This window comes from Polynucleobacter parvulilacunae, from assembly GCF_018881715.1.
Taxonomy (GTDB): domain Bacteria; phylum Pseudomonadota; class Gammaproteobacteria; order Burkholderiales; family Burkholderiaceae; genus Polynucleobacter; species Polynucleobacter parvulilacunae.
In genome coordinates, this window is record NZ_JACVPW010000001.1 from 509474 (window position 1) to 566071 (window position 56598).

The following is a 56598-nucleotide window of genomic DNA, read 5'->3' on the forward strand; positions in this document are numbered from 1 at the left end:
TCCGTTTGTTATTGTCCCGTCGTATTCATGGGAACCTGAAGCTATCCTCTATTAATTCAGACTTTGTTCATGGCGATGACTATCAAAGCCTTGCAAATGCTGCGGCAGTTTTGTCCGGCAAGGTGGTGGCCGGCTCCAAAGTGCGACGTGGTGACCCAGATAAAAACCAAAAAGAACAAACTATTGGCGACTTTAGGGCCGCCTTTGCTTGGTTATTGTCTGAGGCAGAACGGGTATTAAGTCGTCAGCGCTATAAAGGTCTTGGTGAGATGAATCCATCACAATTGTGGGAGACCACCATGGATGCTAGTTCGAGAACACTTTTGCAAGTGAAGATTGAGGATGCAATTGCTGCAGACCAAGTCTTTACAACATTAATGGGGGATGAGGTTGAACCTCGTCGTGCATTTATTGAAAAGAATGCCCTTATTGCGCGCAACCTAGACGTTTAATTTATGACATCCAAAAAATTAAAACCACCTAAAGTGGACAGATCTTCCATTGTTGTTAAATCCTCCCCCATTCATGGGAAGGGCGTGTTTGTTGCTAAGCCGATCAAAAAAGGCCAAGCCATTATTGAATATAAAGGTGAGCGCATTAGCTGGAAATTGGCAGAAAAGCGTCATCCACACGACCCCAAGGACCCCAATCACACCTTTTATTTTTCATTAGAAGATGGTCGTGTGATTGATGCGAAATACGGCGGTAATGCTGCGCGCTGGATCAATCATTCTTGCAAGCCCATTTGTGAAACCCGTGAAGACAGTTTTGATGGCGAGCCAAGAGTATTTGTTTATGCAAAACGCGCCCTCAAGGTTGGGGAAGAGTTGTTTTATGACTACTCTCTCGATATTGAGGGGAAGATTACCAAGCAAATGAAAAAAGATTACGAGTGTCGTTGTGGCGCAAAAAAATGTCGCGGCACCATGCTCGCAACTAAAGATAAGTAAAAAGCATCTTCATGTTGTTTGTAACAATTCAAGAGTTAGAGGCCGCCATCAACTACTGGCGCAGCCAATCTCCATCGGAGGGTGATGAGCTGCGCCTTTGTTCAGAAGCCTCAGCCCTTGCTAAGCCATATGCCCTCATGATTGTGCAGGGTGCTCAGCGAGTCCCGGTGGATGTGTTAGATGAGTTGGCTCGATCAGCAATTCAACAATTTAAAAAAGTCTCCAAATAGTTTTCTTCGGTAGCCACCTGTTGTTTAGGGTTATTGCTATATATAGCCAAGCTATCTTGGGGTATTCTCATATTCTTGCTCCCAAGTAGGGGGTAGAGGGTATGAGATTGCAAGAAACAATATTAAAAACAATTGGACTGGGGAAATCTTTCAAGGGGTTTTCTGCGGTCACCGACGTGAATCTAGATGTCACTCGCGGAACCATTCATGCCCTAATTGGGCCTAATGGCGCAGGGAAAACCACCTGCTTTAATTTATTGACCAAATTTCTAGAGCCTAGTAGCGGGCAAATTCTATTTAATGGCTTTGACATCACCAATGAGGCCCCCGCACAAATTGCAAGGCGAGGCGTCATTCGCTCTTTTCAGATTTCGGCCGTATTTCCACATTTAACCGTTCTTGAAAACGTTCGTGTTGCACTGCAGCAAGGGTTGGGCACTGAATTTCATTTCTGGAAATCTGGAGACTCTTTAAAGGTGCTGAATGAGCGTGCTTTAGAGCTCCTCCATGAGGTTGGATTGGAAGATTTTGCCCACCAAGAAACTCTAAACCTGGCTTATGGCCGCAAAAGGGCGCTCGAAATTGCCACAACCCTAGCCATGGAGCCCGAGTTGATGCTCCTAGATGAGCCTACACAAGGCATGGGGCATGAGGATGTTGAGCGCGTTACTGAATTGATTGATCGGGTGGCCAAAGGTCGTACCATTCTGATGGTTGAGCACAACATGAAGGTGGTCTCTTCAATTGCTGACCGCATTACTGTTTTGCAGCGAGGCTCGGTTCTTGCTGAAGGTTCTTATCATGAGGTTTCAAACAACCCATTGGTTGTTGAGGCCTATATGGGAAGTCATGGGGGAGACAACCTATGAGCACCATGGCACTAGAGGTTAAAAATTTAGAGTCTTGGTATGGCGAATCCCATATCTTGCACGGCGTAAATTTTGCCGTGCGTGATGGCGAAGTGGTTACCTTGCTTGGTAGAAATGGTGCCGGAAGAAGCACTATTCTTAAAACCATCCTGGGTTTAACCAGCAAAAGAACTGGTTCGGTAGAGGTTTATGGCACACAAACCATCTCCATGCCAACCTACAAGATTGCTCGTTTGGGTGTTGGCTTTTGCCCCGAAGAGCGTGGGATTTTTGCAAGCCTAAGCACCGAAGAAAATTTATTGTTGTTGCCGGAGATTGCTCCTGGCGGCATGGGTTTGGATGAGATTTATGAAATGTTTCCAAATCTCTATGAAAGAAGAAATAGTCCTGGCACCCGTTTGTCTGGTGGCGAGCAACAAATGCTGGCAATGGCGCGAATCCTAAGAACTGGCGCCAAATTGCTGTTGCTTGATGAAATTACTGAAGGGTTGGCGCCGGTGATTGTGCAAAAGCTTGGTGAGGTGGTTACGAGTTTGCGCAACAAAGGTTTCACGATTGTGTTGGTTGAGCAAAACTTCCGTTTTGCCGCACCCTTAGCTGATCGTCATTATGTGGTTGAACATGGAAATGTTGTTGAGGTTGTAAAACAAAGTGAGCTTGCTGAAAAAGCAACTCTATTAAATGAGTATCTTGGTGTTTAGTGGATTTCTATAGGAGACGGTAATGAAGTTAAAGCAAATAACCGCATGTCTGGTTGCGGCCACCATGTTTGGTTCAAACCCAGTGTTTGCACAAGGCGGATCAAAAGTAAGTGGTGATGTTGTAAAGATTGGTGTATTGACCGACCTCTCTTCAACTTACTCTGATTTGGCTGGTCCTGGTGCGGTAATTGCAGCAAAGATGGCCATTGCCGATTTTTCTAAAGATGGCACAGTGATTGGCAAGAAGATTGAGCTCGTTAGTGCTGATCACCAAAACAAGGCTGATATTGCTGCAAATAAAGCGCGTGAATGGTATGACAAAGACGGCGTAGACGTTATTGTTGAGTTGGTTTCAACCAACGTAGCTTTAGCTGTAATGGAAGTTGCCGAACAAAAGAACAAGATTACTTTGGTTTCTGGCGCGGGCTCTTTAACCATTACCAATGAAAAATGTACACCAAACAATGTGCATTGGGCTTATGACACTTATGCGCTGTCAAATGGCACAGGCAAGGCAGTTGTAAAGCAGGGCAAAAAGAATTGGTACTTTATTACTGCTGACTATGCTTTTGGCGCAGCACTTGAGAAAGATGCGACAGCTGTTGTGACTGCTAATGGCGGTAAAGTTTTGGGCACCAGCAAACACCCTTTCCCCAATAGCGATTTCTCTTCATACCTTTTAAAGGCGCAAGCTAGTGGTGCAGATGTAGTTGCTTTGGCAAATGCCGGTCAAGATACTATCAACACCGTTAAGCAGGCCTCTGAGTTTGGTATCAACAAAAAGCAAACGGTTGTTCCCTTATTGATGTTTATCTCCGACGTGCATTCTTTGGGCCTTCCTGCCGCACAGGGTATGTACCTTACAGAGGGCTTCTATTGGGACAAGGATGACAAGACCCGCGCATTCTCCAAGCGCTTTATCTTGCAACACAAGCGTATGCCAACCATGGTTCAGGCTGGCGTTTACTCCTCCGTTCTTGCTTATTTGAATGCGGTTCAAAAAGCCGGTACAGACGATACGCAAGCTGTAATGAAGGCGCTTAAATCAACCAACATCGATGATGGCCTCTTTAAAGGCAAAATTCGTGCGGATGGTAAGTTTGAGCATGATATGTATTTGTTGGAAGTGAAGAAACCGGCTGACTCTAAGAGCCCGTGGGATTACTACAATGTGCGCGCGACGATCCCGGCTGCTGAAGCAACTTTGCCGCTTTCGCAATCGAAGTGCAAGTTAGTTAATAAGTAAGAAATTTAGAAATCAAGAATGTTTGAACTTCTCGGAATTACCCCTCAAGGGCTGGTAGCCCAGCTCTTGGTGGGGCTTATTAATGGCTCGTTCTATGCCATATTGAGCTTGGGATTGGCCATCATTTTTGGCCTTCTCAACATTATTAATTTTGCACATGGTGCTCAATACACTATGGGCGCATTTATTGCGTGGATTGGCTTAACTCAGATTAGCCAATGGCTAGGCTTTCCTGATCTATCTATTAATTATTGGTTTGCTCTCATTATTGTTCCATTGGTTCTGGCTGGTTTTGGCTTAATTCTGGAGCGCACAATGTTGCGCCGCCTGTACCATCTTGATCACCTATATGGTTTGTTGCTGACTTTTGGTTTGGCTCTCATTATTGAGGGCATGTTCCGTCATTGGTATGGCATCTCTGGTGAGAGCTACCCAGCTCCGGAGTTATTGCAGGGGGCGATTCCTTTAGAGTCGCTCGGCATCATCTTGCCGAAGTATCGCGTCTGGGTTGTGGTCATTTCTATGGCGGTATGTTTCTCCACCTGGTATGTTATTGAAAGAACCAAGTTGGGCGCCTATTTGCGTGCCGGTACTGAAAACCCTAAATTGCTACAAGCCTTTGGTATTAATGTTCCGCTAATGATTTCCTTGGCCTACGCTTATGGCGTTGGCTTGGCTGGTTTTGCTGGAGTATTGGCGGCCCCGATTTTCCAAGTAAACCCACTCATGGGTTCCAACCTCATCATCGTTGTTTTTGCGGTGGTTGTAATTGGCGGCATGGGCTCCATCATGGGCGCCATCCTTACAGGCTTGGGTTTGGGGCTTGTTGAAGGCCTCACTAAAGTTTTTTATCCAGAGGCTTCTGGCGTTGTGATTTTTGTGATCATGGCAATTGTGTTGTTGATTCGTCCTGCTGGACTGTTTGGGCGGGAGAAATAAACATGAACCCAAAAACAAAATTGCTTTACGGCATATTAGTGTTGATTGCCTTGCTGCTGCCATTCCAGGATTTTATTTATCTCGTGTTTGCAATGAAGGTATTGTGCTTCGCCCTTTTTGCCTGTGCATTTAATTTGTTACTCGGTTTTACCGGCTTACTGTCTTTCGGTCATGCCGCCTTCTTTGGAACTGCTGCCTACATTACTGCGTACTTCTGTAAAGAGGCGGGCCTCTCGCCGGAATTGGGAATTATCTTGGGTGTCTTGGGTTCTGGCGTTCTGGGTTTTTTAATTGGAGCGCTCGCGATTCGCAGACAAGGCATTTACTTTGCGATGGTTACCTTAGCTTTGTCGCAAATGGTTTACTTCTTAGCCGTTCAGCTTCCATTCACAGGTGGAGAAGATGGCATTCAGGGGGTTCCTCGCGGCATGTTATTTGGCTTGATTGACCTAAAAGATGATGTTGCGATGTATTACTTCGTTTTAGCCGTTTTCTTGTTTGGCTTTGCTGTGATCATGCGTGCAGTGCACTCCCCATTCGGGCAGGTTCTTAAGGCAATTCGTGAGAATGAACCGCGCGCCATTTCGCTTGGTTACGATGTTGATCGATTCAAGTTAATGTCTTTTGTAATTTCTGCCGCCCTTGCTGGTTTGGCTGGATCAATGAAGTCTTTGGTGTTCCAGTTAGCAACCTTGACTGATGTTCATTGGCACATGTCAGGCGAAGTGGTGTTGATGACCTTGCTTGGGGGCATGGGCACTATTCTTGGTCCTGTAGTTGGTGCTGGAATTGTTGTTGGTCTGCAAAACTATCTAGCAAACATCGGCTCTTGGAGCACCATTGCAACCGGATTTATTTTTGTGATTTGCGTTTTAGCATTTCGTCGTGGCGTTGTTGGTGAAATTACCGCGCACTTCAAAAACAAAAACTAATTTCCTTTTATTATTTGGTTTTGGTACGGCGCGGATTTTAAAAGCGCCGTACTCATTTAATTAAAAGAGACTCCCATCGAATTTTCTATTTACATTTGGCCACTGCTTTTAGCGATGGCCTTCTTTGCTGGGCTGGTGGATGCAGTGGCTGGCGGCGGCGGCTTGATTCAGGTGCCCGCACTGTTTGCGGCCTATCCTGATGCTCCTCCCGCAACACTGCTTGCAACCAATAAACTGGGTTCTGTTGGGGGGACTCTGAATGCTGCACGCAAATATTTGCGTCATGTTTCTTTGCCTTGGGCGCTGGTTGGTCCGGCAATTGTTGCGGCTTTTGTAGGTTCGCTTATCGGCGCAGGCGCTGTGAGTCACTTTCCTGCAGAGCCTTTGCGAAAAGCCCTTCCCTTTGTTTTGGTTTTTTTATTAATCTATACCTGGTTTCAACCTTCACTAGGTGAGGCTCATGCGCCAAAGGCAGTGAGTCCGTATCAACAACTTAAGGCTTTGTTGCTCGGTCTTGTTATTGGCTTTTATGACGGCTTCTTTGGTCCCGGTACTGGTAGCTTTTTGCTTTTTGGGTTTGTGCGCTTTTTTAGTTTTGATTTCTTGCACGCCTCTGCCGCTACAAAATTGGTGAATGTGGCGACTAATTTAGCGGCCATCTTAATGTTGGCGAGTCTTGGGCAAATTAATTGGACCCTTGGCTGTGCAATGATGGTTGCTAATATTGTTGGCAGTCAGTTTGGCAGTCGACTCGCAATCAAGCATGGCAGCGCTTTTGTCAGAAAGGCTTTTTTGGTTATTGTGACCGTTCTGATATTGAAGTCAGCCTGGAATGCTTATTTCATCAACTAAATCAATAACTTAGAAATTGTAGACTCCTTTTCTGAGGTTTTTGATGTATTTTGTTTCACGTGAAACAAACAAAATGCTATGATCATCGCCCTATCTGAGGCAAATCATGCGTTATTCCAAAAGTTTTGATGTCATCGTAGTTGGCGGCGGTCACGCCGGGACTGAGGCCGCCCTGGCATCTGCGCGCATGGGTTGCGACACCCTATTAATTACTCACAGCATTGAAAATCTTGGCGCCATGAGTTGTAACCCCTCCATCGGTGGAATTGGTAAAGGCCATTTAGTAAAAGAAATTGATGCGATGGGTGGCGCCATGGCTGCAGCTACAGATGAGGCTGGCATTCAGTTTCGTATTCTCAACTCCAGCAAAGGGCCTGCTGTTCGAGCGACCCGTGCCCAGGGCGATAGGATTTTATATAAGGCTGCTATTCGACGTCGTCTTGAAAACCAGCCTAATTTAAGTCTATTTCAGGCTGCTGTTGATGACCTATTGGTTGGGGGTGATGAGGTACAAGGCGTTGTCACGCAAATGGGCCTAGAGTTTATGGCCAAAAGGGTTGTGCTTACTGCAGGCACCTTTTTGGATGGAAAGATCCACGTTGGATTAAATAATTATGCTGGAGGTCGCGCGGGTGATCCGGCAGCGGTTTCTTTGTCTGCTAGGTTAAAAGAGCTAAAGCTTCCTCAGGGCAGACTAAAAACTGGCACCCCACCCCGCATCGACGGAAGAACGATTGATTTCTCAGTCATGCTGGAGCAGCCGGGGGACTTAGACCCTGTGCCAGTGTTCTCTTATTTGGGCCGTCCAGAGCAGCATCCCAAGCAGGTTCCTTGCTGGATCTCTCATACAAACGAAAGGACTCACGACATTATTCGGGGTGGTTTAGACCGTTCGCCCATGTATACCGGAGTCATTGAGGGGGTTGGTCCGCGCTACTGCCCTTCTATTGAAGACAAAATTCATCGTTTTGCCTCCAGAAACAGCCATCAGATCTTCTTGGAGCCAGAGGGCTTAACAACGAATGAGTTTTATCCCAATGGGATATCTACCAGCTTGCCATTCGATGTTCAATGGGATTTGGTACGAAGTATCCGGGGCATGGAGTCTGCGGTGATCGTTCGCCCGGGTTATGCCATTGAGTATGACTTCTTTGATCCTCGCCAATTGCGTCACAGCCTCGAGACAAGGGTGATTGCTGGGTTGTATTTTGCCGGCCAGATAAATGGCACCACTGGTTATGAAGAGGCTGCAGCACAGGGTATGTTGGCGGGTATTAACGCTGGCTTGGCGGCTCAAGGTAAAGAACCTTGGCTACCTAAGCGCAGTGAATCCTATATTGGCGTTTTGGTGGATGACCTGATTACTCGCGGGGTTCAGGAGCCATATCGAATGTTTACAAGTCGCGCTGAATATCGCCTAAGCCTGCGTGAAGATAATGCCGATATGCGCTTAACAGGGATTGGGCGGGAGCTAGGCCTGGTGGACGATCATCGTTGGGAAGTGTTTTGCAGAAAACAAGAGGCTGTTTCACGTGAAACATCTCGTTTGCAGGACATTTGGATTGGCCCCAAACACGATGCAGCCGCCTTGGTTTCCCAATTATTGGGACAAGACCTGTCCCACGAGTGCAATTTAACGGAGTTGTTGAGGCGTCCGGGCGTTACTTACGAGGCCGTCACCGCTTTGGGTAATGGAATCTGGGCCCCTGAAACTCTGGACGAAGATCTTGGTTTGGCGGCTCAAATCAGTGACCAGGTTGAGATCTCGATCAAATACCAGGGTTATATTGACCGTCAGGCGACAGAAATTGCTCGTCAAGAACACAATGAGACATTCCCGCTGCCCGAGGCGCTCGATTATGCGCAGGTTGTTGGTTTATCAAAAGAAGTTCAGCAAAAGCTGAATTTGCATAAGCCCGAAACTTTGGGTCAAGCAGGCCGTATTTCAGGGGTAACTCCTGCAGCCCTCTCCCTCTTGTTGGTGCATCTGAAAAAGGGCTTGGGACGCGCTCAAGAAACGCATGAGTGAGGGGCTCCTTGCTTTAGGAATTGAGGATCTTGGCCTCAAATTAAGCTCGACCAATATTGCTGATCTAGAGCTATTTTTGCAGGAAATGGGGCGCTGGAATCAGGTCCACAACCTCACAGCAATTGAGGGCGAGAAAGATTCTATTAGGCTGCATCTAATTGATTCTATTGCGGTTTTACCAGTATTAAGGCAGTTTTTAAGGGGCCCCTCACCCAAGATTGCAGATCTTGGTTCCGGGGGTGGGCTGCCAGCGATTCCTATTGCCATTGTTCAGCCGGAGTGGCAGCTTTCACTCATTGAGGCCATCCGCAAGAAGACGGCATTTCTGCAACATGTGCGTGGAAAATTAAAACTTAAAAATATTGAAGTGCTCTGTGAGCGTGTGGAAGATGCTGCAGTGCAACAACCAGCACAATTTGATGCGGTGATTTCTCGTGCATTTACCAATCTCGCTCGTTTCTTAGACTTATCGTTACCCTTCTTAAAGCCCGATGGCTTGGTATTTGCTATGAAAGCTAAGCGTGCAGACGATGAAATGAAAGATGTTTCCATGGATGATTGGCGCTTGGTCGCCGATGAGCCCCTGCATATTCCGAATTTAGCGGTGGAGCGACGCCTTTTGGTGTTATCCCCCGTGAGAAAATCCACCCTCACCTCTTAAGTAGACCCAAAAGTAGCTATGGCAAAAATATTCTGTATCGCAAATCAAAAAGGTGGCGTTGGCAAGACCACTACCGCGGTTAATTTGGCTGCAGGTTTGGCTGGACTGCAACAGCGCGTGTTGTTGGTGGATCTTGATCCTCAGGGTAATGCCACTATGGGTTCTGGCGTAGAAAAGGCAGACTTAAGCACAAGCGTTTACCAAGTTTTAATTGGTATGTCGTCAGTCAAAGAATGTGCGCAGCGTTGTGAAAGCTCTGGGTACGACGTACTGCCCGCTAATCGCGATTTAGCTGGTGCCGAAATTGAACTGGTCGATTTAGATTTGCGCGAAGTGCGCTTGAAAGATGCGCTTGCGCACATAGCGAATGATTATGATTTTATTTTGATTGATTGCCCACCCGCTTTGTCATTGTTAACACTCAATGGATTGTGCGCAGCAAACGGCGTGATCGTTCCAATGCAATGTGAATATTTTGCGTTAGAAGGCTTGTCGGATTTGGTGAACACTATCAAACAAGTACACGCGAATTTGAATCCCGATTTAGTCATCATTGGTTTGTTGCGCGTGATGTTTGATGCGCGCATGACTTTGCAGCAACAAGTTTCGGATCAACTCCTTGAGCACTTTGGTGACAAAGTGTTTAAGACAATTATTCCGCGCAACGTGCGACTCGCCGAAGCCCCTTCTTACGGGCTTCCTGGTGTAGCTTTCGATAAATCATCGCGTGGCGCAAAAGCCTATTTAGAGTTTGGTGCCGAAATGGTTGAGCGCATCAAACAGATGTAATTCCCAGAAAGAAAAATAACGATCATGGTTGCTATTAAGAAAAAAGGTTTGGGTAGAGGGCTTGAAGCCTTGCTTGGAGAAAAGACTCAGCAAGCAAGTTCTTCTACTGATATCAATCGATTGCCGCTAACCGCTTTGCAAGCAGGCAAATATCAGCCGCGTCAAAAAATGGAAGCAGGCGCGCTACAAGAGCTGGCAGAAAGTATTCATGAGCAAGGTGTGATGCAGCCTTTGTTGGTGCGTTTAGTTTCACCAGGTAAGTATGAAATTATTGCGGGCGAAAGACGCTTTCGCGCAGCAACTATTGCGGGCTTAAAAGAAGTCCCTGTTTTAGTTTCTGGGGCTAATGACCAAGCTGCCGCTGCAATGGCTTTGGTAGAAAACATGCAGCGTGAGGATTTAAACCCTCTTGAAGAGTCACAGGGTTTAGCTAGATTGATTGAAGAGTTTGGCTTTACGCATGAGCAAGCAGCAAAAGCGGTAGGCAAATCTCGCAGTGCTATTACCAACTTATTGCGTCTTGCTCAGCTAGCAAAGCCGGTCCAGGCCATGCTGCTGGCTGGCGACATAGATATGGGCCATGCCCGTGCGATCTTACCCCTGCCAGGCTCTAGCCAGGTTGCTTTAGCCCAAAGAATCGCTGCCCAGGGACTATCAGTTCGTGAAGCAGAGCGTATGACAGCAGCTTTAGTGATTGCGGGCGGTCAAATAGGCGACAAAAAAGCGAAAAGTAAGCCCAGCAGCCCTTCGCCAAGCTCAGATCCAGATATGCAGCGCTTGACTCAAGAAATAGCAGATTTGATTGGTTTAAGCGCTCAATTTAAGCTTAAAGGTAAGGGCGGGGAGCTCATACTCCGCTTTAGCCAATTTGATGAGCTTGATTCCTTGTTAAAAAAGTTGGGCATTGAGTCTTAAGTTATACAGAAAAATGTACCCAAATCCTTTGACATATTGCAGTGCAAACATTAAACTTTCGTGGCTAAATTGATTCCTCAAAAAAATCACTTTTCCGAGTTAAATGAATGGGATGAGCCCGAAGAAGAAGTCATTCGGGTCTACAGCAAAGAAGAGATTGTTGCGCTGCAGCAAAGCGATGCAACAAAGTACCGCGCCCTTTCACCTTGGAAAATTGTTTTGGCCCAAGTGTTGATTACGGCTATCAGCATGGTGTTTTGGTCAATTTTTGGGGAGCCGGTAGGGGTAAGCCTTTATACTCAGTCGGCCTTTTTAGGTGGTTTAATTAGCGTCTTGCCTTCAACCCTGTTTTTAGCAAGGTTGGAATTAGCAAAAAAATCGCAAAGATTAAATCCAGGAAGTTTTTTGGCGGCATTAGTTTCTGGCGAATTTATCAAAATCGTCGTGACGCTGATGTTGTTTGTAGGGATTGCTTATTACGTCCCTGGCGTGCTTTGGGTCCCCTTGTTGGTGACTTACCTGCTTGCCCTGAAGTGTGTGTGGCTGGCGTGGTTGTGGCGCTAAGTAGTGACAATTGAGATTGAAACAAAGGACTAGTTAAGAGATGTCTAGCGAAGTAAACCAAGCCCACGGGGCAGTAGAGCAGATGACGCCAACAGCGTACATTTCTGAGCATTTACAAAACCTCAACAATACTGGGTCTGCTCAAAGCTCAATTATTGATTTCAGCGTCATCAATTTGGATACCATTTTTTGGGCGTCCCTTATGGGCTTGCTCACTGTATTTATTTTGTTGATTGCAGCGCGCCGCGCAACTCCAGGCGTTCCAGGTCGCTTCCAATGTTTTGTAGAAATGATCGTGGAAATGGCTGAGACACAATCTAAAAGCATTGTTCATGGTGACCGTTCTTTTATAGCGCCACTCGCTTTGTTTGTATTCTTTTGGATCATCCTTTTAAATACCCTTGACTTGGTTCCGGTTGATTGGGTTTTGGGCGTTAATCATTTCATCGAGAGTTTTGGCGTGCATGTGCCACACCATAAGGTTGTTCCAACAACTGACCTCAATGCAACGATGGGCATGTCCATGTCTGTTTTGCTCTTAGTTTTCTTTTACAGCTTTAAAGTAAAAGGTTTTGGCGGCTTCTTGCATGAACTCATTTCTGCCCCATTCGGCGCGAAATGGTACTTAGCGCCTTTTAACCTTGCTTTGAATATCATCGAATATCTTGCTAAAGGTGTTTCATTGGGAATGCGACTGTTCGGCAATATGTATGCCGGCGAGTTGGTTTTCTTGTTGATCGCATTGCTAGGTAGTGTGTGGACATTTAATTTTGATTTATCCCTGTTCGGTTTGGTGGGCCATGTTATTGCTGGATCAGCTTGGGCCATCTTCCACATTTTGGTTATTTTGTTGCAAGCCTTTATTTTCATGATGTTGACCTTGGTCTACATCGGGCAAGCGCATAGCCATCACTAAGATTTTTATTTTTAACTTATCTCTTTAACTTCAGGAGTCAGCAACATGCAACAATTTCTCGCAAACATTCAAGGTTTCACAGCAATCGCTATCGGCATCATCATCGGCCTCGGCGCGATCGGTGCTTGTTTAGGTATTGCATTGATGGGCGGCAAGTACATCGAAGCTTGTGCACGTCAACCAGAATTGATGGAGCCACTCCAAACCAAGATGTTCCTTTTGGCTGGTTTGATCGACGCTGCGTTCTTGATCGGCGTTGGTGTTGCAATGTTGTTTGCTTTCGCAAACCCACTGCTCGCAGTTATTAAGTAATTGTTTTGGCGTGGATGACCAAGAGGTCATCCAACTGTTCTCAACAATACTGAAAGGAATATCGTGAATCTGAACGCGACCCTATTCGCGCAAATGATCGTTTTCTTCGTCTTATGGTGGGTTGTTGCACGTTTTGTGTGGCCACCGCTTGTTAAGGCGTTAGATGAGCGTTCAAGCAAAATTGCTGATGGTTTAGCTGCTGCCGAGCGCGGTAAAGAAGCACTCGCACTAGCCAGCAATGAAGCTGAGCAAGAATTAACAAAAGCACGCCAAGAAGGTGTTCAACGCGTTGCTGAAGCTGAAAAACGTGCACAAATGTCAGCCGAAGAAATTCGCGCTAACGCACAAGCTGAAGCCGCTCGAATCATTTCTCAAGCGCAGCAAGATGCAGCTCAACAAGTTACACGCGCACGTGAAGTGTTGCGTGCTGAAGTTGCCCTGCTTGCTGTTAAAGGCGCTGAGCAAATTTTGCGTCGTGAAGTTGATGCAAAAGCTCATGGGCAATTACTTGACCAACTAAAGGCAGAACTTTGATATGGCTGATTTAGCCACTATTGCACGTCCTTATGCGGAGGCGCTTTTTCAAAGCGTCAAGCCGGCTGAGCTCGCTGGATGTTTGGAGCAATTAAGCGAATTGGCACAGCTTGCTGCTTTGCCAGAAGTTGCTGCTTTATCAAACAACCCAAAAGTATCCGCAGATGATTTGAGCAAGCTACTTTCTGGCATTGTGAAAACCAAGCTCGATCCTAAAGTGGCTAGCTTTTTAAATCTCGTGAATCAAAGCCACCGCTTAGCGGCCGTTCCTGAAATTGCGAATCAATTTGAAGCAATGAAGAACAAGAGCGAAGGCGCAGCAGAAGTAAACATTACCAGCGCATTCCCTTTAGAGGGTTCTGCGTTAAATGATTTGTTGTCAAGTTTGAAGAAGCGCTTTGGGGGTAAAGAATTGCGCCCAACTATTCAAGTTGACCCAGCATTGATTGGCGGAGTTCGCATTCAAGTTGGCGATGAAGTAATGGATAGTTCAGTTAAGGCCCAGTTAGCTCAAATGCAAGCAAGTCTTGGCGCATAAGTGATCCCTATTAAGAACATACGAAATAAGACCCAGGAGTAAGTAATGCAACTCAACCCTTCCGAGATCAGCGAGCTGATCAAAAGCCGAATTAGCGAATTGGGCGTTGACTCCCAAGTTCGCAACGAAGGCACTGTAATTTCAGTGACCGACGGTATTTGCCGCGTTCATGGCTTGTCAGGCGTTATGCAGGGCGAAATGTTGGAATTTCCAAACAACACAATCGGCCTCGCGTTAAACCTTGAGCGTGATTCTGTTGGTGCCGTAGTGTTGGGTGAATACACCCACATTAAAGAAGGCGACCCAGTTAAATGTACTGGCCGCATTTTGGAAGTCCCAGTTGGCCCAGAGTTGCTCGGTCGCGTTGTAAATGCGCTCGGTCAGCCGATTGATGGCAAAGGCCCAATCAACACCAAGTTAACTGACTTTATTGAAAAAGTTGCTCCTGGCGTTATCGCACGTCAATCTGTTAGCCAACCAGTACAAACTGGTTTGAAGGCGATTGATGCGATGGTTCCAATTGGCCGTGGTCAGCGTGAGTTGATCATTGGCGACCGCCAAACTGGTAAGACAGCAGTTGCGGTTGACGCGATCATTAACCAAAAAGGTAAAGGCGTTTATTGCGTTTACGTGGCGATCGGTCAAAAAGCTTCCACTATTGCTAACGTTGTTCGTAAGCTCACAGAATTGGGCGCGATGGAGTACACCGTTGTTGTTGCAGCGAGTGCTTCTGAGTCTGCAGCGATGCAGTACCTCTCTGCATACGCAGGTTGCACCATGGGTGAATACTTCCGCGACCGCGGTGAAGATGCTTTGATTGTTTACGATGACTTGACCAAGCAAGCAGTTGCTTATCGTCAAATCTCCTTGTTGCTCCGCCGCCCACCAGGCCGCGAAGCTTATCCTGGCGACGTGTTCTACCTCCACTCACGCTTGCTCGAGCGCGCTGCCCGTGTAAATGCTGAGTACGTTGAGAAGTTCACTAACGGCGCAGTAAAAGGCAAAACCGGTTCTTTAACTGCATTGCCAATTATTGAAACTCAAGCTGGCGACGTTTCTGCATTCGTTCCAACCAACGTAATTTCGATTACTGACGGTCAGATCTTCTTGGAAACTGACTTGTTCAACGCTGGTGTGCGTCCTGCGATTAACGCTGGTATTTCTGTATCCCGCGTTGGTGGTGCTGCACAAACTAAAGTCATTAAGAAATTGTCTGGTGGTATCCGTACCGACTTAGCGCAATATCGTGAATTGGCAGCGTTTGCTCAGTTCGCATCTGACCTTGACGAAGCAACCCGCAAGCAGCTCGAGCGTGGTCGTCGTGTTACTGAATTGTGTAAGCAAGCTCAATACAAGCCACTCCAAGTTTGGGAAATGGCTGCTTCACTCTACGCTGTGAACAACGGCTACTTCGACGACCTCGAAGTGAAGAACGTATTGGCATTCGAAAAAGGCCTGCAAGATCATTTGAAATCTAAGTACGCTGACTTAGTTGCGCGTATTGAAGAGACCAAAGATTTGAGCAAGGATGACGAAGCTGCTTTGCGCGCTGCTATTGAGGATTACAAGCGTTCTGCCTCTTTCTAAGAGGGCTCGCATAAATCATGGCAAGCACAAAAGAGATACGATCTAAGATCAAGAGCGTGCAAAACACGCGCAAGATCACGAAGGCAATGGAAATGGTCGCCGCATCCAAGATGCGTCGCGCCCAAGAGCGCATGCGTAATGCGCGTCCATATGCTGAAAAAATTCGTGAGATTGTTGCCAATCTTTCTAAAGCAAATCCTGAGTTCCGCCCTGCTTATATGGCAACTCGTGAAGTTAAGAAGGTTGGCACCATCTTGGTTACAACAGATAAAGGCTTATGCGGCGGTTTAAATACCAACGTATTGCGTTTTATTACTAACCAAGTGCGCGATTTGCAGGAAAAAAATATTGAGATTGTCTACACGGCAATTGGTTCAAAAGGCCTGCAGTTTTTGAATCGCTCAAAAGCAAAACTGATTTCTCAAACAATCCAAATTGGCGATACGCCACATATGGATGTTTTGATTGGCGCTATTGTTGCCCAATTAGAAGCGTTTGAGCGAGGCGAGATTGATGCTGTTTATTTGGCATACAACCGCTTTGTTAATGCCATGAAACAAGAGCCTGTTTTAGAAAAGCTTTTGCCTTTGGAGCCAGCCGCATTGGCGCCAGAAGATAAAGCAGGAAATTCTTGGGATTACATCTACGAACCTGACGCAGAGTCCATTTTGAATGGCTTGCTCAAGCGTTATGTTGAAGCAATGATTTATCAGGCAGTTGCTGAAAACATGGCTTCTGAACAGTCTGCACGGATGGTCTCTATGAAGGCCGCTTCAGATAATGCGAAGAACGTAATCGGCGAATTGCAATTGGAATACAACAAGACACGACAGGCTGCTATTACTAAAGAGTTGTCAGAAATTGTTGGTGGAGCGGCTGCGGTTTAAGCGGTCAGCGTTTAGGAATACGAAAGAATTCAGGAATTAAAAGCGGAGAAATGCGATGAGTAACGGAAATATCGTGCAGTGTATCGGTCCAGTGGTGGACATTCAGTTCCCACGCGACAAAATGCCAAACATTTATGATGCATTGACATTAGTTGAGAGCGGTGAAAAATCATTTGCTGAAAAAGGCTTGACCTTTGAAGTTCAGCAACAAATCGGTGACGGCGTAGTTCGTGCTATTGCCATGGGTGCGAGCGATGGCTTGCGTCGCGGCATGGAAGTGAAATCTACTGGTAAGCCAATTTCAGTTCCTGTTGGTCCAGCAACTTTGGGTCGCATCATGGACGTTTTAGGTCGCCCAATTGACGACGCAGGTCCAATTGCTACTGAAGAGCGTCGTGCTATTCACCAGCCAGCCCCAAAATTTGATGAGCTCTCCCCTTCTGTTGACTTGCTCGAAACCGGCATTAAGGTTATTGACTTAGTTTGCCCGTTTGCTAAAGGCGGTAAGGTTGGATTGTTCGGTGGTGCGGGTGTTGGTAAGACCGTGAACATGATGGAATTGATTAACAACATCGCCAAGCAACACTCAGGTTTGTCAGTGTTTGCCGGTGTTGGTGAGCGTACTCGTGAAGGTAATGACTTCTACCACGAGATGAAAGAATCTAACGTTATCGACAAAGTGGCGATGGTGTTTGGTCAGATGAACGAGCCTCCTGGCAACCGTTTGCGCGTTGCGTTGACTGGTTTGACAATGGCTGAAGCATTCCGTGACGAAGGCCGTGACATTTTGTTCTTCGTTGACAACATCTACCGTTATACATTGGCTGGTACTGAAGTTTCTGCGTTGCTCGGTCGTATGCCTTCTGCTGTGGGTTATCAGCCTACATTGGCTGAAGAGATGGGTAAATTGCAAGAGCGTATTACCTCTACTAAGACTGGTTCCGTTACTTCTATTCAGGCCGTTTACGTTCCTGCGGATGACTTGACCGACCCGTCACCAGCTACAACCTTCTTGCACTTAGACTCCACAGTTGTGTTGTCACGTGACATCGCTGCCTTGGGTATTTACCCAGCGGTTGATCCATTGGACTCAACCAGCCGTCAGCTCGACCCACAAGTGGTTGGTCAAGAGCACTATGAAGTTGCTCGTGACGTACAGATGACGTTGCAACGTTACAAAGAATTGCGCGACATCATTGCGATTTTGGGTATGGACGAATTGTCACCAGAAGACAAATTGGCTGTATCACGTGCTCGTAAGATTCAACGTTTCTTGTCCCAGCCTTTCCACGTTGCTGAAGTGTTTACTGGTTCACCAGGCAAATACGTTCCATTGAAAGAAACTATCCGTGGTTTCAAAATGATTTGCAGCGGCGAATTGGATCACTTGCCTGAGCAAGCGTTCTACATGGTGGGTTCAATTGATGAAGCCATCGAGAAAGCCAAGAAGCTTTAATCTAGGGAAATTATGTCAACCATACGCGTCGATGTAGTAAGTGCTGAGCAGTCTATTTTCAGCGGGGAAGCCAAGTTTGTTGCGCTTCCTGGCGAAAGTGGTGAGCTTGGCATTTTGCGCGGCCACACTCCTTTGATTACACGTATTCGTCCAGGCTCAGTTCGCATTGAAAAGGCTGATGGTGATGAAGAGTTTGTTTTCGTAGCAGGTGGCTATTTAGAGGTTCAGCCAGATCACGTTACCGTATTAGCGGATACCGCTATTCGTGGTCATGATCTTGATGAAGCAAAAGCAACTGAAGCCAAGAAGCGCGCTGAAGAGGCCATGCAAAATCGCGGCACAGACTTTGATTTGGCTTTGGCTCAATCTGAGTTTGCAATGGCAGCTGCACAGTTGGCTGCAATTGCCCGTTTCCGTCGTAAAAAGTAATAGCCGGTCATCTCCTTGCTGTTAAATGATCGGTTTTTAAAGGCCTGCCTGGGCGAAGCGGTTGATCAAACACCGCTTTGGCTCATGCGCCAAGCTGGCCGTTATCTCCCCGAATACAACGCTACACGCGCTAGAGCCGGAAGTTTTCTCGGGCTCGCAAAAAATCCTGCTTATGCTACTGAAGTAACACTTCAGCCTTTGGATCGCTATCCATTGGATGCGGCAATTTTGTTTTCTGATATTTTGACCATTCCTGATGCAATGGGATTGGGTCTGAAATTTACTGCTGGCGAAGGCCCTAGTTTTGACCATCCCCTGCGTACTGAACAGGCGGTTAAGAAATTACGTGCTGCTGATATGGATCAGCTCAAGTATGTTTTTGATGCTGTTTCAGAAATTCGTAAAGCACTCATACAAGATGGCAAACAACGCGTTCCATTGATCGGCTTCTCGGGAAGCCCATGGACATTGGCGTGCTACATGGTTGATGGATCCAGTGCCGATGATTTTCGTCATGCCAAAACCATGATGTTTAGTCGCCCAGATCTCATGCAGCATATCTTGGATATCAATGCGCAATCAGTTGCCGACTATTTGATCGAGCAAGTAAAAGCAGGCGCACAAGCCCTGATGATTTTTGATACTTGGGGCGGAATGCTTCCAGACGGTTGGTATCAAAAGATGTCTTTAGCATCGATGCAAAAAGTAATTGCCTTATTGCCGCGCGAGCATGAAGGTAGAAAAATTCCAGTCATCATGTTTACTAAAGGTGGCGCAATTTGGCTCAATGACATGGCGCAAGTTGGTGCTGATGTGATTGCTATCGACTGGACAATGTCGCTGAGTCGTGCAAGAAAACAGTTGCTCGCTCTGAACAAGCCATTGGCATTACAAGGCAATCTAGATCCGCTAATCTTGTTCGCAGAGCCAAAACAAATTGCAGAGCAAGCCAACCTTCTCCTCGAGGATTTGGCAAGTGCACCAGCCCTCAAGCCTGGTTTACATCCCTTGGATGGCCATGTTTTTAATTTGGGCCATGGCATTTCTCAATTTACCCCCCCAGAGAGCGTGACAGCTCTTGCCGAGGCTGTCATAAATCGCTCTAGGTCTCTCAGGACAAAGTCATAAAACTGAGTGAATGCTAACTTGCTACTGAGAATTTTTAACGAAAGTTATACACAGTTAGCGACGAAATTCAAAATTCAGTGAGATTGCGATTAAAGATGAAAATTCACTTTCGAATAGCTCTTTAACTTATTGATTTATAAGTAAAATAGTAAAAAAGCTTGAAAAGGGTGCAGAAACTGAAGGCTGATAAATTAGCTTATAAATCAGAATCATCTGATGATATCCACAGACTTATCCACAAGCAAAAACGAGATTTGAAGTAAATCATGCCTCCTCCAATCGTAGTCCAAGTCGTTGTTGATAAGCCCCTCGCCCAGGGCTTTGACTACCTGTGGGACGCGAAGGCGCTGGGAGGCCAACCAGAGATTGGCTCGATAGTTGAAGTTCCATTTGGGCGCAGTCTTCTTGTTGGCATGGTTATAAAAGTAAGTGCTCACTCTGAATTTGATGTAGAGAAATTAAAAGCGGTAACAAGAGTGGCCCCGCTACCTCCCTTAGATCCTGCAGCCCTACGCTTGGTCAATTTTGCCAGCCAGTATTACATTCATGCGCTTGGTGAAACCATTATTCCCACCATTCCGCAGATGTGGAAAAAGCCGGATGATTGGGAAAAGATTCCAAAGAAATTGGCTGCAGATGAAGAAAAGAAAAAGAAAAAAATTCATCCAGAATTGAGCGAGGGATTCATTGATGAAAATCTTTTGAATGATGGTCAAAAGCTTGCGCTTGAGGAACTGCGTGATTGCTCATTAAATAAATTCAAAGCAATTTTGTTGCAAGGCCAAACTGGCAGTGGAAAGACGGCCGTATTTTTAAATTGGTTGAGCGGCATTTTGCAGGACACAACTGCGCAGGTTTTGCTCTTGGTCCCTGAGATTAATTTAACACCACAGCTAGAGCGTAGAGTGCGCGCCTATTTTCCGGATAAGAAAATGGTTGTACTTCACAGTGGGGTGAGTGAAAAAGTGAGGGGCATTGCCTGGTATGAGGCAATTACCGGAAAAGCCCAAATTATTTTGGGTACACGTTTAGCAGCCTTAACTCCCTTGCCAAATTTGCGTGCAATAGTTGTGGATGAAGAACATGACCCATCATACAAACAACAAGATGGCATTCGCTACTCTGCGCGTGACTTAGCGGTTTGGCGTGCTCATGATCTGAAGATTCCAATTCTATTGGCATCCGCTACACCATCCTTGGAAACCTGGATGGCAGCTAAAGCGGGCCGTTATGAATATATTCGTCTAGATCAGCGTGCACAGGGCGCTAGCTTGCCGCAAGTCCATTTAGTCAATACGCGCGACCCACAAAGCCAATTTAGTCCGGGCGATCTAGAAAAGCCCAAGGCAAAGAGTCTGATTACTAAAACTCTTGCTAATGCAGTTAGCAAAAATCTAGAAGGAAAGAAGCAGAGTCTCATCCTGATTAATCGACGCGGTTATGCCCCGGTCCTTAGTTGCGGTGCGTGTTCATGGCTGTCGAAATGCGAGCAATGCAGCTCTTATATGGTGATGCATAAGGCTGGTGCTTTAGGTAGGAAATCAGTATTGAGCTGCCACCATTGCGGCTTAGTTAAGCCCATTCCGAACCATTGCCCTGATTGTGGAAATGCTGACTTGAAGACTTTGGGGCAAGGCACCCAAAAGGTCGAAGATTCTATTGAGGAGATGTGGCCGGGGGCCAGGGTACTCAGGGTCGATACAGATTCCAGCAGAAAGAGTAAGGGCGCGGAAGAACTCTTTCAGGAGATACATGGGGGCAATGTCGATATCGTGGTGGGAACGCAGATGATCGCCAAGGGCCACGACTATCAAAATATAGGCTTAGTCGCCGTGCTAGATGCAGACAGTAGATTGTTCTCCCAAGACTTTAGGGCTGCAGAACGATTGTTTGCCCAACTAGTTCAGGTTGCAGGACGTGCTGGGCGCTCAAATAAAGACGGTGAAATTGGGGGCGCAATTTATGTTGAAACCCAGTTTCCAGAAGCCGCAGTTTTTCAGTTTTTGCTGCGCCATGATGTAGATGGTTTTTTAGCCTTTACAGCAAATGAAAGAAAAGAAGCGGGTTTGCCACCCTTTGCCTATCAAGCCCTGATACATGCTGAGGCAAAAAGCCTGGACAAGGCAATTCAGTTTTTAAGTGGGCTAAAGGGCTATTTACGGGCTCAGGGCCATATATCTAAAGGACTTAGAGTCTATGACCCAGTGCCAAAGGCGGTAATGCGAGTGGCTGGCTCAGAGCGCGCCCAATTACTTGTAGAGTCAGATGATCGTAAAAATTTGCAAGAGATTTTAGAGGCGATAGACCATTATTTACGAGATCATTCTCAAGGCCGCATTAGCAAAGAGGGCCGAATTCGTTGGCTCATTGAGCGCGACCCAATTTCAATCTAATTGACCTGACTTATTAGGCGCCAGGTCCTGCGCTATATTTTTCTAGGCTTAATAACTGATTTAGCTCGGTAGCAAGGCTGTCATCAGACGTTGGTTTGATTTTGAATAGCCAAACACCATAAGGTTTTTCATTGACGATTTCAGGTGATGCATCCACCTCTTCGTTGAGTGCAACAATTTCTCCGCTCACGGGCGCATGAATATCACTGGCTGCTTTTACTGACTCAATCACAGCAATGGCTTCGCCCTGCTTTACTTGCTGCCCAACTTTTGGCGCCTGAAAAAACATCACGTCACCCAGAGCTTCTTGTGCGTGATTGCTAATACCAACCCAAACTAGGCCATCTTCTTCTTGATCTGCCCATTCATGCGTTTCTGCAAATTTAAATGTATCTTGGCTATTCATGTTTTATCCTTTGAGAACATTTTATGCTCAGTCCCATAAACTAGCTTACTCAATGACGCACTTACACACTTGTTTATATGCCAATTAAATTAGGAATTGTTCCCGTAACTCCCTATGAGCAAAATTGCTCCATCTTGGTTTGCCAAGAGACTGGCGATGCAGCCGTGGTGGATCCAGGCGGAGATATAGAAAAGATCCTCACAGGCGTTCAGCAAATGGGCGGCAAGGTGAAGAAGATCCTCTTGACCCATGGGCACCTTGACCACTGTGCGGCTGCTAAAGACTTGGCTGATCAGCTTGGTGTGCCAATTGAGGGGCCTCAGGAAGATGAGCGTTTTTGGATTGATCAGCTACCACAGCAAACAGTGCGCTTTGGTTTTGGGCATGCCAAAGTGTTTGAGCCCGACCGCTGGTTAAATAATGGTGATCATGTTCAAGTTGGCAACGTTGATCTTGAGGTGTTTCATTGTCCTGGTCACACACCGGGACACGTTGTATTTTTTGACAAGGAAGATCGCCTGGCAATTGTTGGCGACGTTTTGTTTGCGGGCTCAATTGGCAGAACAGATTTTCCGCGTGGCAATCATGCGGATTTAATTAATGCGATCAAAACAAAGTTATGGCCCTTAGGCGATGATGTGCAATTTGTTCCTGGGCATGGACCGATGTCGACGTTTGGCCAAGAACGAAAAACCAACCCTTACGTTGGGGATGGCGCTTAAAACTTTTGCTACAAATGAAATTAGGTTTTTGCTGAGCCGGTACGGTGTGTGCGGTTATATAAACAGCTTGCGCAGATCCAGCGTTGCTTGCGATTGCTTGTCGGAATCCAGGTACCGCCCTCGAGTCGTTTTTCACGACTGCAAGAAGAGCAAAATTTTAGGCTCTGAGAGGTTTCTTGGGTAGCTGCTGGAGTCGAGGTAGTCATGGGCAATCCGGGTAAGGCAAATCTTTATACAGAGATCTATTTTACCCGTTTTGTCCCGCTGGAGCTGGGCTGAGCACAACTCGGACCGATTCGGCCGTCTTGTTGCCATCGAAATCTAGCCAAGCCTTGTTTTCAAAGTCATAGAGCTTGCACTTGCGTGCAGTATCGAAATACCAGCCCCAAGAGAACTTCTGCACAAAAATGCGGTCCGGAAGGATGGTTTCAAGGGTCTGCTGGGCTTCTGGCAGGCGATATAGCGGTACGCTCATGTCCACATGGTGCGCAGTGTGCTCCATGATGTGGTGCATCAATTTGCCCCAAATCCAGTTAAAAGTCAGATGAACCGTTGTTGAAACAAATGGTTGGGCGCGTAACCACTCAGATTTCTTGTCGTACCAAGATACCTTTGGGTGGGTGTGGTGAACGTAGACCACAAATCCAATCATGCCATTCCAGAACAAGAATGGAATGGCAAAACCAGTGATTAAACCAATCCAAATAGACTGGCCTGTAGCAATTGCGCCAGCAATCAAACATCCGATCCAAACGATCGCAAATGCAGTAACCAGTAAATTGTCTTTTAAGAAAATTGGACGATCACCAGGTTTGTTTTTGGCGTTTGGAAAGTACTCACGTCTCCACCAAATTTCAATAAGATAATAAAAAACAGGGCCCCATCCACTACGGTAAAGGCGCTCTAGAGCCTTACGCCATGGGGGAAGCGCGTCGTATTCTGATTTTGATAAGGGTGCCCATACAAAGTCAAAACCCTTTAGATTGGTTTGACCATGATGCACAACGTTATGACCAACATCCCACAAACTATATGGTGTGAGCGATGGCAAGAACGCAATGCGACCTAATACTTTATTCAGTTCGCGATTCGGTGTATAGCTTTGATGGCAGGCATCATGACCCAAAATAAAAATGCGGCCTGTTACAAAACCGGCCACAAGACCAAAAACAATCTTCAATAGAAGGCTCTCAACAAAAATCGTACCCGCGATGCAGCCTAACCAAAGGAAGGCATCGATTGCTAAGAGCATGATTGCGCGCCCAGTTTCACCTTGTGCCATTGGAATTAACCAGCTTCGAATGATTTTTCGATGCGGTAATGGCGCCTCTGGCGGCAAAGGATTGGTCAGGGAGGGCTCTGAAAGGGCTGAATTTAGATGTGTAGACACGATAAGAATCAATAAGTTAGATGCAAATGATAGCGGTTTTCGTGATTTTCCGCATGATGTAGGTCAAAAACCCCTTGAATTTTGGCGCGCCCGGCAGGAATCGAACCTGCGACCCTTGGCTTCGGAGGCCAATACTCTATCCACTGAGCTACGGGCGCTAGTGAAAAAACTGGTTACCCTCCTATTGTAAGTGCCTATAACCCTACTCTCTAGTTATAATCACCGCAAAGCAACCCTAAAACCCGTCAAACGATAAATTCTTATGAGCAACGAGCACGGAAGTCTGATCAAGTCCCCAAAACAACTCATCATCATGGTGTTTGCAAGCTTTTTTGTGCCGCTCATCATTATTTTGTTGTTAATGGTGTTTGTTAACAATGGTAAGCGAACGGATTCATCTGCTTCTGCTGATCAAATCATTAAGCCGGTGGCGCAATTGAATTTAAAAGATGATAGCGAGCCTGCGGCTCCTGTTGCTGGCGCCAAATAAGTCCTTAGCGCAAATGTAATAGCTGGCCTTGTGCCAGCTTTTTTATTTTCAATTATTCGCTCTTTGCATCTAAAGCAATTTGGTAGGCCTCTTTTTTGCTGAGGCCTAAGGTTTGTGAAAGAACTGCGGCAATTTCTTTGCTGCCCATGTAGGGGCTCAACGCATTGGCCCACATCAATAGAGATGAATGCTCTGGAGCCTCATCGTTATTGGCTGGGCGCCCTGCTACCACAATAACAAATTCACCCTTTAAGCTCTCTGCGCTATCTAACCAGTTCGCAACATCTTGTGCATGTAGGCAGACGAGTTGTTCAAACTTTTTAGTGAGCTCGCGACAAACCAAAAGTTGACGATCGGGCTCTAAATTATTTGCAAGCATTGCTAGTGTTTCTTTGATGTGATGTGGCGACTCAAAAAAGATGCTCGCTTTTTTGCTGCTAGAAATATCTTGCATGAAGGCGTCACGCTCTTTAGTTTTGTTAGGCCAAAAACCTAAAAATTGAAAGCGCCCTTCCGAACTATGCATCACAGACCCTGCTGCTGATATCGCTCCGGACACTGCGCTTGCGCCAGGAATGGGGATTACTCTCAATCCTGCTTTTTGAACTTCATTCACCAGTCTTGCGCCAGGGTCTGATACGCCTGGCGTACCAGCATCTGAAATGTAAGCCCAACGTTCATTGTTAGAAAGGTGCTGGATAACTGTTTGTGCACCGCTGATTTCATTATGTTCGTGCAGGGCTAAACATTTTTTATGAATGCCAAATTGCCCAAGTAATGCAGCACTATGCCTAGTGTCTTCGCAAGCAATGCCATCGACTGCATTTAAGACATGCAGGGCGCGCAAAGTAATGTCGCCTAAATTACCAATTGGCGTGGCAACCATGTAAAGCGCCCCAGCAGGCAAGTCCTGCTGTTTTAAGAAATCGATTGAGCTAAGTTCCATGGGGCTGCCTACAAAAAGTTAAATAATTACCAAGAGAATACGTTGCTTTTGATATGGGCCGAATGCCGCTGAAATGACGACATCTTTGGCGCATAATATTGCTATGGAAAAAGAGATTAACGAACGTTTACGCAAACGCGCTTCCCAACATTTTCTTGACAGTATTGCTGTAAAGCAAGAGGCCGAAAAAGAGCTCCCTGAATCTGTTGCTAAGGGTGTTTTGGCAATGGTTGACTGTTTGCGCGCTGGCGGTAAGGTAATGGCTTGCGGCAATGGCGGTTCTGCAGCAGATGCGCAACACTTTGCCGCAGAGTTAATTGGTCGATTTGAGCGAGAGCGCCAAGAATTGGCTGCAATTGCATTGACGACCGACACCTCTATTCTGACTGCGGTTGGAAACGATTACAGCTATGACGAGGTTTTCAGCAAACAAGTTCGCGGACTTGGTAAAAAAGGCGACATCCTTTTGGGCATCTCGACTTCTGGAAACTCAAAGAATGTAGTGAAGGCAATTGAGGCCGCAAAAAAGATGGGCATCAAAATTATTGCGCTTACTGGTAATGGTGGCGGAAAAATTGCTCAGCTATTGGATCAGGATGACATTCATTTGTGCGTACCATCAACTCGCACCGCACGAATTCAAGAAACGCATTTAGTTTTGCTTCATGCTTTATGCGATGGCGTAGACCATGTTCTACTCGACTAAAAATTATTGTCGCTTCAATACGGAAAATATTTAAATGAAAATTTCATTTTTTAAAACATTATTGCTCGCCGCTCTCATCGCCTCACAAATTTCTGCGTGTGCGGTAGTAGCTGTTGGTGGGGTTGCGGCTGGCGCAACGGTAGCTGCTGATCGTCGTTCACCAGGCGTACAAGCGATTGATAAAGGCATTGAGTTAGAAGCAGAAAATGCCTTAGCAAAACGATTTGGCGATAACGCACACATTAACGTTACTTCGTTTAATCAAAAGGTATTGCTAACCGGCGAAGTCAAGGATGCAGAGGTCAAAGGGCAAGCAACAGAATATGTAAAGGCCATGAAGAATGCTCGCTCCGTCTTTAATGAGCTAGTGATTGGGCCAAACAGCAGCTACACTTCACGGGCAAATGATTCTTATCTAGAGTCTAAGATCAAAACGCAAATGATCTTTACAGATCAGCTGCCATCAAATTCTATGGCGATTGTTGCCGAAGGGAGCAGCGTATACCTCATGGGAATGCTGACTCAGAACGAGGCAGGTATTGCGAAGAAAGTTGCTAGCAATACTAACGGCGTGAAAGATGTCTACGCATACTTTGACATTATTTCTGATGAAGAAAAAGCCCGCCTAGAAAAACAAGGTAAGGCTGATCAAACACAACCTAGTAGCCCGCCAAAATTCCAATAATTTTTTTGTAGGTTAGTGATGTCACAAAAGCGAGTATTTGTAAAAATAGTTTTTCTATTTGCAATGCTCGCTTATTTCATTCCTGCTGTGCACGCTAACGCGGAAGATGAAAAAGCATTTGCGACTGCAAAACAAAACGCTTGTTTAGGCTGTCATGCAATTAATAAAAAAATTGTTGGCCCAAGTTTTCAAGCGATTGCCGAAAAATATAAGAATGATTCGAACGCTCAAGTATTTTTAAAAAATAAGATTGCTAAAGGTGGGTCAGGTTCGTGGGGCGTTGTACCCATGCCCGCCAACGCTAAGTTGAGTGATGCGGATTTGTCTTTATTAACTGGTTGGATATTGCGTGGTGCACCCAACAAAAATTAATGCTGCAAATGCATTGACTATCGCGCGAGACCGGGTCTACCCAAAAACCACCACCACGCTTCATTAGAGCGCTTAAGATTTTCTTTCAGCGCGTAGTCCAAGTCAGCCCACTGCTCATTGGCAGCCTCCTCCACAATAGTTGCGGGATTTGCTGGAGGCAATTTAAGACAAGCATCTGCATCGCCATAAGCGAATTCAACAGTCATACCTGCTTTTTGTGCCAAATGCATCATGGCTTTGTTATTGGCTAGGCAATGTACATAGAGAGTTTCAATGCGGGTATTGCGTGAATGTACGGCTGAACGCTGTAGTAATGCGGTTCCAAGGCCCTGTCCGCGGCCTTCTGGTAGGACGGATACGCCAAATTCAGCGGCTCTCGCCTGACCCTTGTGCTCTGGCAAATAAGCTAAATGCGCCATACCCACAAGCTTTAGATCAAGGTCAAATACACCAAAAATCACATCTCTATTGAAATCTAGGCGCTCAACATAATGACAAATCACCTCATCAGGGGTCTGTGTGCCAAAGCGCAAGCGCCTATCTTCATCATTTAGTTGCAACAAATGATTCAGTATTTCTTGTCTGTATCCAGCATGAAGTTCACGAACGGGTACAGCCTGCCCTACCGTATATGGCTTTGCAGGTAAGTGACTATTCGCTAATGTATTGTGCATAGCAATATTTTAACAGAAATCAGCATTAATTTCAGGGTTTTCCCTAATCTGTTGGAAATAGGTCAAAAGTAACCAAAAAAAGTCCTGATTTTTCGTGGGTCTAGGGCTAAACCCTAAAAAAACCGAAATTTTTCAAAAAAAGTGAATTTTTTTTGTAAATATAAGCCCTTGTTTTTATTGGACTTATTTTGATAGTCAGAAAAAACTTAGGTTTTTTTAGGTAAAAGAGTACGAAAGGTGTTGACGACCCAAAATAAGTGCGCTATAGTCTCATCTCTCTGCTGAATGTTATTTGAAATACAAAACAAGTCAGCCCTCTTTAAAAATTAGTCAACCGATAATTGTGGGTACTAAGTGAAAGCATCCAGTCCTTCGGGACAGATGTAAATAAATAGTACTCATAGACAGTAAAAAGATTTGGTTTTATTACCAAGTCAATTTCTTGAATGAGTGCGACGATCCGCAAGGATCACAGGAATTGAACTGAAGAGTTTGATCCTGGCTCAGATTGAACGCTGGCGGCATGCCTTACACATGCAAGTCGAACGGCAGCACGGGTGCTTGCACCTGGTGGCGAGTGGCGAACGGGTGAGTAATACATCGGAACGTACCTTATCGTGGGGGATAACGCAGCGAAAGCTGTGCTAATACCGCATACGCCCTGAGGGGGAAAGCGGGGGATCGAAAGACCTCGCGCGATTAGAGCGGCCGATGCCTGATTAGCTTGTTGGTGGGGTAAAAGCCCACCAAGGCGACGATCAGTAGCTGGTCTGAGAGGACGATCAGCCACACTGGGACTGAGACACGGCCCAGACTCCTACGGGAGGCAGCAGTGGGGAATTTTGGACAATGGGGGAAACCCTGATCCAGCAATGCCGCGTGAGTGAAGAAGGCCTTCGGGTTGTAAAGCTCTTTTGTCAGGGAAGAAACACCGGCTCTAACACAGTCCGGGAATGACGGTACCTGAAGAATAAGCACCGGCTAACTACGTGCCAGCAGCCGCGGTAATACGTAGGGTGCGAGCGTTAATCGGAATTACTGGGCGTAAAGCGTGCGCAGGCGGTTATACAAGACAGGCGTGAAATCCCCGGGCTTAACCTGGGAATGGCGCCTGTGACTGTATAGCTAGAGTGTGTCAGAGGGGGGTAGAATTCCACGTGTAGCAGTGAAATGCGTAGATATGTGGAGGAATACCAATGGCGAAGGCAGCCCCCTGGGATAACACTGACGCTCATGCACGAAAGCGTGGGGAGCAAACAGGATTAGATACCCTGGTAGTCCACGCCCTAAACGATGCTGACTAGTTGTTCGGGATTTACATCCTGAGTAACGTAGCTAACGCGTGAAGTCAGCCGCCTGGGGAGTACGGTCGCAAGATTAAAACTCAAAGGAATTGACGGGGACCCGCACAAGCGGTGGATGATGTGGATTAATTCGATGCAACGCGAAAAACCTTACCTACCCTTGACATGTCACTAACGAAGTAGAGATACATTAGGTGCTCGTAAGAGAAAGTGAACACAGGTGCTGCATGGCTGTCGTCAGCTCGTGTCGTGAGATGTTGGGTTAAGTCCCGCAACGAGCGCAACCCTTGTCTTTAGTTGCTACGCAAGAGCACTCTAAAGAGACTGCCGGTGACAAACCGGAGGAAGGTGGGGATGACGTCAAGTCCTCATGGCCCTTATGGGTAGGGCTTCACACGTCATACAATGGTGCATACAGAGGGTTGCCAACCCGCGAGGGGGAGCTAATCTCAGAAAATGCATCGTAGTCCGGATCGTAGTCTGCAACTCGACTACGTGAAGCTGGAATCGCTAGTAATCGCGGATCAGAATGTCGCGGTGAATACGTTCCCGGGTCTTGTACACACCGCCCGTCATACCATGGGAGTGGGTTTTGCCAGAAGCCGTTAGCCTAACCGCAAGGAGGGCGACTGCCACGGCAGGGTTCATGACTGGGGTAAAGTCGTAACAAGGTAGCCGTATCGGAAGGTGCGGCTGGATCACCTCCTTTCTAGAGAAAAGATGCTGAATCCTAGTGCCCACACTTATCGGTTGACAATAAAAGCCACGGGTCTGTAGCTCAGCTGGTTAGAGCACTGTGTTGATAACGCAGGGGTCGTAGGTTCAAGTCCTACCAGACCCACCACCAGCCAGAAACAAGACTTAGTGGGACGTTGGGGGATTAGCTCAGCTGGGAGAGCACCTGCTTTGCAAGCAGGGGGTCGTCGGTTCGATCCCGTCATCCTCCACCATCATCTAAATGTCAAAACTAAGCGAATATTTAATCGTTTAGTTTTGCCATTTATGGCTGTTCTTTAAAAATTTGAGTAAGCAAAGTGTCAAATGTTTCTTTGAGAGGACATTTGACAATGTAATAAGGGTAAAGATTGAATCATCAATCAGTAATACAAACGAGTTTTACCAAGTTCTTAACAAAGTACTTACAGTTTGGATTACGGCAAACATGTCAGAAGTAGAAGTAAAACCTGTAACAGGTACTAGCAATGGTGCTCGTTATAGGATCAAGTGAATAAGTGCACATGATGGATGCCTTGGCGATTACAGGCGACGAAAGACGTTATAACCTGCGATAAGCCCCGGGGAGCTGGTAAATAAGCTTTGATCCGGGGATTTCTGAATGGGGAAACCCACCACTTTTGTGGTATCCATACCTGAATACATAGGGTATGAGAAGCGAACCTTGTGAACTGAAACATCTAAGTAGCAAGAGGAAAAGACATCAACCGAGATTCCCAGAGTAGTGGCGAGCGAAATGGGAACAGCCTTCTAGTGATATCTCAGTAATTAACAGAATGGAATGGAAAGTCCAACAATAAAGGGTGATAGTCCCGTATGTGAAAATTATTGAGTGGTACTAGGCTAGAGACAAGTAGGGCGGGACACGTGAAATCCTGTCTGAATATGGGGGGACCATCCTCCAAGGCTAAATACTCGTAATCGACCGATAGTGAACAAGTACCGTGAGGGAAAGGCGAAAAGAACCCCGGGAGGGGAGTGAAATAGATCCTGAAATTGTGTGCATACAAACAGTAGGAGCCTCGTAAGGGGTGACTGCGTACCTTTTGTATAATGGGTCAGCGACTTACATTCAGTAGCAAGCTTAACCGAATAGGGAAGGCGTAGCGAAAGCGAGTCCGAATAGGGCGCTAGTTGCTGGGTGTAGACCCGAAACCAGTTGATCTATCCATGGCCAGGTTGAAGGTGCGGTAACACGTACTGGAGGACCGAACCCACTAACGTTGAAAAGTTAGGGGATGAGCTGTGGATAGGGGTGAAAGGCTAAACAAAACTGGAAATAGCTGGTTCTCTCCGAAAACTATTTAGGTAGTGCCTCGTGTATCACTGTAGGGGGTAGAGCACTGTCATGGTAGTGGGGTCCATTGCGGATTACTGCGCCATAGCAAACTCCGAATACCTACAAGTGCAAGCACGGGAGACAGACATCGGGTGCTAACGTCCGGTGTCAAGAGGGAAACAACCCAGACCGCCAGCTAAGGTCCCTAATATATGCTAAGTGGGAAACGAAGTGGGAAGGCTAAAACAGTCAGGAGGTTGGCTTAGAAGCAGCCATCCTTTAAAGAAAGCGTAATAGCTCACTGATCGAGTCGTCCTGCGCGGAAGATGTAACGGGGCTAAGCATATAACCGAAGCTGCGGATCACAGCAATGTGATGGTAGGAGAGCGTTCTGTAAGCCTGTGAAGGTGTCTTGTAAAGGATGCTGGAGGTATCAGAAGTGCGAATGCTGACATGAGTAGCGATAAAGGGGGTGAAAAGCCCCCTCGCCGTAAGCCCAAGGTTTCCTGTTCAACGTTCATCGGAACAGGGTGAGTCGGCCCCTAAGGCGAGGCAGAGATGCGTAGCTGATGGGAACAAGGTTAATATTCCTTGACCATTGTTAGATGCGATGGGGGGACGGATCGCGGAAAGTTGTCCGGGTGTTGGAAGTCCCGGTTCTTGCGTTGGAGATGGCTATTAGGTAAATCCGGTAGCGTAATTCAAGGGCGTGAGACGAGCGAATTTATTCGCGAAGCAATTGGAAGTGGTTCCAAGAAAAGCCTCTAAGCTTCAGTCTAACAAGACCGTACCGCAAACCGACACAGGTGGGCGAGATGAGTATTCTAAGGCGCTTGAGAGAACTCAGGAGAAGGAACTCGGCAAATTTGTACCGTAACTTCGGGATAAGGTACGCCCTGGTAGTTTGACCCTGTACAAGGGGAGGACGAAAGGGTTGCAATAAAAAGGTGGCTGCGACTGTTTAATAAAAACACAGCACTCTGCAAACACGAAAGTGGACGTATAGGGTGTGACGCCTGCCCGGTGCTGGAAGATTAAATGATGGGGTGCAAGCTCTTGATTGAAGTCCCAGTAAACGGCGGCCGTAACTATAACGGTCCTAAGGTAGCGAAATTCCTTGTCGGGTAAGTTCCGACCTGCACGAATGGCGTAACGATGGCCACACTGTCTCCTCCTGAGACTCAGCGAAGTTGAAATGTTTGTGATGATGCAATCTACCCGTGGCTAGACGGAAAGACCCCATGAACCTTTACTGTAGCTTTGCATTGGACTTTGAATCGGTCTGTGTAGGATAGGTGGGAGGCGTTGATAACAGGATGCTAGTTCTGTTGGAGCCAACCTTGAAATACCACCCTGATTTATTTGAGGTTCTAACCTTGGCCCGTTATCCGGGTCGGGAACAGTGCATGGTAGGCAGTTTGACTGGGGCGGTCTCCTCCCAAAGTGTAACGGAGGAGTACGAAGGTACGCTTGGTACGGTCGGACATCGTACCTAAAGTGCAATGGCAAAAGCGTGCTTAACTGCGAGACCGACAAGTCGAGCAGGTGCGAAAGCAGGTCATAGTGATCCGGTGGTTCTGTATGGAAGGGCCATCGCTCAACGGATAAAAGGTACTCTGGGGATAACAGGCTGATACCGCCCAAGAGTTCATATCGACGGCGGTGTTTGGCACCTCGATGTCGGCTCATCTCATCCTGGGGCTGTAGCCGGTCCCAAGGGTATGGCTGTTCGCCATTTAAAGAGGTACGTGAGCTGGGTTTAAAACGTCGTGAGACAGTTTGGTCCCTATCTGCCATGGGCGTTGGAGATTTGACGGGGGCTGCTCCTAGTACGAGAGGACCGGAGTGGACGTACCGCTGGTGTACCTGTTGTTTCGCCAGAAGCATCGCAGGGTAGCTATGTACGGAAGAGATAACCGCTGAAAGCATCTAAGCGGGAAACTTGCCTGAAGATGAGATCTCCCGTAGGTTTAACCTACATAAAGGGTCGTTGAAGACCACAACGTTGATAGGTCGGGTGTGGAAGTGCAGTAATGCATTAAGCTAACCGATACTAATTGCCCGTTAGGCTTGATCCTATAACCAGCACTATTGTGTTGGATGTTTGCCAGATTTAATCTGCATCCTTAATTACATGCTTACTCAAATAGAGTTGTTGATTTAATCAGCAACTCGACCCTCTACGCCCGGTGACCATAGCAAGTTGGAACCACTCCTTCCCATCCCGAACAGGACAGTGAAACGACTTTACGCCGATGATAGTGCGGATTACCCGTGTGAAAGTAGGTAACTGCCGGGCACCAATGCGACGCCCAGACCCTTTTAGGTCTGGGCGTTTTTACTTGTGCAAAGCGTTTAGAGTGATTGACAGAAACTCCATTTGGAGTCAGAATATTGGGTTCGCGGAGGGGTGTCCGAGCGGCTAAAGGAGGCAGACTGTAAATCTGTTGGCTATGCCTACGTAGGTTCGAATCCTACCCCCTCCACCAGATGTGCGGGATTAGTTTAATGGTAAAACAGCAGATTTCCAATCTTCGGTCAAGAGTTCGATTCTCTTATCCCGCTCCAGAATTTGTTGCATTAGATTTCGCCCATGTGGCTCAGTGGTAGAGCACTCCCTTGGTAAGGGAGAGGTCGGCAGTTCGATCCTGCCCATGGGCACCATGTTTGGATTTATTAATTGTGTATTTCGTGTTTGGTTTAAGAGTTAACTAAAGGCAGATTAAAAATGGCAAAAGAAAAATTCGAGCGGACAAAACCGCACGTAAACGTAGGCACCATCGGTCACGTTGACCACGGTAAAACCACATTGACAGCAGCAATTGCAACCGTGCTTTCTAAAGCATTCGGTGGCGAAGCTAAAGCATACGATCAGATCGATGCTGCTCCAGAAGAAAAAGCACGTGGTATTACGATTAATACTGCGCACGTTGAGTATGAGACTGCTAACCGTCACTACGCTCACGTGGATTGCCCAGGACATGCTGACTACGTTAAGAACATGATTACTGGTGCTGCTCAGATGGACGGCGCAATTTTAGTTTGCTCTGCTGCTGACGGCCCAATGCCACAAACACGTGAGCATATCCTCTTGGCACGCCAAGTTGGTGTTCCTTACATCGTGGTGTTCTTGAACAAGTGCGACATGGTTGATGACGCTGAATTGCTCGAGTTAGTTGAAATGGAAGTTCGTGAGCTTCTATCTAAGTACAACTTCCCTGGCGATGACACACCAATCATTCAAGGTTCTGCTAAGTTAGCGCTTGAAGGCGACGAAGGCCCATTGGGTAAAGAAGCCATCATGAAATTGGCTGAAGCATTAGACACATACATCCCAACCCCAGAGCGTGCTGTTGACGGCGCGTTCTTGATGCCAGTAGAAGACGTGTTCTCTATCTCCGGTCGCGGTACTGTAGTTACAGGCCGTATCGAGCGCGGTATCGTTAAAGTGGGCGAAGAGATCGAAATTATCGGTATCAAGCCAACACTCAAGACAACATGTACTGGTGTTGAAATGTTCCGCAAATTGCTCGACCAAGGTCAAGCAGGCGATAACGTTGGTATCTTGTTACGCGGTACAAAACGTGAAGAAGTTGAGCGCGGCCAAGTATTGGCTAAGCCAGGTTCAATCACCCCACATACTCACTTTACAGCCGAGGTTTACATCTTGGGTAAAGACGAAGGTGGTCGTCATACTCCATTCTTTAACAACTATCGTCCACAGTTCTACTTCCGCACTACGGACGTAACTGGTTCAATCGAGTTGCCAAAAGACAAAGAAATGGTAATGCCTGGTGATAACGTAACCATTACCGTAAAACTCATCGCTCCAATCGCGATGGAAGAAGGTTTACGTTTTGCGATCCGTGAAGGTGGCCGTACTGTTGGCGCCGGCGTGGTTGCAAAGATTTTGGCTTAAGTAGTAAGTTTTTTTATAAAGGGGTGTAGCTCAATTGGCAGAGCGTTGGTCTCCAAAACCAAAGGTTGGGGGTTCGATGCCCTCCGCCCCTGCCACGATTTGAACTGAAAGCAAAATGTCTCATCAAACAGCAAGTCATACTGAAGAAAAAAGCAGCTGGGTCTCTGGACTCGCTGCTTTAATCGTTGTTGCAGCGTTAGTTCTTTACTACACGCTCGTAGATCAATCTATGTTGGTTCGTCTTGCTGTTTTGTTTGGTGGCATCGCAGCTGCAGTTGTAATTGTGGCGATATCTCCTGATGGGCGCCGTTTTATCGCCTACGCAAAAGATTCTTGGTATGAAGTAAAAAAGGTTGTTTGGCCAACTCGTAAAGAGACGACCCAAATGACTCTAGTCGTATTTGGCTTTGTTCTGATCATGTCCTTATTTTTATGGATTGCAGACAAATTAATTGAATGGCTAGTTTTTTCAGTCTTTTTAGGCTGGAAGTGAGTAAGAAAAATGACTGATTCTGAGTTGGCCGTAAATCCACAAGCTACTGGCAATATGCGCTGGTACGTAATCCATGCTTATTCAGGTATGGAGAAAAGCGTTAAAAAAGGCCTTGAGGAGCGTATTGCACGTTCTGGCATGCCTGAAAAATTTGGCCGTATTTTGGTTCCCTCTGAAGAAGTGGTTGAAATCAAATCTGGCACAAAGTCTGTTTCTGAGCGTCGCTTCTTCCCAGGTTATGTCCTGATTGAGATGGAAATGACCGATGAGAGCTGGCATTTGGTGAAAAATACGCCAAAAGTGACTGGTTTTGTTGGCGGTGTTCGTAACCGTCCAAGCCCGATTTCTACGGCTGAAGTAGCCAAAATCATGGATCAAATGCAGGCTGGGGTGGATAAACCTAAGCCTAAGACTCTATTTGAGGTTGGTGAGATTGTCCGCGTTAAAGAAGGCCCATTTGTTGATTTCAACGGAAATATCGAAGAAGTCAACTATGAAAAGTCAAGATTACGCGTTTCTGTTACAATTTTTGGCCGGGGTACCCCAGTTGAGCTGGAGTTCGGCCAGGTAGAAAAGATGTAAAAACAAGGACTTAGTCCCGGTTTGTAGTGCAAAAGTTTGTAGTTTTAAGTGGTTAGCAATAACCGAGGAGCGGAGCTAGAAAGCCAAAAACTAGTGAAGCGTTTACTCAACAGCGGTCTTTCCTTATGAGGTTAGGCGCGCTTTTAGGAGCAACACATGGCAAAGAAGATTATTGGCTTTATTAAGCTGCAGATCCCTGCAGGTAAAGCAAATCCATCACCACCCGTAGGTCCAGCATTGGGTCAGCGCGGTCTTAACATTATGGAATTCTGTAAGGCGTTCAATGCTCAAACTCAGAGCATGGAACCTGGCCTGCCAATTCCAGTCGTGATTACAGCGTTCGCTGATAAGAGCTTCACATTCATCATGAAGACTCCTCCAGCAACCATCATGATTAAGAAGGCTGCGAAGATTGAAAAAGGATCACCACGTCCTCATACCGATAAAGTGGGTTCAATTACACGTGCTCAAGCAGAAGAAATCGCTAAAGCAAAAATGCCAGATTTGACAGCAGCCGATATGGACGCAGCTGTTAGAACAATCGCTGGTAGCGCCCGTTCCATGGGCATCACTGTGGAAGGTCTCTAATCATGACTAAATTATCTAAACGCGTAAAAGCTATTCAATCTAAAGTTGACCGCAATAAGTTTTATTCATTAGACGACGCATTGAACCTCGTTAAAGAGTGTGCAACTGCCAAGTTTGATGAGTCAATCGACGTTGCTGTTCAGTTGGGTATTGACGCTAAGAAATCTGACCAAGTTGTGCGTGGCGCAGTAGTGCTCCCAGCTGGTACAGGTAAGCATGTTCGTGTAGCTGTTTTTGCTCAAGGCGAGAAGGCTGAACAAGCTAAAGCCGCTGGTGCAGAAATCGTTGGCATGGAAGAACTTGCTGAGCAAATTAAAGGCGGCAAAATTGATTTCGATATTTTGATCGCATCCCCAGACACAATGAAAATAGTTGGTACTTTAGGTCAAGTATTGGGCCCACGTGGTTTGATGCCGAATCCAAAAGTTGGAACAGTGACTCCTGACGTTGCTACTGCAGTTAAGAATGCAAAAGCTGGTCAAGTTCAGTTCCGTGTGGACAAAGCCGGTATCGTGCACGCAAGCATTGGCCGTCGTTCATTCGAACCAACTGCATTGAAATCCAACTTGCTCGCATTGCTCGAGGCTTTGAATAAAGCAAAGCCACCGGCATCTAAGGGTATTTATTTAAAGAAGGTTGCCGTAAGCAGCACCATGGGTGCCGGCGTACGCGTAGACCAAGCATCGTTACAGGCTGCAGCTTAATAGCTTGTAACAAAAAAGAACTTTGGGTCGACTCTCGCTCTTTGAGTGAGAGTCGAACATCAAAGACCGTTGGTGAATTAGTTGCTAATACAGAGTTAATTCTTAATCGTTACGAAAGTAATAGCCAGCGCAGATGGCGACCCTGAAAAGATTTTCACAAGAACTTTGTGAACAAATGATCAGACGCTGGTGTGTAACCCCAACTGGAAACAGTTGGTTTTTATGGAGTTAAACCGTGCCTTTGAATGTACAAGACAAAAAAGCGATTGTTGCTGATGTCGGCGCTCAATTGGCTGGAGCCCAAACCGTCGTGCTCGCTGAATACCGTGGTATTCCAGTAGAGCAGTTGACAAAGCTACGTGCTAGCGCACGTGACCAAGGTGTATATCTTCGCGTTCTGAAGAACACATTGGCACGCCGTGCTGCACAAGGCACACAGTTTGAGCCTCTTGCTGATTCGATGGTTGGCCCCTTGATCTACGGCATCTCTGCTGATCCGATTGCTTCGGCAAAAGTATTGCAGAACTTTGCTAAGACTCAAGACAAGCTAGTCATTACTGCTGGCTTATATAACGGCAAGTTGTTGGACGTAGCGGGTGTTAAATCCCTCGCGTCTATTCCAAGCCGCGACGAGTTGTTATCTCAGTTGTTGGGCGTGATGTTGGCCCCAGTTTCTGCGATGGCTCGCGTATTGGGTGCAGTAGCAGCACAAAAGGCAGAAGGAGCACCTGCTCCTGTTGCAGCACCGGTAGCAGAAGTAGCAGCAGCCCCAGCAGAAGTAGTTGCTGAAGCCGCCGCTCCAGAAGCAAGTGCTGAGCCTGCAGCCGCAGCCCCAGAAGCTGGAACAGAAACACCGCAAACCCCTGCCGCTGAATAAGCGACAGATTAACTATTTAAGTATTAGGAGCTAAAAATGGCGATTACTAAAGAAGAAATCATTGATGCAGTAGGTAGCATGTCTGTTATGGATTTGAACGACTTGGTTAAGGCGTTCGAAGAGAAGTTTGGCGTATCAGCTGCAGCGATGGCTGTTGCTGGTCCTGCTGGTGCAGCTGGCGGCGCTGCTGCTGAAGAGCAAACAGAATTCACTGTTAACTTGCTCGAAGCTGGCGCAAACAAAGTTTCAGTAATTAAGGCAGTTCGCGAAATTACTGGTCTTGGCTTGAAAGAAGCTAAGGACTTGGTTGACGGTGCACCGAAGCCAATCAAAGAAGCTGTTGATAAGAAGACAGCTGAAGAAGCTAAGAAGAAGCTTGAAGAAGCTGGCGCTAAAGCAGAACTCAAGTAATACACAAACTGCTGGCGCCTCTCAAAAAGAGGCGTTAGCCATGTTGGGTTTGACCTCTAGAGGTCAAACCCGATTTCATTTCTGATTGAAATCGGGTTTGCCTTCTGATACGACTGCAGAATGCAAGTTTGGTCGGACACTGGATCTTTCGATTTAGTGTTGTCCGCCAGTGATTGGTAGTGGCCAATCGCCAAATCTTTGTACAGTCGCTGAATTCGGAGATGAAATGAACTATAGCTTCACCGAACGCAAGCGAGTCCGTAAAAGCTTTGCTAAGCGAGTAAACAACCACCAGGTTCCGTACCTGATCGCAACGCAGCTGGAATCCTACGCTAAATTTTTACAGGCTGATAAGCCGGCAATGTCTCGTCTTACTGAGGGACTTCAAGCTGCCTTTACATCAGCATTCCCAATTGTGTCTAACAACGGCTATGCACGTATGGAATACGTGTCTTACCAGTTATCACAGCCACCATTTGACGTTAAAGAATGTCAACAACGTGGTTACACATACCACTCTGCCTTACGCGCAAAAGTTCGCTTGATTATTTATGATCGCGAAGCGCCTACTAAGGTTAAAGAGGTAAAAGAGAGCGAAGTCTACATGGGTGAAATTCCACTCATGACAGAAAATGGCTCTTTTGTGATTAACGGTACTGAGCGCGTAATCGTTTCTCAGTTGCACCGTTCACCAGGCGTGTTTTTCGAACACGATAAGGGCAAGACACACAGCTCAGGTAAGTTGCTGTTCTCAGCACGCATCATTCCTTACCGTGGTTCATGGCTCGATTTCGAGTTTGATCCAAAAGACATTCTTTATTTCCGCGTTGACCGTCGTCGTAAGATGCCTGTCACCATTTTGCTCAAAGCAATTGGTTTCAACAACGAACAGATTCTTGCTAACTTCTTTAACTTTGACCATTTCTCATTGACTGCTAATGGCGGTTCAATGGAATTTGTGCCAGAGCGTTTACGTGGTCAGTTGGCTAGCTTTGACGTGCTCGACAAGAATGGCGTTGTGGTCATTCAAAAAGACAAGCGTATCAATGCAAAGCACATACGTGAACTCGAAGCCGCTAAGACAAAAACAATCGCTGTACCAGATGACTATTTAATTGGTCGTGTAGTTGCACGCAATATTGTTGATCCAGATTCTGGTGAAATATTGGCTTACGCTAATGATGAAATCACTGAAGAGTTGTTGGCGACATTGCGCGATGCAGGTATCAAGCAGTTGGAAACCATTTACACCAATGATTTGGATTCTGGCGCATACATTTCTCAGACATTGCGTACTGATGAAACTGCGGATCAAATGGCCGCTCGTATTGCCATCTATCGCATGATGCGTCCTGGTGAGCCTCCAACAGAAGATGCTGTTGAAGCCTTGTTCCAGCGTTTGTTCTACAACGAAGATAGTTACGATTTATCACGCGTTGGTCGTATGAAAGTTAACAGCCGTCTCGGTCGCTCTGAGATGGAAGGCAAAATGGTTTTATCGGATGAAGACATCCTCGATACCATCAAGTCTTTGGTTGACTTGCGTAACGGCAAAGGCGAAGTCGATGACATCGATCACTTAGGCAATCGTCGCGTACGTTGCGTAGGTGAATTGGCAGAGAATCAATTCCGTGCAGGTTTGTCACGTGTTGAGCGTGCGGTTAAAGAACGTCTCGGCCAAGCCGAAACAGAAAACCTCATGCCGCATGACTTGATTAACAGTAAGCCAATTTCTTCTGCTATTCGTGAGTTCTTCGGTTCTTCACAGTTGTCCCAGTTTATGGACCAAACCAATCCACTTTCAGAGATCACGCACAAGCGTCGTATTTCTGCATTGGGACCTGGTGGTTTGACACGCGAGCGCGCAGGCTTCGAAGTGCGCGACGTGCATCCAACCCATTACGGACGTGTTTGCCCAATCGAAACTCCAGAAGGACCAAACATTGGTTTGATCAACTCACTCGCATTATTTGCGCGTTTGAATGAGCATGGTTTCTTAGAGACCCCATACCGTAAAGTTTCTAACAGCAAAGTAAGTGACGAAGTGGTTTACCTCTCTGCGATTGAAGAGGCGAAGTATGTGATTGCTCAGGCAAACGCAACGATCGACAAGAGCGGTAAGTTGGCCGATGAATTGGTTTCAGCGCGTCAAGCTGGTGAGACCATGATGGTTAGCCCAGAGCGCATCGATTTCATCGACGTTGCTCCTAGTCAGATCGTTTCTGCTGCTGCTTCACTCGTTCCATTTTTGGAGCATGATGATGCGAACCGTGCGTTGATGGGTGCGAATATGCAACGTCAAGCGGTTCCTTGCTTGCGTCCAGATAAGCCATTGGTTGGTACTGGTTTAGAGCGTATTGTTGCGGTTGACTCTGGTACTGTGATTTTGGCTTCCCGCGGCGGTATTGTTGATTATGTTGACGCAAACCGTGTAGTTATTCGTGTAAACGATGACGAGACAGCGGCTGGTGAAGTTGGTGTGGATATTTATAACCTTATCAAGTACACCCGTTCAAATCAAAATACCAACATTAACCAACGCCCAATCGTTCAGGCTGGTGATCGTGTCGTCCGCGGCGACGTAGTTGCTGACGGCGCATCTACCGACTTAGGTGAATTGGCTTTGGGTCAAAACATGACCGTGGCATTTATGCCATGGAACGGTTACAACTTCGAAGATTCAATCTTGATCTCTGAGAAAGTTGTTGCTGACGACCGCTATACATCTATTCATATTGAAGAGTTGTCAGTGGTTGCACGTGATACCAAACTTGGTTCAGAAGAAATTACTCGCGATATTTCCAATTTGGCAGAGTCACAACTCTCCCGTTTGGATGAGAGCGGTATTGTTTACATTGGTGCTGAAGTTGAAGCTGGTGACGTATTGGTTGGTAAGGTAACTCCAAAGGGTGAGACAACTCTCACTCCTGAAGAGAAGCTGCTCCGTGCCATCTTCGGTGAAAAAGCATCTGACGTTAAAGATACTTCTTTGCGCGTTCCATCTGGAATGATTGGTACCGTTATTGATGTTCAAGTCTTCACCCGTGAAGGCATTGAGCGCGATGCACGTGCACAGTCAATCATTCAAGAAGAATTGCAGCGCTATCGTTTGGACTTAAACGACCAGTTGCGTATTGTTGAGGGCGACGCCTTCATGCGTTTAGAAAAACTGTTGATTGGCAAAGTTGCCAATGGTGGGCCTCAGAAATTAGCTAAAGGCACTAAGATCGACAAGGAATACCTTGCCAGCTTAGATAAATACCATTGGTTTGATGTGCGTCCAGCAGATGATGAAGTTGCCTCACAAGTTGAAGCGATTAAGTCCTCTATCGAAGCGAAACGTAAACAGTTTGATGAAGCCTTCGAAGAGAAGCGCACCAAACTTACCCAGGGTGATGATTTGCAACCTGGCGTAACGAAGATGGTTAAGGTGTACTTGGCTGTTAAGCGTCGCTTGCAGCCTGGCGACAAGATGGCCGGTCGTCACGGCAACAAGGGTGTGGTTTCTAAAATCGCTCCAGCTGAAGATATGCCATTTATGGCTGACGGACGCCCTGTTGATATCGTCTTGAACCCATTGGGTGTTCCTTCCCGTATGAACGTTGGTCAGATCTTGGAAACCCACTTAGGTTGGGCAGCTCAAGGTATTGGTAAGCGTATCGACGAGATGGTTCGTGAACAAGCTAAACAAGCTGAGTTACGCAAGTTCCTCAAGCAGCTTTACAATGAAACAGGCCGTATTGAAGATATCGACAACTTCACTGACGAGCAAATCACAGTATTGGCTGAGAATCTCCGCCAAGGCTTGCCATTTGCAACTCCAGTGTTTGACGGTGCTACAGAAGCTGAAATCGGACGCATGCTTGAGTTGGCTTATCCAGAAGAAGTAGCTACTTCTTTGAAGATGACTCCATCACGTCAGCAAATGATTTTGTGCGACGGCCGTACTGGCGATCAGTTTGAGCGTCCAGTAACTGTTGGCGTAATGCATGTCTTGAAACTCCACCATTTGGTCGATGACAAGATGCATGCTCGTTCAACCGGACCTTACTCTTTAGTAACGCAACAGCCATTGGGCGGTAAAGCTCAGTTCGGTGGTCAGCGCTTTGGTGAGATGGAAGTCTGGGCCCTCGAAGCATACGGTGCTTCATATGTCTTGCAGGAAATGCTGACAGTGAAGTCCGATGACGTCGCAGGCCGTACCAAGGTTTACGAAAACATCGTCAAGGGCGAGCACACGATTGATGCTGGCATGCCCGAATCCTTCAACGTGCTGGTAAAAGAAATCCGTTCGTTGGGTATTGACATTGACATGGAGCGCAACTGATATGAAAGCATTGCTCGATTTATTTAAGCAAACGCAGGGCGAAGAGCAGTTTGATGTCATCAAAATTGGTCTCGCATCTCCTGAGAAAATTCGCTCATGGTCTTTTGGTGAAGTACGCAAACCAGAAACCATCAACTACCGGACTTTTAAGCCCGAGCGTGATGGTTTGTTCTGCGCCAAGATTTTTGGACCAACCAAAGACTACGAGTGCTTATGCGGCAAGTACAAGCGCTTAAAGTTCCGTGGCGTTATCTGTGAGAAGTGTGGTGTTGAAGTTACTCTCGCTAAAGTACGTCGTGAGCGCATGGGCCACATTGAGTTGGCAGCCCCTGTAGCGCACATCTGGTTCTTGAAGTCCCTGCCATCCCGTTTGGGTATGGTTCTCGATATGACATTGCGTGATATCGAGCGCGTTCTTTACTTTGAAGCATATGTAGTGGTTGATCCTGGCATGACTCCTGAAGGCGCAATGAAGCGCGGTCAGATCATGTCTGAAGACGAATACATTGCAAAGACTGAAGAGTATGGTGACGGTGCATTTACCGCCATCATGGGCGCTGAAGGTATTCGTGATCTCTTGCGTTCGATTGATATCGATCGCGAAGTTGAGACAATTCGTGCTGATTTGAAGGCTACTGGTAGCGATGCCAAGATCAAGAAATACGCTAAGCGCTTAAAAGTGCTCGAGGCGTTCCAGACTTCAGGCATTAAGCCTGACTGGATGATCATGGAAGTGTTGCCAGTATTGCCACCAGAATTGCGCCCATTGGTGCCATTGGATGGCGGTCGCTTTGCTACTTCAGATTTGAACGATCTCTACCGTCGTGTGATTAACCGTAACAACCGTTTGAAGCGTTTGTTAGAGTTGCGCGCGCCAGAGATCATCGTTCGTAACGAAAAACGTATGTTGCAAGAAGCGGTTGACTCATTGCTCGACAACGGTCGTCGCGGTAAGGCCATGACTGGCGCTAACAAGCGTCCTCTCAAGTCCTTGGCTGAGATGATTAAAGGTAAGAGCGGTCGTTTCCGTCAAAACTTGTTGGGTAAACGCGTTGACTACTCTGGTCGTTCAGTCATCGTGGTTGGCCCTACATTGAAATTGCATCAGTGCGGCTTACCAAAATTGATGGCTTTGGAATTGTTCAAGCCGTTCATTTTTAACAAGCTTGAGACTTTAGGAATTGCAACCACGATTAAGGCTGCGAAGAAAGAAGTTGAAAGCCAGACTCCAATCGTTTGGGACATTCTCGAAGAAGTGATTCGTGAACATCCAATCATGTTGAACCGTGCGCCTACATTGCACCGTCTCGGTATTCAGGCTTTCGAGCCAATGCTGATTGAAGGTAAAGCAATCCAATTGCACCCATTAGTTTGCGCGGCATTTAACGCGGACTTTGACGGTGACCAAATGGCGGTTCACGTTCCTTTGTCGCTCGAAGCGCAAATGGAAGCACGTACATTGATGTTGGCTTCGAACAACGTATTGTTCCCAGCTAACGGCGAACCATCTATCGTTCCTTCACAGGACGTGGTGTTGGGTCTGTACTACGCTACACGTGACAAGATCAACGGTAAAGGCGAAGGCATGGTTTTCGCCAACATCACTGAAGTGGTACGTGCATACGAAGCAGGCCAAGTTGAATTGGCCTCACGCGTTGCTGTGCGTATTACCGAGTTTGAGATCGTGGACAAAAAAGCAGAAGGCGATGCGCGTTTTGCTGAGAAAACCAAGATCTATCAAACTTCAGTTGGCCGTGCAATCCTGTCTGAGATTTTGCCTAAAGGCATGTCTTTCGAGGAAATCAACAAACCTTTGAAGAAAAAAGAAATCTCACGCTTGATCAACACTTCATTCCGTAAGTGTGGATTACGTGAAACAGTTATTTTTGCTGACCGCCTCTTGCAGTCTGGTTTCCGCTTGGCAACCAACGCAGGCATCTCCGTTGCGATTGACGATATGTTGATCCCAACATCTAAAGAGCGCATCATCACTGAAGCTTCTGCCAAGGTTAAAGAGTATGACAAGCAGTTCATGTCAGGCCTTGTAACCAATCAAGAGCGTTATAACAACGTGGTTGATATTTGGGGTGCCGCAGGCGACCAAGTTGGTAAGGCGATGATGGATGAGTTGTCACACGTTGACGTACTCGACCGTAACGGCAAGACTGTTCGTCAAGAATCTTTCAACTCCATCTACATGATGGCGGACTCTGGTGCCCGTGGATCTGCAGCGCAGATTCGTCAGTTGGCTGGTATGCGTGGTTTGATGGCTAAGCCTGATGGCTCGATCATTGAAACCCCAATTACTGCGAACTTCCGTGAAGGTTTGAACGTGTTGCAGTACTTCATCTCAACCCACGGTGCTCGTAAAGGTCTGGCTGATACAGCGTTGAAGACAGCGAACTCTGGTTACTTGACACGTCGTTTGTGCGACGTTACTCAAGATCTCGTGGTTATTGAAGAAGATTGCGGCGCAACTTCTGGCGTAACGATGAAGGCGCTTGTTGAGGGCGGCGAAATTATCGAAGCATTGCGCGATCGTATTTTGGGTCGTGTATGTATCGGTGACATCGTTCACCCTGACACACAAGAAGTAATTGTTCCTAACGACACAATGCTCGACGAAGATCATGTTGATCAAATTGTGGCATTGGGTATCGACGAAGTTAAAGTTCGCACAGTATTGTCTTGCTTAACTCGATTTGGTTTATGCGCTAAGTGCTACGGACGTGATCTAGGTCGCGGTGGTTTGGTGAACGTTGGTGAAGCGGTTGGTGTTATCGCTGCTCAGTCCATCGGTGAGCCGGGCACACAGTTGACTATGCGTACCTTCCACATCGGTGGTGCAGCGTCACGTGCATTGGTTGCAAGCAACATTGAAGCCAAATCTAACGGCGCTTTGAAGTTCTCCGGCACGATGCGTGTTGTGAAGAACGCGAAGGGCGAGCAGATCGTGATTTCACGTTCTGGCGAAGCCTTGATCGTTGACGAGAATGGTCGTGAGCGCGAGCGTCATAAAGTGCCTTACGGCGCAACTCTCTTGTTAAAAGAAGATGCAGCTGTGAAAGCTGGCGCAAGCTTGGCGACATGGGATCCATTAACACGTCCGATTATTTCTGAGTACGCTGGTATCGCTCGCTTCGACAACGTTGAAGAAGGCGTAACTGTTGCTAAGCAGGTTGATGAAGTTACTGGTCTTTCCACTTTGGTGGTGATTGACGGTAAGCGTCGTTCTGCTGCAAGCAAAGGCGTTCGCCCAATGATCAACTTGGTTGATGACAAAGGTAATGAAGTCATGATCGCCGGTACTGATCACCCAGTAAACATTGGCCTCCAAGTGGGTGCTTTGATTACTGTTAAAGATGGTCAGAAGGTCGAAGTTGGTGAAGTATTGGCACGTATTCCAATCGAATCACAGAAGACTCGTGACATTACTGGTGGTTTGCCACGCGTTGCAGAATTGTTCGAAGCACGTTCACCTAAAGATGCAGCTGTCTTGGCGAAAGTTACTGGAACAGTTTCCTTCGGCAAAGAAACCAAAGGTAAGCAACGTTTGGTGATTACCGATATGGACGGCGAAGCCAATGAATTCTTGATTCCTAAAGAGAAGCAAGTTCTTGTTCATGACGGTCAAGTTGTGAATAAGGGCGAGATGATTGTGGAAGGCCCTGCCGATCCACATGACATCTTGACTCTCAGAGGTATTGAAGAGTTGGCGATTTACATCGTTGATGAAGTTCAAGACGTTTACCGTTTGCAAGGCGTGAAGATTAATGACAAGCACATTGAAGTAATCGTGCGTCAAATGTTGCGTCGCGTGCAAATCACTGATGGTGGCGATACTGCCTACATCACCGGTGAGCAAGTTGAGCGCTCAAAACTGTATGACGCTAACGATTTAGTGATTGCCGCAGGTAAGCGCCCAGCTCAGTTCGAAAACGTGCTGTTGGGTATTACTAAAGCATCCTTGTCGACAGACAGCTTCATTTCAGCGGCTTCTTTCCAAGAAACCACCCGTGTATTGACCGAAGCCGCCATTATGGGCAAGACCGATACACTCCGTGGTCTCAAGGAAAACGTCATTATTGGTCGTCTGATTCCTGCTGGTACCGGCTTGTCTTATCGCCGTGCACGCAAGGTCAGAGAGCAATTCGAGCGTGATCGCGCTCAAATGATTGCCGCCGAAGAGGAAGTAATGGCCAATATGCCTGTAGAAATCGAGGCTGAAGTCGTTGCTCCTGCTGGGGAGGCTGATCCAAGCTAATTTGGTAATTCTGGCCAGAAATGGCCAGTTTTTTCCCCATTTGGTTGACGGAAAAGGCTGGCCAAGCTAGAATGCTGAGTTCTACTGATTCAGAAGAGGGTCTTTTTGACCTAGAAATTCTCTAAGTCATTGATTTTCTTGAAGAAAGCAACAAAGAAGTACTAACCGAGCTATTTTATGCCAACAATTAATCAATTAATACGCAAGCCAAGATCCAGGCTGATCGTTAAAAGCAAGAGCCCTGCACTGGAAAACAGTCCGCAGCGCCGTGGTGTTTGTACACGTGTGTACACCACTACTCCTAAAAAGCCTAACTCTGCGCTTCGTAAAGTAGCCAAAGTTCGCTTAACCAATGGTTTTGAAGTGATTTCATACATTGGTGGTGAAGGCCATAACCTCCAGGAACACTCAGTAGTGTTGATCCGTGGTGGTCGTGTAAAGGATTTGCCAGGTGTTCGTTACCACATCGTTCGTGGCTCACTTGACTTGCAAGGTGTTAAAGACCGTAAGCAATCACGTTCCAAGTACGGTGCTAAGCGCGCTAAGAAAGCCGCTTAATAGCAACTTAAAGTATTTGCAGTAAGTCTTCGTTTGTCAGACTTAAAAGACAAGTAAGTGGTTGTTCCGTCTGAGAATCTTCTTTGATAGTAGGACAACCGGAGCGGGTGATCCAGGTGGATCGCCCCTAACTGAACTGAAGGAGTAGTTATGCCACGTCGTCGTGAAGTTCCCAAACGGGAAATTTTGCCGGATCCAAAATTCGGCAATGTAGAAGTAGCTAAATTCATGAACGTCCTCATGTTGGACGGCAAAAAATCGGTTGCAGAGCGTATCGTTTACGGTGCCTTTGATCACATCGAGAAAAAAGCAAACAAAGAACCACTCGAAGTTTTCTCAACAGCTATGGGCAACGTTAAGCCAATGGTTGAGGTGAAGAGCCGTCGTGTTGGCGGCGCTAACTACCAGGTTCCTGTTGAAGTTCGCCCGTCACGCCGTTCAGCTTTGGCAATGCGCTGGGTGCGCGAAGCCGCTAAAAAGCGCGGTGAAAAATCCATGGCTCAACGTTTGGCCAACGAATTATTAGAAGCTGCAGAAGGTCGCGGCGGAGCAATGAAGAAGCGTGAAGAAGTTCACCGTATGGCAGAAGCTAATAAAGCTTTCTCACATTTCCGCTTCTAATCGCACAGCAAAGAAAAGGTACCAACAGTGGCACGTAAAACCCCTATCGACAGATACCGCAATATCGGTATCTCTGCGCATATTGACGCAGGTAAGACAACAACAACAGAACGCGTTTTGTTCTACACCGGCGTTAATCACAAAATCGGTGAAGTACATGATGGCGCTGCAACCATGGACTGGATGGAGCAAGAGCAAGAGCGTGGTATCACGATTACTTCTGCTGCTACTACAACGTTCTGGAAGGGCATGGCTGGTAATTTTCCAGAGCACCGTATCAATATTATTGATACCCCAGGACACGTAGACTTCACCATTGAAGTTGAGCGTTCAATGCGCGTGTTGGATGGCGCCTGTATGGTTTACTGTGCGGTAGGTGGTGTACAGCCACAATCTGAAACTGTTTGGCGTCAAGCTAACAAGTATCAAGTTCCACGTTTAGCATTCGTAAACAAGATGGACCGTACAGGTGCGAACTTCTTCAAAGTCTATGACCAGATGAAATTACGCCTTAAGGCAAATCCTATCTTGATCCAAATTCCTATCGGCGCTGAAGAAAACTTCAAAGGCGTTGTTGATTTGGTGAAGATGAAAGCTATCTATTGGGATGAGGCTTCACAAGGTACTAAGTTTACGTACGAAGATATTCCTGCAGAATTGCAAGCATCCGCCGAAGAGTGGCGCGAGAAGTTGCTTGAAGCAGCTGCTGAAAGCTCAGAAGAGTTGATGGAAAAGTACCTCGGCGGTGAAGCGTTGACCGAAGAAGAAATCAAAGCAGCATTGCGTCAACGCACCATTGCAAATGAAATTATTCCAATGATGTGTGGAACTGCTTTCAAAAACAAAGGCGTTCAGGCGATGTTGGACGCAGTAGTTGAATTGCTGCCATCACCATTAGACGTTCCACCAGTTCCTTGTGAATTGGAAGACGGTACACCCACAACACGTAAAGCCTCTGATGATGAGAAATTCTCAGCATTGGCATTTAAGATCATGACTGACCCATTTGTTGGCCAGCTGATCTTCTTCCGTGTTTACTCAGGTGTAATGAAATCAGGCGACACAATCTACAACCCAATCAAGGGTAAGAAAGAACGTGTTGGTCGTTTGTTGCAGATGCATGCAAACGAACGTGAAGAAATTAAAGAAGTGTTTGCGGGTGATATCGCAGCTGCGGTTGGTCTGAAAGACGCAACTACTGGCGAAACATTATGTGATCCAGATGGCATCGTTATTTTGGAGCGCATGGTATTCCCAGAGCCAGTGATTTCACAAGCGGTTGAGCCAAAGACTAAGCCAGATCAAGAAAAAATGGGTCTTGCTTTGAATCGCTTGGCACAAGAAGATCCTTCTTTCCGTGTGAAGACAGACGAAGAATCAGGCCAAACAATTATTTCCGGTATGGGCGAGCTCCACTTGGAAATTTTGGTTGACCGTATGAAGCGTGAATTCGGTGTTGAAGCAACTGTTGGTAAGCCGCAAGTTGCTTATCGCGAAACTATTCGCAAGGTTTGCGAAGAAGTTGAAGGTAAATTTGTTAAGCAGTCTGGTGGTCGTGGTCAATACGGTCACGTGGTATTGAAGTTAGAGCCACAAGCCCCGGGCAAAGGTTTTGAATTCGTTGACGCAATTAAGGGCGGTGTAGTTCCACGTGAATACATCCCTGCAGTTGAAAAAGGCATCATCGAAACATTGAACTCCGGTATTTTGGCTGGCTATCCAGTTGTAGATATCAAAGCAACATTGTTCTTCGGTTCATACCATGACGTTGACTCCAATGAAAACGCATTTAAGATGGCGGGTTCTATGGCGTTCAAGGACGGTATGCGCAAAGCATCCCCTGTGTTGCTTGAGCCGATGATGGCTGTTGAAGTTGAAACGCCAGAAGATTTCATGGGTAACGTAATGGGTGATCTCTCATCCCGTCGCGGTATTTTGCAAGGTATGGATGACATTCCAGGCGGCGGTAAGATCGTTCGCGCTGAAGTGCCGTTGGCAGAGATGTTTGGTTACTCAACTGGCTTGCGCTCGTTGACCCAAGGTCGCGCCACCTACACCATGGAATTTAAGCATTATTCCGAAGCACCGAAGAACGTTGCTGAAGCAGTTATGGCTGCTAAAGCGAAGTAATTTATCCACATTAATTTTGAATATTGACTAGCTAAAGAAGGCAGACAAAAATGGCAAAAGAAAAATTCGAGCGGACAAAACCGCACGTAAACGTAGGCACCATCGGTCACGTTGACCACGGTAAAACCACATTGACAGCAGCAATTGCAACCGTGCTTTCTAAAGCATTCGGTGGCGAAGCTAAAGCATACGATCAGATCGATGCTGCTCCAGAAGAAAAAGCACGTGGTATTACGATTAATACTGCGCACGTTGAGTATGAGACTGCTAACCGTCACTACGCTCACGTGGATTGCCCAGGACATGCTGACTACGTTAAGAACATGATTACTGGTGCTGCTCAGATGGACGGCGCAATTTTAGTTTGCTCTGCTGCTGACGGCCCAATGCCACAAACACGTGAGCATATCCTCTTGGCACGCCAAGTTGGTGTTCCTTACATCGTGGTGTTCTTGAACAAGTGCGACATGGTTGATGACGCTGAATTGCTCGAGTTAGTTGAAATGGAAGTTCGTGAGCTTCTATCTAAGTACAACTTCCCTGGCGATGACACACCAATCATTCAAGGTTCTGCTAAGTTAGCGCTTGAAGGCGACGAAGGCCCATTGGGTAAAGAAGCCATCATGAAATTGGCTGAAGCATTAGACACATACATCCCAACCCCAGAGCGTGCTGTTGACGGCGCGTTCTTGATGCCAGTAGAAGACGTGTTCTCTATCTCCGGTCGCGGTACTGTAGTTACAGGCCGTATCGAGCGCGGTATCGTTAAAGTGGGCGAAGAGATCGAAATTATCGGTATCAAGCCAACACTCAAGACAACATGTACTGGTGTTGAAATGTTCCGCAAATTGCTCGACCAAGGTCAAGCAGGCGATAACGTTGGTATCTTGTTACGCGGTACAAAACGTGAAGAAGTTGAGCGCGGCCAAGTATTGGCTAAGCCAGGTTCAATCACCCCACATACTCACTTTACAGCCGAGGTTTACATCTTGGGTAAAGACGAAGGTGGTCGTCATACTCCATTCTTTAACAACTATCGTCCACAGTTCTACTTCCGCACTACGGACGTAACTGGTTCAATCGAGTTGCCAAAAGACAAAGAAATGGTAATGCCTGGTGATAACGTAACCATTACCGTAAAACTCATCGCTCCAATCGCGATGGAAGAAGGTTTACGTTTTGCGATCCGTGAAGGTGGCCGTACTGTTGGCGCCGGCGTGGTTGCAAAGATTTTGGCTTAAGTTTTACTAGTAACAAATATTTAGCGGTTTGCTAACCGGTGACATCAGTGCTGCTGATGTCACCGTGCTCTTTAGATGTATAACGTGGCAGCACCACAACGCTCTTTGGAATTAATATGCAAAACCAAAAAATTCGTATTCGTCTTAAAGCATTTGATTACCGTTTAATTGACCAGTCTGCAGCTGAAATCGTTGATACAGCTAAGCGTACTGGTGCCGTTGTTAAGGGTCCAGTACCTTTGCCAACACGTATTGAGCGCTTTGACATCTTGCGTTCACCACACGTGAACAAGACATCTCGTGATCAATTAGAGATCCGTACCCATCTCCGTTTGATGGATATCGTAGATCCTACAGAGAAAACTGTAGATGCTTTGATGAAATTAGACCTCCCAGCAGGTGTAGACGTCGAAATTAAGTTGCAGTAATTTGTTGTTTCCGGTCTTTTTGCTTGTCAAGATCGGCATTTCGGGATAGAATCTAAGGCTTCACTCAATTATTTGGGCGAAAATCTTAGTTTTATCAGCATTAAAAACGTTGTAAGTTATTGATTTAGAAGTACTTTTACTTGTAAATCACTTAAATTAATTTTGCCGACCAATCGAAGTCGGCGTGGAGCATGAATATGAGCTTAGGCTTAATCGGTCGTAAGATCGGCATGACCCGTCTATTTACGGACGAAGGGGAAGCGATTCCTGTAACCGTAATTGACGTGAGCGACAACAGAATCGCTCAAATCAAGACCCAGGCAACTGATGGCTATGATGCTATCCAGTTGGCACATGGCACACGTAGAGCTACTCGCGTTACCAAAGCAATGGCTGGTCACTTCGCTAAAGCGGGTGTGATGGCTGGTAACGGTCTCAACGAATTTCAATTAGATGCTGCAAAAATCGCAGAAATGACACCAGGACAAGTAATTCCTGCTGACACTGCATTTGCTGCTGGCCAAAAAGTGGACGTACAAGGTGTAACGATTGGTAAAGGCTATGCCGGTACCATCAAGCGCCATCACTTCGCTTCAGGTCGCGCGTCACACGGTAACTCACGTTCACATAACGTGCCAGGTTCTATCGGTATGGCGCAAGATCCAGGTCGTGTTTTCCCAGGTAAGCGCATGACAGGCCACCTTGGTGACGAAACACGCACTGTACAAAATTTAGTCATCGCACGCATTGATGCAGAACGCAATCTCATCATGGTTAAAGGCGCTATTCCAGGTGCCCCAGGCGGTAAAGTTATTGTTACTCCAGCGGTGAAGACACCGTTGAAGAAGAAATAAGGAGAGCGAATATGGAACTTAAGCTTCTCCAAGACAACGGTACTTTAGGTGCAGGCGTACAAGCTTCACCAGAAGTATTCGAACGTGAATATAACGAAGCGTTGGTACACCAAGTTGTAGTGGCCTACCAAGCAAATGCACGTAGCGGTAACCGTGCACAAAAAGACCGTGAGCAAGTTAAGCACACAACTAAGAAGCCTTGGCGTCAAAAAGGTACTGGTCGTGCACGTGCTGGTATGAGCTCTTCCCCGCTGTGGCGTGGAGGTGGTCGTATATTCCCAAATTCTCCAGAAGAGAATTTCAGCCAAAAAGTAAACAAGAAAATGTACCGCGCTGGTATGAGATCTATTTTGTCTCAGTTAGCTCGCGAAGGTCGTTTGAATGTAGTTGATCAATTTTCTCTTGACGCTCCAAAGACTAAAGTTTTAGCTGACAAAGTTAAAGCAATGGGATTGGATTCAGTCTTGATTATTGTTGATCAGGTTAGCGAGAATTTGTACTTGGCATCACGTAACTTGCATAAAGTTGCTGTATGTGAGCCACAGCACGCTGATCCATTAGCTTTGGTTCAATACAAAAAAGTATTGGTAAGCAAAGCTGCGATCGCAAAAATTGAGGAGTTGCTGAAATGAGCCAAGTCCGTAAAAACGATCACAACCTGATGAGGGTTCTGCTTGGTCCGGTTATCTCTGAAAAAGCCACTATGGTTGCAGAGAAAAACGAACAAGTAGTTTTCCAAGTAGCTCGCGACGCAAACAAGAGCGACGTAAAACAAGCAGTTGAATTGCTCTTTAAAGTGCAAGTTGACTCAGTTCAAATCGTGAATCAAAAAGGCAAGCCTAAGCGCTATGGCCGTTTTGAAGGTCGTCGTGACCACACTAAGAAGGCCTATGTAAGCTTGAAGCCAGGTCAAGAAATTAACTTTGAAGCGGAGGCGAATTAATCATGCCTTTGATGAAGACAAAACCGACCTCACCAGGTCGTCGTTCAATGGTCAAGGTGGTAAATCCTGACCTGCATAAAGGTAAACCTTTTGCAGCGTTGGTGGAGCCACAATTCCAAAAAGCGGGTCGTAACAATAATGGTCACATCACTACCCGTCATAAGGGTGGTGGTCATAAGCATCACTATCGTGTTGTTGATTTCAAACGCAATGACAAAGATGGCATTCCAGCAAAAGTTGAACGCTTGGAATACGATCCAAACCGCAGTGCAAATATTGCATTGATCGTGTTTGCTGATGGTGAGCGTCGCTACATTCTTGCTGCAAAAGGCATGACTGTTGGTCAGGCATTGATGAGTGGTTCAGAAGCCCCAATCAAGTCTGGTAACAACTTGCCGATTCGCAACATTCCAGTTGGTAGCACTATTCACTGCGTAGAAATCATGCCAGGTAAGGGTGCTCAAGTTGCCCGTTCTGCTGGTGGTTCTGCAGTATTGCTAGCTCGTGAAGGCGTGTACGCTCAAGTGCGTTTGCGCTCTGGTGAAGTTCGCCGTGTTCTGATTGACTGCCGCGCCACTATTGGCGAAGTTGGTAACGAAGAGCACAGCTTGCGTGTTATCGGTAAAGCAGGTGCAAATCGCTGGCGTGGTATTCGTCCAACCGTTCGCGGTGTGGCAATGAACCCAGTAGATCACCCACACGGTGGTGGTGAAGGTAGAACTGGCGAAGGCCGTGTACCTGTATCCCCATGGGGCACACCAACCAAAGGTTATCGTACACGTCGCAATAAGCGTACAACTTCGATGATCGTTCAACGTCGTCAAAAACGTTAAGCGATAAGGATAAATAGATATGACACGTTCAGCTAAAAAAGGCCCATTTTGCGAAGCCAGCTTAGTAAATAAAGTTGAAGTCGCACAAGCCAACAAAGACAAAAAACCGATCAAAACTTGGTCACGCCGTTCAACAATCCTCCCAGACTTTATTGGTCTGACGATTGCTGTACATAACGGTCGTCAACACGTTCCGGTATATGTATCAGAAAACATGGTGGGTCATAAGTTAGGCGAGTTTGCCTTGACCCGTACTTTCAAAGGTCACGCTGCTGACAAGAAAGTAACGAAGAAGTAAGGGGATGATGATGGAAGTTAAAGCTATTCACAAGGGTGCCCGCATTTCTGCACAAAAAACACGTTTGGTCGCCGACCAGATCCGTGGTTTGCCGATTGCTCGCGCATTAAACATTTTGAATTTCAGCCCCAAGAAAGCTGCCTTCATTGTGAAAAAAGTGGTTGAGTCTGCAGTGGCCAACGCTGAACACAATAAAGGTGCTGATATTGATGAGCTCAAGGTTTCAACAATTATTGTTGATAAAGGCACCTCCTTGAAGCGCTTCACAGCGCGCGCTAAGGGCCGTGGCAATCAAATTGAAAAACAAACATGTCACATTACCGTGACCTTGAGTAACTAAGGGAAGATATGGGACAAAAGATAAACCCAACCGGATTCCGACTCGCGGTAACGAAGAATTGGACGTCACGTTGGTATGCAAACAATACTGACTTCGCAAAGATGTTGAAAGAGGACGTAGATGTCCGCATCTATCTCAAGAAGAAGTTGAAGAATGCATCCGTAAGTAAAGTTGTGATTGAGCGTCCTGCAAAGAATGCACGTATCACTATTTATAGTTCACGTCCAGGCGTTGTAATCGGTAAAAAAGGCGAAGATATTGAAGTGCTCCGCCGCGAATTGCAAAAACGTATGGGTGTTCCAGTTCACGTGAATATCGAAGAAATTCGTAAGCCTGAAGTTGATGCACAATTGATCGCTGACTCTATTACTCAACAGTTAGAGAAGCGCATTATGTTCCGCCGTGCAATGAAGCGTGCAATGCAAAACGCAATGCGTCTTGGCGCTCAAGGCATCAAGATCATGTCATCAGGTCGTTTGAATGGTGCTGAGATTGCACGTCGCGAATGGTACCGTGAAGGTCGCGTTCCACTTCATACATTGAAGGCTGATATTGATTACGCAACTTCCGAGGCTGAAACTACATACGGCATCATCGGTGTAAAAGTTTGGGTATACAAAG

Annotated in this window: 54 protein-coding genes, 7 tRNA genes, 3 rRNA genes and 1 pseudogene (2 of these 65 only partly in view); 59 read left to right on the forward strand and 6 right to left on the reverse strand. The window is 46.6% G+C overall.

What is annotated here, in order from left to right:
• The 24 genes from gyrB to priA form a co-directional block, all read left to right on the forward strand.
• Positions 1 to 452 carry the final stretch of a DNA topoisomerase (ATP-hydrolyzing) subunit B gene (gene gyrB / locus ICN18_RS02640; protein ID WP_216188992.1) on the forward strand. 2047 nt of this gene lie to the left of the window's left edge, so the window shows 452 of its 2499 coding nt (coding positions 2048–2499); its start codon lies off the left edge, out of view; its stop codon occupies positions 450 to 452.
• A gap of 3 nt (positions 453 to 455) precedes the next feature.
• Positions 456 to 950, forward strand: coding sequence for an SET domain-containing protein (locus ICN18_RS02645; RefSeq protein ID WP_216188993.1), 495 nt, complete (start codon positions 456 to 458; stop codon positions 948 to 950).
• 11 nt (positions 951 to 961) lie between these two features.
• On the forward strand, positions 962 to 1180 hold the full coding sequence (locus tag ICN18_RS02650) for a DUF3717 domain-containing protein (RefSeq protein ID WP_216188994.1): 219 nt from the start codon (positions 962 to 964) through the stop codon (positions 1178 to 1180).
• A gap of 101 nt (positions 1181 to 1281) precedes the next feature.
• Entirely contained in the window at positions 1282 to 2049 is a 768-nt protein-coding gene (locus tag ICN18_RS02655; RefSeq protein WP_216188995.1) for an ABC transporter ATP-binding protein, read from the forward strand.
• A complete protein-coding gene (locus tag ICN18_RS02660; RefSeq protein WP_216188996.1) occupies positions 2046 to 2750 on the forward strand; it encodes an ABC transporter ATP-binding protein in 705 nt (234 codons plus the stop codon). The genes ICN18_RS02655 and ICN18_RS02660 overlap by 4 nt, the downstream gene beginning before the upstream one ends.
• A 22-nt stretch (positions 2751 to 2772) precedes the next feature.
• Complete coding sequence (locus tag ICN18_RS02665) at positions 2773 to 3996, forward strand: ABC transporter substrate-binding protein (RefSeq protein ID WP_216188997.1); 1224 nt, start codon at positions 2773 to 2775, stop codon at positions 3994 to 3996.
• A gap of 18 nt (positions 3997 to 4014) precedes the next feature.
• Positions 4015 to 4935, forward strand: coding sequence for a branched-chain amino acid ABC transporter permease (locus ICN18_RS02670; protein WP_216188998.1), 921 nt, complete (start codon positions 4015 to 4017; stop codon positions 4933 to 4935).
• Positions 4936 to 4937: 2 nt separating this feature from the next.
• A complete protein-coding gene (locus tag ICN18_RS02675) occupies positions 4938 to 5867 on the forward strand; it encodes a branched-chain amino acid ABC transporter permease (protein ID WP_216188999.1) in 930 nt (309 codons plus the stop codon).
• 114 nt (positions 5868 to 5981) lie between these two features.
• Complete coding sequence (locus tag ICN18_RS02680) at positions 5982 to 6719, forward strand: TSUP family transporter (RefSeq protein ID WP_216189000.1); 738 nt, start codon at positions 5982 to 5984, stop codon at positions 6717 to 6719.
• Positions 6720 to 6825: 106 nt separating this feature from the next.
• Positions 6826 to 8748, forward strand: coding sequence for a tRNA uridine-5-carboxymethylaminomethyl(34) synthesis enzyme MnmG (mnmG, locus tag ICN18_RS02685; RefSeq protein WP_216189001.1), 1923 nt, complete (start codon positions 6826 to 6828; stop codon positions 8746 to 8748).
• Entirely contained in the window at positions 8741 to 9409 is a 669-nt protein-coding gene (rsmG, locus tag ICN18_RS02690; RefSeq protein ID WP_216189002.1) for a 16S rRNA (guanine(527)-N(7))-methyltransferase RsmG, read from the forward strand. The genes mnmG and rsmG overlap by 8 nt, the downstream gene beginning before the upstream one ends.
• Before the next feature lie 18 nt (positions 9410 to 9427).
• Positions 9428 to 10198 carry a ParA family protein gene (locus ICN18_RS02695; RefSeq protein ID WP_216189003.1) on the forward strand — a complete coding sequence of 257 codons (771 nt, stop codon included), beginning with the start codon at positions 9428 to 9430 and terminating at the stop codon, positions 10196 to 10198.
• A 24-nt stretch (positions 10199 to 10222) separates the two neighbouring features.
• Positions 10223 to 11113 (forward strand): ParB/RepB/Spo0J family partition protein, encoded by an 891-nt coding sequence (locus ICN18_RS02700; protein WP_216189004.1) that lies wholly within the window; start codon positions 10223 to 10225, stop codon positions 11111 to 11113.
• 60 nt (positions 11114 to 11173) lie between these two features.
• Positions 11174 to 11677, forward strand: a complete 504-nt coding sequence (locus ICN18_RS02705) for an ATP synthase subunit I (protein WP_369411852.1) — start codon at positions 11174 to 11176, stop codon at positions 11675 to 11677.
• A gap of 40 nt (positions 11678 to 11717) precedes the next feature.
• A complete protein-coding gene (gene atpB / locus ICN18_RS02710) occupies positions 11718 to 12593 on the forward strand; it encodes a F0F1 ATP synthase subunit A (RefSeq protein ID WP_216189005.1) in 876 nt (291 codons plus the stop codon).
• A gap of 45 nt (positions 12594 to 12638) precedes the next feature.
• Positions 12639 to 12905 carry a F0F1 ATP synthase subunit C gene (atpE, locus tag ICN18_RS02715; protein ID WP_012357116.1) on the forward strand — a complete coding sequence of 89 codons (267 nt, stop codon included), beginning with the start codon at positions 12639 to 12641 and terminating at the stop codon, positions 12903 to 12905.
• A 63-nt stretch (positions 12906 to 12968) separates the two neighbouring features.
• Positions 12969 to 13439 carry a F0F1 ATP synthase subunit B gene (locus tag ICN18_RS02720; RefSeq protein WP_128112914.1) on the forward strand — a complete coding sequence of 157 codons (471 nt, stop codon included), beginning with the start codon at positions 12969 to 12971 and terminating at the stop codon, positions 13437 to 13439.
• A gap of 1 nt (position 13440) precedes the next feature.
• Positions 13441 to 13977 (forward strand): F0F1 ATP synthase subunit delta, encoded by a 537-nt coding sequence (locus tag ICN18_RS02725; RefSeq protein WP_216189006.1) that lies wholly within the window; start codon positions 13441 to 13443, stop codon positions 13975 to 13977.
• 45 nt (positions 13978 to 14022) lie between these two features.
• Complete coding sequence (gene atpA, locus ICN18_RS02730; protein WP_215348165.1) at positions 14023 to 15564, forward strand: F0F1 ATP synthase subunit alpha; 1542 nt, start codon at positions 14023 to 14025, stop codon at positions 15562 to 15564.
• 17 nt (positions 15565 to 15581) lie between these two features.
• Positions 15582 to 16451, forward strand: a complete 870-nt coding sequence (gene atpG / locus ICN18_RS02735) for a F0F1 ATP synthase subunit gamma (RefSeq protein WP_216189007.1) — start codon at positions 15582 to 15584, stop codon at positions 16449 to 16451.
• 55 nt (positions 16452 to 16506) lie between these two features.
• Entirely contained in the window at positions 16507 to 17907 is a 1401-nt protein-coding gene (gene atpD, locus ICN18_RS02740) for a F0F1 ATP synthase subunit beta (RefSeq protein WP_011901874.1), read from the forward strand.
• A gap of 12 nt (positions 17908 to 17919) precedes the next feature.
• The gene (locus ICN18_RS02745) at positions 17920 to 18336 is read left to right on the forward strand and encodes a F0F1 ATP synthase subunit epsilon (protein ID WP_215299186.1); all 417 of its coding nucleotides are present in this window, start codon (positions 17920 to 17922) and stop codon (positions 18334 to 18336) included.
• Between the two features lie 9 nt (positions 18337 to 18345).
• Positions 18346 to 19464, forward strand: coding sequence for a uroporphyrinogen decarboxylase (hemE, locus tag ICN18_RS02750; protein WP_216189448.1), 1119 nt, complete (start codon positions 18346 to 18348; stop codon positions 19462 to 19464).
• A gap of 266 nt (positions 19465 to 19730) precedes the next feature.
• The gene (priA, locus tag ICN18_RS02755) at positions 19731 to 21857 is read left to right on the forward strand and encodes a replication restart helicase PriA (RefSeq protein ID WP_216189008.1); all 2127 of its coding nucleotides are present in this window, start codon (positions 19731 to 19733) and stop codon (positions 21855 to 21857) included.
• A 13-nt stretch (positions 21858 to 21870) separates the two neighbouring features.
• Here priA and gcvH read toward each other — a convergent pair whose 3' ends face one another.
• Positions 21871 to 22263, reverse strand: coding sequence for a glycine cleavage system protein GcvH (gcvH, locus tag ICN18_RS02760; RefSeq protein ID WP_216189009.1), 393 nt, complete (start codon positions 22261 to 22263; stop codon positions 21871 to 21873).
• A gap of 77 nt (positions 22264 to 22340) precedes the next feature.
• On the opposite strand from gcvH, the gene ICN18_RS02765 reads away from it, so the two are divergent.
• Positions 22341 to 22985, forward strand: a complete 645-nt coding sequence (locus tag ICN18_RS02765) for an MBL fold metallo-hydrolase (RefSeq protein WP_216859963.1) — start codon at positions 22341 to 22343, stop codon at positions 22983 to 22985.
• A gap of 20 nt (positions 22986 to 23005) precedes the next feature.
• Here the strand turns inward: ICN18_RS02765 and ICN18_RS02770 are convergent, their stop codons facing one another.
• The 3 genes from ICN18_RS02770 to ICN18_RS02780 form a co-directional block, all read right to left on the reverse strand.
• Positions 23006 to 23191, reverse strand: coding sequence for a hypothetical protein (locus tag ICN18_RS02770; RefSeq protein WP_041396810.1), 186 nt, complete (start codon positions 23189 to 23191; stop codon positions 23006 to 23008).
• A 41-nt stretch (positions 23192 to 23232) separates the two neighbouring features.
• Positions 23233 to 24384: a fatty acid desaturase gene (locus ICN18_RS02775; protein ID WP_439650814.1), complete on the reverse strand. Its 1152-nt coding sequence runs from the start codon at positions 24382 to 24384 to the stop codon at positions 23233 to 23235.
• Positions 24385 to 24457: 73 nt separating this feature from the next.
• Positions 24458 to 24533, reverse strand: a tRNA-Arg gene (locus ICN18_RS02780).
• A gap of 104 nt (positions 24534 to 24637) precedes the next feature.
• Here ICN18_RS02780 and ICN18_RS02785 point away from each other — a divergent pair.
• A complete protein-coding gene (locus ICN18_RS02785; RefSeq protein WP_255532048.1) occupies positions 24638 to 24865 on the forward strand; it encodes a hypothetical protein in 228 nt (75 codons plus the stop codon).
• 52 nt (positions 24866 to 24917) lie between these two features.
• On the opposite strand, the gene rsmI is transcribed toward ICN18_RS02785, so the two are convergent.
• Entirely contained in the window at positions 24918 to 25811 is an 894-nt protein-coding gene (gene rsmI, locus ICN18_RS02790) for a 16S rRNA (cytidine(1402)-2'-O)-methyltransferase (RefSeq protein WP_216189010.1), read from the reverse strand.
• Positions 25812 to 25914: 103 nt separating this feature from the next.
• Here rsmI and ICN18_RS02795 point away from each other — a divergent pair, with 103 nt between their 5' ends.
• Genes ICN18_RS02795 through ICN18_RS02805 form a run of 3 tightly spaced genes read left to right on the forward strand, consistent with a single transcriptional unit; the run spans position 25915 to position 27574 of the window.
• Complete coding sequence (locus ICN18_RS02795) at positions 25915 to 26517, forward strand: phosphoheptose isomerase (RefSeq protein WP_216189451.1); 603 nt, start codon at positions 25915 to 25917, stop codon at positions 26515 to 26517.
• Between the two features lie 34 nt (positions 26518 to 26551).
• The gene (locus tag ICN18_RS02800) at positions 26552 to 27202 is read left to right on the forward strand and encodes a BON domain-containing protein (RefSeq protein ID WP_216189011.1); all 651 of its coding nucleotides are present in this window, start codon (positions 26552 to 26554) and stop codon (positions 27200 to 27202) included.
• 18 nt (positions 27203 to 27220) lie between these two features.
• Positions 27221 to 27574, forward strand: a complete 354-nt coding sequence (locus ICN18_RS02805; RefSeq protein ID WP_216189012.1) for a c-type cytochrome — start codon at positions 27221 to 27223, stop codon at positions 27572 to 27574.
• 17 nt (positions 27575 to 27591) lie between these two features.
• Here the strand turns inward: ICN18_RS02805 and ICN18_RS02810 are convergent, their stop codons facing one another.
• A complete protein-coding gene (locus ICN18_RS02810) occupies positions 27592 to 28248 on the reverse strand; it encodes a GNAT family N-acetyltransferase (protein WP_216189013.1) in 657 nt (218 codons plus the stop codon).
• Positions 28249 to 28728: 480 nt separating this feature from the next.
• Here ICN18_RS02810 and ICN18_RS02815 point away from each other — a divergent pair.
• The 30 genes and pseudogenes from ICN18_RS02815 to rpsC form a co-directional block, all read left to right on the forward strand.
• Positions 28729 to 30261, forward strand: a 16S ribosomal RNA gene (locus tag ICN18_RS02815).
• Between the two features lie 58 nt (positions 30262 to 30319).
• Positions 30320 to 30396, forward strand: a tRNA-Ile gene (locus tag ICN18_RS02820).
• 30 nt (positions 30397 to 30426) lie between these two features.
• A tRNA-Ala gene (locus tag ICN18_RS02825) sits at positions 30427 to 30502 on the forward strand.
• A 268-nt stretch (positions 30503 to 30770) separates the two neighbouring features.
• A 23S ribosomal RNA gene (locus ICN18_RS02830) occupies positions 30771 to 33644 on the forward strand.
• A gap of 107 nt (positions 33645 to 33751) precedes the next feature.
• Positions 33752 to 33865, forward strand: a 5S ribosomal RNA gene (gene rrf / locus ICN18_RS02835).
• Together the 16S, 23S and 5S rRNA genes with 5 tRNA genes alongside form the textbook arrangement of a ribosomal RNA operon.
• A gap of 105 nt (positions 33866 to 33970) precedes the next feature.
• A tRNA-Tyr gene (locus ICN18_RS02840) sits at positions 33971 to 34055 on the forward strand.
• Between the two features lie 5 nt (positions 34056 to 34060).
• Positions 34061 to 34134 (forward strand) — tRNA-Gly (locus ICN18_RS02845).
• Positions 34135 to 34155: 21 nt separating this feature from the next.
• Positions 34156 to 34230, forward strand: a tRNA-Thr gene (locus tag ICN18_RS02850).
• Between the two features lie 64 nt (positions 34231 to 34294).
• The gene (tuf, locus tag ICN18_RS02855) at positions 34295 to 35485 is read left to right on the forward strand and encodes an elongation factor Tu (protein ID WP_071464430.1); all 1191 of its coding nucleotides are present in this window, start codon (positions 34295 to 34297) and stop codon (positions 35483 to 35485) included.
• A 19-nt stretch (positions 35486 to 35504) separates the two neighbouring features.
• Positions 35505 to 35580, forward strand: a tRNA-Trp gene (locus tag ICN18_RS02860).
• Between the two features lie 20 nt (positions 35581 to 35600).
• Positions 35601 to 35978: a preprotein translocase subunit SecE gene (secE, locus tag ICN18_RS02865; protein WP_216189014.1), complete on the forward strand. Its 378-nt coding sequence runs from the start codon at positions 35601 to 35603 to the stop codon at positions 35976 to 35978.
• Positions 35979 to 35987: 9 nt separating this feature from the next.
• The gene (gene nusG / locus ICN18_RS02870; protein WP_255532049.1) at positions 35988 to 36560 is read left to right on the forward strand and encodes a transcription termination/antitermination protein NusG; all 573 of its coding nucleotides are present in this window, start codon (positions 35988 to 35990) and stop codon (positions 36558 to 36560) included.
• A 156-nt stretch (positions 36561 to 36716) separates the two neighbouring features.
• Complete coding sequence (gene rplK / locus ICN18_RS02875) at positions 36717 to 37148, forward strand: 50S ribosomal protein L11 (RefSeq protein ID WP_068320088.1); 432 nt, start codon at positions 36717 to 36719, stop codon at positions 37146 to 37148.
• A gap of 2 nt (positions 37149 to 37150) precedes the next feature.
• Positions 37151 to 37852 (forward strand): 50S ribosomal protein L1, encoded by a 702-nt coding sequence (rplA, locus tag ICN18_RS02880; protein ID WP_071464433.1) that lies wholly within the window; start codon positions 37151 to 37153, stop codon positions 37850 to 37852.
• 235 nt (positions 37853 to 38087) lie between these two features.
• A pseudogene (rplJ, locus tag ICN18_RS02885) lies at positions 38088 to 38606 on the forward strand (50S ribosomal protein L10); the annotation flags it as partial.
• Positions 38607 to 38765: 159 nt separating this feature from the next.
• Positions 38766 to 39140, forward strand: coding sequence for a 50S ribosomal protein L7/L12 (gene rplL, locus ICN18_RS02890; RefSeq protein ID WP_011901893.1), 375 nt, complete (start codon positions 38766 to 38768; stop codon positions 39138 to 39140).
• Positions 39141 to 39366: 226 nt separating this feature from the next.
• A complete protein-coding gene (gene rpoB / locus ICN18_RS02895; protein WP_216189016.1) occupies positions 39367 to 43467 on the forward strand; it encodes a DNA-directed RNA polymerase subunit beta in 4101 nt (1366 codons plus the stop codon).
• A 1-nt stretch (position 43468) separates the two neighbouring features.
• Positions 43469 to 47731, forward strand: a complete 4263-nt coding sequence (rpoC, locus tag ICN18_RS02900) for a DNA-directed RNA polymerase subunit beta' (protein WP_216189017.1) — start codon at positions 43469 to 43471, stop codon at positions 47729 to 47731.
• A gap of 177 nt (positions 47732 to 47908) precedes the next feature.
• Positions 47909 to 48289: a 30S ribosomal protein S12 gene (gene rpsL, locus ICN18_RS02905; protein WP_011901896.1), complete on the forward strand. Its 381-nt coding sequence runs from the start codon at positions 47909 to 47911 to the stop codon at positions 48287 to 48289.
• Positions 48290 to 48439: 150 nt separating this feature from the next.
• On the forward strand, positions 48440 to 48910 hold the full coding sequence (rpsG, locus tag ICN18_RS02910) for a 30S ribosomal protein S7 (protein ID WP_015420229.1): 471 nt from the start codon (positions 48440 to 48442) through the stop codon (positions 48908 to 48910).
• 27 nt (positions 48911 to 48937) lie between these two features.
• A complete protein-coding gene (fusA, locus tag ICN18_RS02915) occupies positions 48938 to 51040 on the forward strand; it encodes an elongation factor G (RefSeq protein ID WP_216189018.1) in 2103 nt (700 codons plus the stop codon).
• Positions 51041 to 51090: 50 nt separating this feature from the next.
• Positions 51091 to 52281 (forward strand): elongation factor Tu, encoded by a 1191-nt coding sequence (tuf, locus tag ICN18_RS02920; RefSeq protein ID WP_071464430.1) that lies wholly within the window; start codon positions 51091 to 51093, stop codon positions 52279 to 52281.
• 116 nt (positions 52282 to 52397) lie between these two features.
• A complete protein-coding gene (gene rpsJ, locus ICN18_RS02925; protein ID WP_011901899.1) occupies positions 52398 to 52709 on the forward strand; it encodes a 30S ribosomal protein S10 in 312 nt (103 codons plus the stop codon).
• Positions 52710 to 52906: 197 nt separating this feature from the next.
• A complete protein-coding gene (gene rplC / locus ICN18_RS02930; protein ID WP_015420232.1) occupies positions 52907 to 53563 on the forward strand; it encodes a 50S ribosomal protein L3 in 657 nt (218 codons plus the stop codon).
• Between the two features lie 11 nt (positions 53564 to 53574).
• Complete coding sequence (rplD, locus tag ICN18_RS02935) at positions 53575 to 54195, forward strand: 50S ribosomal protein L4 (protein WP_011901901.1); 621 nt, start codon at positions 53575 to 53577, stop codon at positions 54193 to 54195.
• A complete protein-coding gene (rplW, locus tag ICN18_RS02940; protein WP_068320111.1) occupies positions 54192 to 54506 on the forward strand; it encodes a 50S ribosomal protein L23 in 315 nt (104 codons plus the stop codon). Before rplD ends, rplW begins: the two co-directional genes overlap by 4 nt.
• A 2-nt stretch (positions 54507 to 54508) precedes the next feature.
• Positions 54509 to 55339 carry a 50S ribosomal protein L2 gene (gene rplB / locus ICN18_RS02945; protein ID WP_215362450.1) on the forward strand — a complete coding sequence of 277 codons (831 nt, stop codon included), beginning with the start codon at positions 54509 to 54511 and terminating at the stop codon, positions 55337 to 55339.
• A gap of 19 nt (positions 55340 to 55358) precedes the next feature.
• A complete protein-coding gene (gene rpsS, locus ICN18_RS02950) occupies positions 55359 to 55637 on the forward strand; it encodes a 30S ribosomal protein S19 (protein WP_046329379.1) in 279 nt (92 codons plus the stop codon).
• 7 nt (positions 55638 to 55644) lie between these two features.
• On the forward strand, positions 55645 to 55977 hold the full coding sequence (gene rplV, locus ICN18_RS02955; RefSeq protein ID WP_215392687.1) for a 50S ribosomal protein L22: 333 nt from the start codon (positions 55645 to 55647) through the stop codon (positions 55975 to 55977).
• An 8-nt stretch (positions 55978 to 55985) separates the two neighbouring features.
• Positions 55986 to 56598: the 5' portion of a 30S ribosomal protein S3 gene (gene rpsC / locus ICN18_RS02960; protein WP_216189019.1), read on the forward strand. It continues 215 nt past the right edge of the window; only the first 613 of its 828 coding nucleotides appear in the window; its start codon is at positions 55986 to 55988; the stop codon falls past the right edge of the window.

Bases quoted from the DNA above. Each gene is read 5' to 3' on its own strand.
- ICN18_RS02645 (WP_216188993.1), top strand. From the start codon at position 456: ATGACATCCAAAAAATTAAAACCACCTAAAGTGGACAGATCTTCCATT.
- ICN18_RS02650 (WP_216188994.1), top strand. From the start codon at position 962: ATGTTGTTTGTAACAATTCAAGAGTTAGAGGCCGCCATCAACTACTGG.
- ICN18_RS02655 (WP_216188995.1), top strand. From the start codon at position 1,282: ATGAGATTGCAAGAAACAATATTAAAAACAATTGGACTGGGGAAATCT.
- ICN18_RS02660 (WP_216188996.1), top strand. From the start codon at position 2,046: ATGAGCACCATGGCACTAGAGGTTAAAAATTTAGAGTCTTGGTATGGC.
- ICN18_RS02665 (WP_216188997.1), top strand. From the start codon at position 2,773: ATGAAGTTAAAGCAAATAACCGCATGTCTGGTTGCGGCCACCATGTTT.
- ICN18_RS02670 (WP_216188998.1), top strand. From the start codon at position 4,015: ATGTTTGAACTTCTCGGAATTACCCCTCAAGGGCTGGTAGCCCAGCTC.
- ICN18_RS02675 (WP_216188999.1), top strand. From the start codon at position 4,938: ATGAACCCAAAAACAAAATTGCTTTACGGCATATTAGTGTTGATTGCC.
- ICN18_RS02680 (WP_216189000.1), top strand. From the start codon at position 5,982: ATGGCCTTCTTTGCTGGGCTGGTGGATGCAGTGGCTGGCGGCGGCGGC.
- mnmG (WP_216189001.1), top strand. From the start codon at position 6,826: ATGCGTTATTCCAAAAGTTTTGATGTCATCGTAGTTGGCGGCGGTCAC.
- rsmG (WP_216189002.1), top strand. From the start codon at position 8,741: ATGAGTGAGGGGCTCCTTGCTTTAGGAATTGAGGATCTTGGCCTCAAA.
- ICN18_RS02695 (WP_216189003.1), top strand. From the start codon at position 9,428: ATGGCAAAAATATTCTGTATCGCAAATCAAAAAGGTGGCGTTGGCAAG.
- ICN18_RS02700 (WP_216189004.1), top strand. From the start codon at position 10,223: ATGGTTGCTATTAAGAAAAAAGGTTTGGGTAGAGGGCTTGAAGCCTTG.
- atpB (WP_216189005.1), top strand. From the start codon at position 11,718: ATGTCTAGCGAAGTAAACCAAGCCCACGGGGCAGTAGAGCAGATGACG.
- atpE (WP_012357116.1), top strand. From the start codon at position 12,639: ATGCAACAATTTCTCGCAAACATTCAAGGTTTCACAGCAATCGCTATC.
- ICN18_RS02725 (WP_216189006.1), top strand. From the start codon at position 13,441: ATGGCTGATTTAGCCACTATTGCACGTCCTTATGCGGAGGCGCTTTTT.
- atpA (WP_215348165.1), top strand. From the start codon at position 14,023: ATGCAACTCAACCCTTCCGAGATCAGCGAGCTGATCAAAAGCCGAATT.
- atpG (WP_216189007.1), top strand. From the start codon at position 15,582: ATGGCAAGCACAAAAGAGATACGATCTAAGATCAAGAGCGTGCAAAAC.
- atpD (WP_011901874.1), top strand. From the start codon at position 16,507: ATGAGTAACGGAAATATCGTGCAGTGTATCGGTCCAGTGGTGGACATT.
- ICN18_RS02745 (WP_215299186.1), top strand. From the start codon at position 17,920: ATGTCAACCATACGCGTCGATGTAGTAAGTGCTGAGCAGTCTATTTTC.
- priA (WP_216189008.1), top strand. From the start codon at position 19,731: ATGCCTCCTCCAATCGTAGTCCAAGTCGTTGTTGATAAGCCCCTCGCC.
- gcvH (WP_216189009.1), bottom strand. From the start codon at position 22,263: ATGAATAGCCAAGATACATTTAAATTTGCAGAAACGCATGAATGGGCA.
- ICN18_RS02765 (WP_216859963.1), top strand. From the start codon at position 22,341: ATGCCAATTAAATTAGGAATTGTTCCCGTAACTCCCTATGAGCAAAAT.
- ICN18_RS02770 (WP_041396810.1), bottom strand. From the start codon at position 23,191: ATGACTACCTCGACTCCAGCAGCTACCCAAGAAACCTCTCAGAGCCTA.
- ICN18_RS02785 (WP_255532048.1), top strand. From the start codon at position 24,638: ATGAGCAACGAGCACGGAAGTCTGATCAAGTCCCCAAAACAACTCATC.
- rsmI (WP_216189010.1), bottom strand. From the start codon at position 25,811: ATGGAACTTAGCTCAATCGATTTCTTAAAACAGCAGGACTTGCCTGCT.
- ICN18_RS02795 (WP_216189451.1), top strand. From the start codon at position 25,915: ATGGAAAAAGAGATTAACGAACGTTTACGCAAACGCGCTTCCCAACAT.
- ICN18_RS02800 (WP_216189011.1), top strand. From the start codon at position 26,552: ATGAAAATTTCATTTTTTAAAACATTATTGCTCGCCGCTCTCATCGCC.
- ICN18_RS02805 (WP_216189012.1), top strand. From the start codon at position 27,221: ATGTCACAAAAGCGAGTATTTGTAAAAATAGTTTTTCTATTTGCAATG.
- ICN18_RS02810 (WP_216189013.1), bottom strand. From the start codon at position 28,248: ATGCACAATACATTAGCGAATAGTCACTTACCTGCAAAGCCATATACG.
- tuf (WP_071464430.1), top strand. From the start codon at position 34,295: ATGGCAAAAGAAAAATTCGAGCGGACAAAACCGCACGTAAACGTAGGC.
- secE (WP_216189014.1), top strand. From the start codon at position 35,601: ATGTCTCATCAAACAGCAAGTCATACTGAAGAAAAAAGCAGCTGGGTC.
- nusG (WP_255532049.1), top strand. From the start codon at position 35,988: ATGACTGATTCTGAGTTGGCCGTAAATCCACAAGCTACTGGCAATATG.
- rplK (WP_068320088.1), top strand. From the start codon at position 36,717: ATGGCAAAGAAGATTATTGGCTTTATTAAGCTGCAGATCCCTGCAGGT.
- rplA (WP_071464433.1), top strand. From the start codon at position 37,151: ATGACTAAATTATCTAAACGCGTAAAAGCTATTCAATCTAAAGTTGAC.
- rplL (WP_011901893.1), top strand. From the start codon at position 38,766: ATGGCGATTACTAAAGAAGAAATCATTGATGCAGTAGGTAGCATGTCT.
- rpoB (WP_216189016.1), top strand. From the start codon at position 39,367: ATGAACTATAGCTTCACCGAACGCAAGCGAGTCCGTAAAAGCTTTGCT.
- rpoC (WP_216189017.1), top strand. From the start codon at position 43,469: ATGAAAGCATTGCTCGATTTATTTAAGCAAACGCAGGGCGAAGAGCAG.
- rpsL (WP_011901896.1), top strand. From the start codon at position 47,909: ATGCCAACAATTAATCAATTAATACGCAAGCCAAGATCCAGGCTGATC.
- rpsG (WP_015420229.1), top strand. From the start codon at position 48,440: ATGCCACGTCGTCGTGAAGTTCCCAAACGGGAAATTTTGCCGGATCCA.
- tuf (WP_071464430.1), top strand. From the start codon at position 51,091: ATGGCAAAAGAAAAATTCGAGCGGACAAAACCGCACGTAAACGTAGGC.
- rpsJ (WP_011901899.1), top strand. From the start codon at position 52,398: ATGCAAAACCAAAAAATTCGTATTCGTCTTAAAGCATTTGATTACCGT.
- rplC (WP_015420232.1), top strand. From the start codon at position 52,907: ATGAGCTTAGGCTTAATCGGTCGTAAGATCGGCATGACCCGTCTATTT.
- rplD (WP_011901901.1), top strand. From the start codon at position 53,575: ATGGAACTTAAGCTTCTCCAAGACAACGGTACTTTAGGTGCAGGCGTA.
- rplW (WP_068320111.1), top strand. From the start codon at position 54,192: ATGAGCCAAGTCCGTAAAAACGATCACAACCTGATGAGGGTTCTGCTT.
- rplB (WP_215362450.1), top strand. From the start codon at position 54,509: ATGCCTTTGATGAAGACAAAACCGACCTCACCAGGTCGTCGTTCAATG.
- rpsS (WP_046329379.1), top strand. From the start codon at position 55,359: ATGACACGTTCAGCTAAAAAAGGCCCATTTTGCGAAGCCAGCTTAGTA.
- rplV (WP_215392687.1), top strand. From the start codon at position 55,645: ATGATGGAAGTTAAAGCTATTCACAAGGGTGCCCGCATTTCTGCACAA.